A 56487-nucleotide genomic window follows, 5' to 3' on the forward strand; every position below is an offset into this window, starting at 1 on the left:
GCGAACTGCAGCCGCGAGATCCGCGCCAACAGCCGGTAGCCGCGCGGAGTCATCGTCGTATCGAGAGCCTCGACCGTCGTCGGGTAGCCGAAGCAGCGGCCGAGGAGCGATAGATCGAGCAGATCGGCGTCGGACAGATCCTCGATCGCGCCGAGTGCTTTACGGAGCTCGGCATCGGTCGGAGGTTCCGGCGACGCGTAATAGTCGCGGACGAGGAGTTCGCGCATGACCTCGTTGTCGCCCAGCAATTCTTCGCGTTGCAGCCGCACCTGGCGCCCGTTGGTGCCCAGCTCCAGGATGTAGAAGTCGATCTCGTCGGCAACCCGTCGCACCATTTCCATGCGCTGCGCGGCACTCATGACCTCACGCAGGGTGACATCGTCCTCGATCTCGGCGCGCGACAACTGGCCGAGCACCTCGTCGAGGCGTGTGCGGTACCGCTCGAGCGTGGCCAGCGCGACGTTGGCGCGCGACAGGATCGGGTCGGGGTTCTCGACGACCCGCCGGCTGCCGTCGACGTAGGCGCTCACGATCGACATCGAGGCACTTACCGAGATGACCGGGTAGCCGGTCTGGATGGCGGTGCGCTCAGCGGCGCGGTGGCGGGTGCCCGACTCGTTGGTCGGGATCGTCGGATCCGGCATGAGTTGCACGTTGGCCCGCAGGATTCGAGCGCCGTCGGTCGAGAGCACGAGCGCGCCGTCCATCTTCGCCAGCTCACGCAGACGCGTCGGGGCGAACTCGACGTCGAGGTGGAACCCGCCGTCGCAGATCTTCTCCACGTCGTCGTCGTGACCGAGGACGATCAAAGCGCCGGTCCCGCCGCGCAGGATCCGTTCGAGTCCGTCGCGCAGGCCGGTACCGGGCGCTACGCGGGCCAGTGTCTCGCGCGTCAGGTCGGACATGGGCGTGGTCATAGTGCTCCGGACTCGGGGTGGTTGCGGTGCAACTAGAATATCGGTCCGTGAGCACAAGCTTTGCGGTACCCGACGAGTTGGAGCCCGTGACCCGCCATCCGAAGGTAACTCCGCCGGGCGAGGACATGCGCTACCACCACGCGCTCTGCTACGGCTGCGGGGCCGACGCGGTCAACGGACTCCACGTGCGCGTCATCGCCGGCGAGGGTGCGACATCGACGGCGACAATGACCGTCCCGCAGTGGATGGAGGGCGGTCCCGGCGTGATCCACGGCGGCCTCCTGTCCGCCGCATTCGACGAGGTCATGGGGACCACCGCGCTGCTCATCGGCGTGCCGGTGGTCACCGGTCATCTCGAGATCGACTTCGCCAAGCCCATCCCGATCGGCTCGTCGCTGTGGTTCACCGGTGAAGTCCTCGGTCGAGTCGGACGCAAGATCTACATGCGTTCCGAAGCATTCATCGTCGACGCGGATGGGGAGGCGGCGGCCGACGCGAAGCCGGTTGCGAGAAGTCTCGCGCTGTTCATCGGGATCGATCCGCGCAAACACTTCTCCGCCCACGTCGCGAATTCGCAGCGTCCCGACGCCTGGACGAAGTACTCGAGTCCGTAGGCGATGCGCACTGGACGGCCTGTCTGGCCGGTAGGCGCTAGAAGGTTGCCGGCGGACCGTCGAAGAGGCAGGCATTCACGGCCTCGCCGAGGTTTGTGACGCGGGTGATGCGGATCCCGTCGGGCAGGTCCTCGCGGTCGGCCCGGGCGGCCGGGATGACGGCGTGGCGGAATCCGAGGCGTTTGGCCTCGGCGACGCGGCGGCCCAGGGCACTGACCGGGCGGACCTCACCGGCCAGGCCTACTTCGCCGATCACGACCGTGTGGAACGGGATCGGCTTTTCCTCTTGCACCGATGCCACCGCCATCGCGATCGCGAGGTCCGCCGCTGGTTCGGTGACGCGCATGCCGCCCACCGTCGACGCGTAGACCTCGGCCTTGCCGAGTGCGGACATCTTCAGCCGGGCCTGCAGGACGGCCAGGATCATGGCCACCCGGGCGCCGTCGAGGCCGGACACCGCGCGGCGTGGATTGTGCATGTCGGTCGAGTTGGCCAACGCCTGCACCTCGCCGACCAGCGCGCGCTTGCCATCCATCGTGACCAGCACCGCCGAGCCGGTCACGTCGCCCTGGCGCTGGTGCCAGAAGATCCCCGACGGGTCGGTGACCTGGTGGATGCCGTTGTCGCGCTGCTCGAAGCAGCCCACCTCGTCGGCGGCGCCGAAACGGTTCTTGATGCCGCGCACCATCCGCAGCGGGGAGTGTTTGTCGCCCTCGAAGCTGAGCACCACGTCTACGAGGTGCTCCAACGACCGCGGGCCCGCGACCGCGCCGTCCTTGGTGACGTGCCCGACGAGGACGACCGCGACGCCGGTGTTCTTCGCCAGCGACACCAGCGCGGTGGTGACCGCCCGGATCTGCGTGACGCCGCCGTGGACGCCGTCGGCGTCGGTGGCGATCATCGTCTGCACCGAGTCGACGATCAGCAGCGTCGGATCCACGTCGGTGACGTGCCCGAGCACCGTCGCCAAGTCGGATTCGGCGGCCAGGTAGACGTTCTCGTCGACGGCATCGGTGCGCTCGGCGCGCAACCGGACCTGCCCGGCGGACTCCTCGCCGGTGACGTAGAGGACGCGGCGACCCGCACGCGCCCAGTGTTTGGCGGCCTCGAGCAGAAGCGTCGATTTTCCGACGCCGGGCTCGCCGGCGAGCAGGATCACCGACCCCGGCACGACGCCGCGACCGAGGACGCGGTCGAATTCGCCGATCCCCGTCGGGATGACTTTGGCGGCGTCGGAACCGATCTCGGTCAGGCGTTTGGCCGGGCTCGACGGTGCGACGCCGACGGCACCGCGGCTCCTGCTCGTCGATGCCGGAGCAGCCTCGTCGACGGTGCCCCACTCGCCGCACTCGGGGCAGCGGCCGACCCATTTGGCGGGCTGGTGCCCACAGGCGCCGCATCGGTACACCGCTCGCGTCTTCACAGCCACCGGCACAGCCTAACGGGACGCACCGACACCGCCCCGGATGCAAACCGCCCCCCGGGCGAGTGTCCGGGGGGCGGTTGGTCTGCGGTCGGGCAGGAGGTCAGTGGTGTCCGCCCTCTTCGGCCGAGTCGGCCGGGTCCTTGTCCTTGCGCTCCATCAGCGAGCCCGCGTCGACAGGGGTGTCCACGACGATGCTCGACGCCTTGCCCTTGGTGGAGAAGTTGAAGGTCAACGGCACGGTCAGGCCGGGGGAGACGAGCTTGCCGGCACCGGTGTAGGTGACCTCGAGCGGGGTCTGGCCCTGCGTCGCGATCATGCCCGCGGGCTTGCCGGCGCGCAGCACCAGGCCGGCGGGGACGGTGGTGTCGCCGTCGAGCGTGATGGTGCCGGTCGGCGCAGTGATCGACACGAGCTTGGTGTCGTTGACCGGGTCGTTGTTGCTGATGTAGAACGCGATTTGGAACGGGCCGCCGTTGGTGAACACCTCCGCCGGGGCTGTCGTGCCCGGGTAGATGATCTGGACGTCGGCCAGCGTGAGCGCGCCCAAGCGGACGGTGGCCCCGTTGACGGCGGCAGCCTGGGTTGCGGTCTGCGAAACCTGGCCTGCCCCGCATGCGGATATCGAGACGACGACCCCGAGGCCGACAGCAGCGGCTATCGCGGACTTGACGAGTGCGGACTGGGAGAGCTGAAACACCGTGATCCTCCGGCTGTGGTCGTCGTGGCGTTCCGCGGGCGCTACCCGGGAACCCTCACTACGCAGCGTAGTGGGCCCACCGGCCTCCCGTCCGGCGGGGTGGTGAGATTCGCCAAAAATCCGCACTCGCGATATTGGCGGAGGTGAACACAATCGTGAGCCCGCGTGGGCTGTACCACAGTCGGTAGTAGACGGCGATAGTCGCCCTGGCCAGCGCAAAGACCCTTGATCACCCGCTTGACCTGCACCGTTGTGAGAAGCCCGTCAGGGGCGCGTGTTAGACTTGCCTCAGTTGAAAGGGGCGCTACGTTCATGAATTTCAAAGTTGGCGACACCGTTGTCTACCCCCATCACGGTGCCGCGAGGGTCGAGGACATCGTGACCCGCACCATCAAGGGTGAACCGGTCGAATACCTCGTCCTGAAGGTCACCGATGGTGACATGACCGTCCAGATCCCCTCTTCGAAGTTGGAGTACGTCGGCGTCCGCGACGTCGTCGGCGAGGAGGGCCTCGACCAGGTCTTCCAGGTGTTGCGTGCGCCGCACACCGAGGAGCCGACCAACTGGGCCCGCCGCTTCAAGGCCAACCAGGAGAAGCTGATCTCCGGCGACATCATCAAGGTGGCCGAGATCGTGCGCGACCTGTGGCGCCGCGAGCAGGACCGTGGCCTGTCGGCCGGCGAGAAGCGCATGCTCACCCGTGCGCGTCGCGTCCTCGTCGACGAGCTCTCGCTCGCCCAGAACACCGACGACGAGAAGGCCTCGAGCATTCTCGACGAGGTCCTGGCCGCCGCCTCCTAGGCGCAATCGCACTTGTCCACCTCGGTCATCGTCCCGGCCGCCGGGTCGGGTGTTCGGCTGGGCGAGAACCGGCCGAAGGCCTTTGTCGACGTCGGTGGTCGCAGCATCCTGTGGCATACCGTCTTTGCGATCTGCGAGTACTCGGCTGATGACTGGTTCGATCTCGACCGGATCATCGTCGTCGTCCCCGCTGATCTGATGGTGGCAGCGCGCCACGAAGCCCAGAGCGCCGCAGATAATGCCGGCCGGGGGACCGAGGTCGTGGTCGTGCCCGGCGGGGCCGAGCGTTCCGATTCCGTGCGCGCCGGCCTGGCGCAGGCCACCGGTGAATACGTCCTCGTCCACGACGCCGCGCGTACCTTCACTCCGGCCGCCGTGTTCGAGCGTGTGGTGGGCGCATTGCTCGAGGGGCACCCCGTCGTCGTGCCCGGTCTGCCCGTCGTCGACACGCTCAAACGAGTCGACCAGGGCGGTCGGGTGGTGCAGACCGTCGACCGTTCGGTTCTGCGCGCCATTCAAACCCCGCAAGGCTTCACTGCCGACGCCCTGGCCCGTGCCTACGCCGACGCCGGTGACACCGCGACCGACGACGCCGGACTGGCCGAGCGTGCGGGTCTGCCGGTGCAGGTCGTCGAGGGCGATCCGCTGGCCTTCAAGATCACGAAGCAGTGGGACCTGCGGCTGGCGCGGACCATCAGTGAAGGGCGGGATTGATGAGGGTGGGTATAGGCACCGACGTGCACAAGACTGCCGCGGGCGTCCCGTGCTGGATGGTCGGTCTGCACTTCCCCGACGATGACGGTTGCGAGGGCCACTCCGACGGTGACGTCGGTGCCCACGCGCTCTGCGATGCCGTGCTCTCGGCTGCCGGACTCGGAGACCTCGGGTCGGTGTTCGGCACCGGCAAACCCGAATGGGAGGGCGTGTCAGGTACCCGGATGCTCGAGCATGTCGCCGAGCTGGTGCGGGAATCCGGACTGGTCGTCGTCAACGGATCGGTGCAGGTGATCGGGAACCGGCCGAAGATCGGGCCGCGACGCGAGGAGGCCTCGCGCGTACTGGCCGCGGCGCTGGGAGCGCCGGTATCGGTCTCGGCGACGACGACCGACGGGCTCGGCTTGACCGGGCGCGGCGAGGGGATCGCCGCCATCGCGACCGCGCTGGTAACCGACCGGTAGGATCGCAGGTCGTGACCCTACGCCTGTACGACACCGCGGCCCGCGAGGTCCGCGACTTCACGCCCCTGACCGACGGCCGCGTGACCGTCTACCTGTGTGGGGCGACCGTGCAGGGTGTGCCGCACATCGGCCACGTCCGCAGCGGCATCGCATTCGATGTCCTGCGGCGCTGGTTGGCGCACGCCGGCAACGACGTCTTGTTCGTCCGCAACGTCACCGATATCGACGACAAGATCCTGCGCAAGGCGCAGGAAGCCGGCCGCCCCTGGTGGGAGTGGGCCGCCACGCACGAGCGCGAGTTCGACGACGCCTACCGCGCACTGGGAGTGTTGCCGCCGTCGGCCGAGCCGCGCGCCACCGGCTTCGTCCCGCAGATGATCGTCTATATGCAGCGGCTCATCGAGCGTGGTCACGCGTATGCCGCCGAGGGGAACGTCTACTTCGACGTGCTCTCGCTGCCGGAGTACGGATCGCTTTCGGGGCACAAGCTCGACGATGTGCACCAGGGCGAAAGCGCAGGCACGGGAAAGCGCGACCCGCGCGACTTCACGCTGTGGAAGGCCGCCAAGCCCGGCGAACCGTCGTGGGACACCCCGTGGGGTCCGGGTAGACCCGGGTGGCACCTGGAGTGCTCGGCGATGGCGACCGGCCTGTTGGGGCCCGAGTTCGACATCCATTGCGGCGGGATGGATCTGATCTTCCCGCACCACGAGAACGAGATCGCCCAGAGTCACGGCGCCGGGGACGGCTTTGCGCGGTTCTGGCTGCACAACGGCTGGGTGACCATGAGCGGCGAGAAGATGAGCAAGTCGCTCGGGAACGTGGTCGCGATCCCAGAAATGCTGCGCAAGGTGCGCGCGGTTGAGTTGCGCTACTACCTGGGCAGTGCCCACTACCGTTCGATGCTGGAGTACTCCGACGGTGCGCTGCACGAGGCGGCGACGGCTTACCGTCGAATCGAGTCATTCGTCCGCCGCGTCGACTCGAGGGTCGCGCCGGTGCCGATCGGCGAGGTGCCCGCCGAGTTCACGGCGGCCCTCGACGACGACCTGGGCGTACCCGCCGGGCTCGCCGTCATCCACAACGCGGTCCGGTCGGGCAACACGGCGCTGGAGAATGGTGACGGTGACGTCGCCGTCGTCGTCGCCGGGCAGGTCCGCGCGATGATGGATATCCTCGGCACCGACCCGATGGCGCCCAACTGGGTCGATGCCGCCGACGACTCGACGGCGGTGGCGGCGCTCGACGTGCTGGTGCGCGCCGATCTGGATCGACGGGCCCAGGCCCGCAAGGACAAGGACTGGGCGGTGGCCGACGAGGTTCGCGACCGACTCGCGGAGGCGGGGGTCGAGGTCACCGACACACCCGACGGTGCACAGTGGTCGCTGCGAGAGGCAGGTGCCTGATGGCCGGCAATTCCAAGCGCAAAGGCGCGATCCGCAAGTCTGGCACAAAGAAGGGGCAGACCGTCGGATCGGGCGGGCAGCGACGTCGCGGCCTCGAGGCGCGCGGTGCGACGCCGAAGGCCGAGGACCGCGTCTACCACGCCGCGCACAGGCGCAAAGTCGCCGCGCAGAAGCAGGCCGCCAAGCGTCCGCGACGCAAGGATGACGACGCCCCCGAGTACGTCCTGGGCCGCAATCCCGTCGTCGAATGCCTGCGCGCCGGTGTGCCCGCGACCGCCCTGTACCTGGTGACCGGTGTCGAGGCCGACGAGCGGATTACGGAGGCGGTCGGGATCGCCGGCGCCAAGGGGATCTCGATTCTCGAGGTGACCAAGAACGAACTGGACCGCATGTCGTCCAACGGCCTTCACCAGGGCATCGGCCTGCAGGTTCCGCCGTACGTGTACGCGCACCCCGAGGACCTCATGGCGCAGGCGATCGCGTCGGGGCAGCCGCCGCTGTTGGTGGCACTCGACAACATCACCGACCCGCGCAACCTCGGTGCGGTGATCCGTTCGGTCGCCGCGTTTGGTGGACACGGCGTCCTCATCCCGCAGCGCCGCAGCGCGAGCGTCACCGCTGTCGCGTGGCGCACCAGCGCCGGGGCGGCCGCGCGACTGCCCGTCGCGCAGGCACCCAACCTGACCCGCACGCTCAAGGACTGGGCCAAGGCGGGTGCGCAGATCGTGGGCCTCGACACCGAGGGTGCGGTCAGCCTTGACGAGTACGACGGCACCGGGCCGACGGTGATCGTCGTCGGGTCGGAGGGCAAGGGACTCTCCCGTCTAGTGCGTGAGACCTGCGATTCGGTCCTGGCGATCCCCATGGCCGGCGACGTCGAGAGTCTCAACGCATCTGTTGCAGCCGGCGTCGTGCTGGCAGATTTCGCCCGCCAGCGCCGCCAGTCCTAGTGACCGTGGGTGCTCGAGCGGTCCAGTTGTGATCGCGCGGCGACGATTTGCGGATTGTCAGCGCGCGATCACAATTGGTGCGCGGGAGATCAGTGCCGGGTGATGGGCGCGAGGCTGACACCGGCGGACAGCAGGGCAGCGCGGGTCGTGCGGGCATGTTCCACCGCGCCCGGGGTATCGCCGTGCAGGCAGACCGACTCCGCCTCGATGACGATCGTCGACCCGTCGACGGCGGTAAGCCGCCCGGTCGTGACGAGCTCGACCACGCGCCGGGCAATCTCGTCGGAGTCGGTGAGCAGTGCGCCCGGCTCCGATCGCGGCACCAACGTCCCGTCGGGGCGGTAGCCACGGTCGGCGAACGCCTCGGTGATGACCGGTAGGCCCGCATCGCGGGCCATGGCCAGTACCAGCGAACCGGGCAGACCCATGACGGGCAGGCCCGGGTCGACCGAGCGCACCGCCTCAACTACTGCGGCGGCCTGCTCCTCGTCGGCGACGATCGTGTTGTACAGCGCACCGTGCGGCTTGACGTAGCGCACCCGCGTACCGGCCGCCGAGGCGAGCGCGGCCAGGGCGCCGATCTGGTAGACGATGTCGGCACGCAGATCCTCGGGATCCATCGCCATGTAGCGGCGGCCGAATCCTTCACGGTCGGGATAGGAGACCTGGGCCCCGATTGCGACCCCGCGACGGTGAGCCTGCGCGCACGTGCGGGCGAGGACCGTCGGAGACCCGGCGTGGAAACCACAGGCGACGTTTGCGCTGGTCACGATCGCCAGCATCGCCTCGTCATCGCCGACTTCCTCACCCAAATCGGCGTTCAAGTCGATAGTGGCGGTCACGGAACCAATCGTAGGCGGTTTACCCTGTCAATTATGACTGCGATGAATGAGGCGATCGTGACCGCAGAGGGCACGGTCGTCGGCGTCCGGGGCAAGCGCACGCGATCGGGCACGATCAGCTGGAAGGGCATCCCCTTCGCCGCCCCGCCCGTCGGGCCGCTGCGTTTCCGCGCACCCGAGCCGGTCACGCCGTGGAAGGGCCGGTTCGCCGCCAACGCCTACGGTACCGCCGAAATCCAGGAAAAGATGTTCACCGCGGTTGGGCCGGGCCGGTTCCAGCCGACCGGTGAGGACTGTTTGAGCCTCAACGTCTTCTCGCCCGACCGGATCTCCGCCAACCCGCGGCCGGTGATGGTCTTCATCCACGGCGGTGCTTACTTCCTGGGCACCACAGCCACACCGCTCTATGACGGATCGCTCCTCGCCAAGGTGGGCGACGTGGTGGTCGTGACCGTGCAGTACCGCTTCGGCCCCTTCGGTTACCTCGACTTCAGCCAATACAGCAGCGACGTGCGCCCGTTCGAGGACAACCTCGGTCTGCGCGACCAGGTCGCCTCGCTGGAGTGGGTGCAGCGCAACATTGCCGCGTTCGGTGGCGACCCCGACAATGTGACCGTGTTCGGCGAGAGTGCTGGCGGCTCGTCGGTGACCGCGTTGTTGTCCACGCCGGCGGCGGAGGGCCTGTTCAACCAGGCGATCGCGCAAAGCCCGGCCAACGAGTTGAACATCTCGAAGGAGACCGCCGCGCACTTCGCGCAGGAGTTCGTCAAGATGCTCGACGACCGGTCCTACCGGGCGGGGAGTGGCGGAGCGCCGGTGCCCCCTGAGCGGGCGCGCGAGCTGCTGACCAATGCGACGCCGGAGCAGCTGCACCGAGTAGGCAAGCGCCTCACCGCGTACTCGCCCAACTCGGGCACCGGCGAGTTCCTGCCATACGGCCCGACTTTCGGTACGGAGTACCTGCCGCAGGACCCCAACAAGGCCGCCCGCGACGGCAACACCCACCGCGTACCGCTGATCATCGGGACCAACCGCGACGAGGGCCGCTTGTTCACCCGCGGGGCATCCTTCCTGCCCACCGATGACCAAGACCAGTCGGAAGTCGCTTTCCCGGAGGGCGAGCAGGTGTTTCTGGGCGTCGACGCGGAGTATCGGGCGGCGCTCGTGCAGGCGTACTCGGAGGGGCACCGGGGTGGCGACCCGGTCCACATGCTGGGTGACTCGGTGTTCTGGGGCCCGGCGATCGCGTTCGCCGAGGGCCACTCGGCTGCGGGCAACCCCACCTACGTCTACCGCTACGACTTCGACACGAAAGTCCTGCGCGCCAGCGGCATGCGGGCCACGCATGCCACCGAACTGTTCGCCGTGTTCGGCGCGTACCGCACGGCCATCGGTGCAGCGCTGGCGGTCGGGGACTGGAAGACCACGGGCAAGATGACCCGCGTGATGCAGGGCCACTGGACGACATTCGCCCGCACCGGCCAACCGGAGCTGCAGTGGACGCCCTACGCCGCGGCCAACCGCGACACGATGGTCTTCGACGTCCACTCCCGGATCGTGCACGACCCGTACCCGCAGCGGCGCGAGGCCTGGATGCGCGCGCACGGCCTCGTCCCCGCCTGACGTCGTGCGGTACGCCCGCCCGACGGTCGGGCCGGTCCTGGCCGTGTCGGTGTTCCTCCTCGTCGCGTGCAACGGTTCGCCGACTGGCGACGACTATCCCTCGCTGCCCCCGACCCCCGCGAGTTCGCCGGTGGTCACCGCACCCGCGACCGGCTCGCCGACGACCGCCGACGACACTCGCACGGCATGGCCGTCGCCGACGGTGATCTCCCTGCCGCCCCCTTACATTGCGCGCACACAGTGGGTGCAGACGGAGGTCGGCCCGAGTCTGCAGGTGTACCCGACCGACGCGGGCAGGCAGGTCACCGAGCCCGGTGCCCAGGACACCGCCTGGCGGGAGGTCGTGGCGAAGTCCTCGCCCTACGGGCAGTACTCGGCGTCGTCGCCGGGCATGCGCGCGCAGTTCGACTGTCACTGGGTGTGGGCACGCGCCGTCGCGCCGGACAAGCCGTCATGGAATCTGGAACCCGGGCGCCCGGTGGTCGACGAGAACGAGATGGTCTCGGCCCGCTGCAACCCGGGCGCGCCCGAGGAGTGATCCCCGACGGGGATCCGATGCCGCGAAGCGGCGATGCGGTGTCAGACCCCGCGGCAATACTGGGGTCATGACGAAGACCCTTTACGTGGACCTGGACAACACCCTCGTCGATTTCGTTTCCGGCATCGAGCGGCTCTCCGCCTCGGATCGCGCGGAGTTCGAGGGGCGCTATGACGATGCGCCGGGAATCTTTGCGCTCATGGATCCGATGCCGGGCGCGGTGCAGGCGTACCGGGAGCTCTCACAACTCTTCGACACCTACATCCTGTCGACGGCACCGTGGGACAACCCGAGCGCATGGTCGGACAAGTTGCTCTGGGTCAAGCGCCACCTCGGTGGCGAACCCGATGATCCGGCGTACAAGCGGCTGATCCTGAGCCACCATAAGAACCTCAACCGCGGCGACTTCATCGTCGACGATCGCACCGCGCGCGGCGTCGATGAGTTCGAAGGTGAGCACATCCACTTCGGTACCGAGGGCTGGGCCACTTGGTCCGAGGTGCTCGACCATCTTCGACCGCTGGCAACGAAAGGGTGACCATGTCTGACAACGTTCTCGACATCTACCGCAACGGCTTGGACTTCTTCGAGTCGATTGTGCAGGGCGTGCCCGGCGGCGCCTGGCAGCGCCCGTCGCCGTGCGCCGGGTGGACTGCACTCGACGTTCTCGGCCACGTGGGGCAGGCGACGAGTATCGGTGCCCGGATTGTTCGCGGCGAGACAGTCGTGCCCAGCGAGTTCGACCCACCGTCGACTGCGGTCGACGGCGATCCCGCCTTTTGGTGGGTGCAGCAGGCGACGCCGGCTCGTGCGGTCCTCGACGAGGGCATCGACCTGGACTTGGTGGTGGACAGCCCGATGGGTCGTCGCTCAGTCCGTGAGGGCCTGGCGTTCCCGGCCGCCGACCTCTACATGCACGGGTGGGACTTGGGTGCCGCGACCGGCAACTCGGTGGAGATCCCCGACGAGGCGATCGCGTTCATCAACGCCTTGTTCGAGAAGATCCCCGAGGAGATGACCCGTCGGCCCGGCGTCTTCGGCCCCGCAGTGGCGTCGCCCGACGGGGCAACCGCTACGCAGGTGCTGATGGCCTTCGCCGGCAGGGATCCCGGACATTCCTGACCCAACCCGCTTTCGGCAATCCCACATCGGTCGACGCGGAATTGACGAAACGGTGTGCGATTCGTGATGTGAAGGGTCAGAGGGCGCGGTCGCGGCGGTGTCCGGCGAAGCGGCAGCCCAGGTAGATGACGAACGAGATACTGGTGACGAACACCGATACCGGTAGGCCGGGTGCCAGTGACAGTACGAGGCCGCCCACGGCGGCGACCTCGGCGAACAGAATCGCCAGGCCGGTGACCACCGTCGGGTTCGACGAGAGGCGCATGGCGGCTGCGCCGGGTGCGATGAACATCGACATCACCAGCAGCGCGCCGATGATTTGGACGCCCTGGGCACACGCCAGGCCCATCAGGACGGCGAACACGATGGACAACATCCGCGTCGGGACACCGCCCGCCAGAGCTACGCGTGGATCGACGGAGGCGAACAGCAGTGGCCGGTAGATGACGGCGAGAACGGCGATCACGACGACGGTGGTGATCGCAATGGCCGTCAGCCCGCCCAGACCGACGCTCACGACCTGGCCGGTCAGCATCGCGAACCCGGTGGACGCGTTGCCGTAGAGCGCCAGGAATAGCACGGCCAGGCCGAGCCCGAACGCCATCACAACGCCGATCACCGAGTCGCGCTCGCGCGCCCGGTGGCCGAGAATTCCGAAGGTAAGCGCCGCGACGATAGCTCCGATCACCCCGCCGAGGTTGACGCTGAACCCGGCAAGCAGGGCAGCAGCGGCCCCTGTCACCGACAACTCGCTGACGCCGTGGACGGCGAAGGACATCTGCCGTGCGACGATGAGCGGCGACAACAGGCCGCCGAGCAGGCCGAGCAGTGCGAGAGCAACGAGCGCCTGCTGGACGAAGTCCCGGCCGAGCAGATCACCGGTCGTCGTCAGATCGAAGAAGCTACCCACCGGCCGACCCGTCTTCGCAGTGATGGCCGTCCTCGGTGCCCAAGACGACAAGTCGATCGCCGATCCGCACGACGTCGACGCGGGTGCCGTACAACGCGGAGAGCACCTCGGTGCGCATGACCTCATCGGGGGTGCCGACGACGAAGCGCCCGCCGGCCAGATAGACGACACGGTCCACGTAAGGCAGCACCGGGTTGATCTCGTGGGTCACGAATACCAGGGCGGTGCCCGCCGACCGCCGTCGCGCGTCCAGCAGTTCCAATATGCGAGCCCCGCTGCCCGGGTCGAGGCTCGAGAGCGGCTCGTCGCACAGCAGCAGTCCGGGGTCGCGGGTGAGGGCCTGTGCGACGCGCAGCCGCTGCTGTTCGCCGCCGGAGAGCAGTCCGAACGGTCGAGACGCGAACCCGGAGGCGTCCACCTGGGCCACGGCCGCGTCCACGAGCTCCCGGCGGCGTCGGCGATCGCGCCAGCCGATGCCCCACCGCGAACCGTCGACGCCGAACCCGACGAGATCGCGCCCGCGCACGGCCAGCGGATCGGCATCGTCGGCATGCTGCTGCGGGACGTAGCCCACGCTCGTGGTGACCTCGACCGAACCGGCGGTCGGCGGCACCTGGCCCAGCAGCATCCGCAGCAACGAGGTCTTGCCCGAACCGTTGGGCCCCAGGACGGCCACGAACTCGCCGCGCGCGATCGACAGCGTGAGGCCGCGCCACAGCACCCGATCGCCGAGCACGAGTTCGGCGTCGGTCAGCGTGGCGACCGGGGTGCCCTCGGTCGGTGACAGCGGCACCGGTGTCACGAGCCCAGGGCCCGGGCCAGGGCGTCGATCTGGGCGCCCTGCCACTGGGCGTAGGTGGTGACGCCGACGGGCAGCGATTCAGTGAGCGTGACGACCGGGACGCCGGCGCGGCGGGCGGTGTCGGCCACGGCCGTGGTGACCGGGTTGACGGCCTGTGCGTTGTACAGGAGGGCCTTGGCGGTGTGGGAGGTCAGCAGATCCTCGAGCTTGGCGCGGTCGGCGGCCGACGGCGATTGGCCGTTTTCCACCGCCGCGGTGAATCCCGGCGGGGACGCGTCAACGAGTCCGGCGGCCGTGATGAGATAGCCGGCCAGCGGCTCGGTTTGTGCGACTTTGGCGCCGCGGTGGCGGGCCGAGATCCCGGCGAGCTTGCCCTGCAGGTCGTCGAGCTGCTTACCGAAAGCGGCGGCGTTGCGGCGGTAGTCGGCGGCGTGGGCGGGGGAGTGTCGGGCCAACGCGACGGCCAGCGCGTCGGCGGTCTTGCGTACCGCGGTCAAGCTGTAGAAGACGTGCTCGTTCGCCCCGTCGCTGCTGCGCGGGTGGTCGGCATGCCCGTCGTCGTCATGTCCACCGTCGCCGTGGCCCTCGTCATGTGCCCCGTCGCCGACGCCGATGAGCGACGCGGCGTCGATAACCGACGCCGACGGCGACTTCTTCGCCTTCGCGAGGTACTCGTCGTAGTGCCCGCCGTTGATCAGGACGATGTCTGCGTCGGCTACCGCCGCGGAGTCGACGGCCGACGGGGTGAAGTCGTGCGGATCGCCGTCGGCGGAGATGTAGAGGGCCTTGACTGTGCCGTTGGCACCGACGATTTCCTGGGCGACCGCCCCCCAGACGTTGGTGGAGGTGACGACGAGCGGACGCATGACCTCCGTCGAGTCAGACCCGTCCGAGCATCCGCTCAGGACGGCGGTGGTGGTGATGACCGCTGCCGCGACGGCGGCGGACAGGCGGCGGCGATGGCGCACAGGATCTCGATTCGAAGCTGGTGGGCTCCGACGGGGAGCCACTAATGAAAATGGTTTCCGAAAGCATAGCGCGTGGTGACCCGATACGCGCGACGAGGCTGTTCAGCTCACCATGACGGGGACGACGAACGTGCGCAGCATCTGCGCTTCATCATCGGGATCGGTTCCCGGGGTCGTAAGCAGCGAGAGCATCACCCGGACCAGCCAACGCGCCCGCTCGGCGTCAGAACCGGCGCCCGTTCCAGTGGACCCAGCACCACGCAAGCCGGCGACGAAGCTGCGTGCGAGCGACTCGATCGCCGGCGATACGACGGCGAGCTGGGCGGCGGTGGCGACCCCGTCGGGCCGGAACCAATTGGCGAATGCGGGATTGCCGCGCACCAGACGGAGTGCGACAGTGACCGCCGCGATCAGACGATCGCCGGCGTCGCCGCCCCTGTCGGCAGCGGCGACCTCGTGGGCCAGGCGGTCGGCAGACCGGTCGACGAACGCGGCTTGGACTGTTTCGCGGCTCGGGAAGTAGCGGTAGAGCGTCGCGCGCGAGCATCCGGCGGCGGCAGCCAGGTCGCGCATGGTCACGCCGTCGACGCCGTGCGTGGCGTACAGCGCCTCGGCGGCGTCGAGGATGCGCTGCGCGGCGGCGTCGATGCGTTGTGCCTGCCAGTTCAGGCTCGTGGCCGTCATGCGTGGCGTCCCGGGTGGAAGGGGACGAAGTCGGGCCGACGCACGTAGTTGCCCGATGCCCAGCGGATACCCGCCGGATCCACGTCGAAGTCGGGGTATCGGGCGAGTAGCTCGGTGAGCGCCACGCGGGCCTGCATGCGTGCCGCCGCGGCTCCCAGGCAGTGGTGGTTGCCATGGCTGAAGGTGAGGATCGAACGCGGCTCGCGGAGGACGTCGAGGTGCTCGGCGTCGGGGCCGAAGCGGTGCGGATCGCGATTCGCCGAGGCGTAGCAGAGGAGCACCTTGCGGCCCTCGGGGATCGTCACCGGACCGCGCGGGGTGTCGGCGTAGCGCACATCGGCCGTCGTGGTGCGTGCCAGCCCCTGTACCGGGGAAGTCAGCCGCAGCAGTTCTTCGACCGCGCCCGGGATCAGGCTCGGATCGTTGACGAGGAGGCGCCGCTGGTCGGGATCGGCCGCGAGGAGTTCGACGCCGCCGCCGAGCATGCCGGTCGTCGTGTCGTTGCCCCCGGCGACCATCGTGAAGGCGAACGCCAGGATTGACAGCAGTCCTGCCGGGTCTTCGGCGCGGCCGGATTCCACCAGTGCTGAGACAGTGTCATCGCCGGGGTGGTCGCGGCGGAACGTGATCAGCTCGCTGAAGTAGCCCAACATCTCGGCAGTCGCATCGCCCGCGCTGATTTGGTCGGACCCGCTCGCTTCGCTCCCGCCGCCGGCGGTGACGGCGGCGAGACCACCCGCGGCGTTGGCGCCCACGATGGCTTGCGTCCACCCGTCGAAACGCGACCAATCCGATTCGGGGACCCCGAGATAGTGGGCGACCACCATCGAGGGCAGTGGTTTGAACAGCTGGCCGACGATGTCGGCGGCGCCGTCGGCCATCTCATCGAGACGTGCGACGACGAACTCGCGGACGCGGGGCTCGACGTCGACGACCTGCCGGGGTGTGAAGCCCCGAGCCACCAGTTTGCGGAACCGCGTGTGGACCGGTGGGTCCTGCATGACGAGTGGCGGGTTGTCGGCCATGCCGATCGCCTCGAGTTCCCCGTAGATGACGGTCAGGCCCTGTGCCGACGAGAAGGTCGTCGCATCGGCCGCAGCCGCCCAGACGTCGGCGTGACGCGTGAGGACCCAGTACTCACCGGGGTCGTCGCCGTCTGGGGGAGTGACGACTCGGTGGACCGGGTCGTACTCGCGTAGTTCGCGATACATGTCGAACGGGTCTCGCCAGCTGTCGCCGGATCGCAGTCGGAATTGTGGCGTTCGTGACACCGTAGTAAGCATGTCGCAAGAATAAGACAGTTGTGTTTGTGTGTCTCACTGTTTCGAACCTGCCGCGCGCCGCCCGTGAGGTGCCGCGATCGCGGCGTACTGTCGCGCCCGTGGCCTGCAACGACGCCCAATCGCTGGTGAGGCGAACCATCAGCACGCCGGTGGTCGTGGTGATGTGCACCGCCGCTGTCGTTGCATTGTGCTGGTACCTGTTTGTGCACCCGGTCGAGGGTTCGTACGGCCTGTTCACCAACGGCGTCGACACCCGCGTCTACCGCGGTGGTGGGCGCGCCGTTCTGCATGGCACCCCCCTCTACGATGTGCCGGTCTACCGATATTGGTGGTTCACCTACCCGCCTTTCGCCGCGTTGCTGATGACGCCGCTGGCGTTGGTGAGCACCGCCCACGCCGTCGCACTCGTGCAGGTGGTCAATGTCATCTGCTTGTTCTTGTTCACCGCGCTGATCCTCAACGCAATGGGGTTCGCGCGCGACCGGCGGTTCTGGGTTACCGCGGTCGCTGCGGCACTGGGTGCGTCGATGCTCGAGCCCGTGCAGACGACGATCTTCAACGGCCAGGTGAACCTCGTGTTGGCCGTGATCGTCGTCGGATGCTTGACCCTGATGCCGGGGGCGGCGCGCGGCGTCGGAGTGGGGCTGGCGGCCGGGATCAAATTGACGCCGATCTTCTTCGTCGCCTACTTCGCCATCACGCGCCAGTTTCGGGCCATGGCGACGGCGATGGCGGTATTCGTCGCCACGGTCGTGATCGGCCTGGTTGCACTGCGCGGGCAGGCGTGGCACTACTGGACGAATTCGGGCAACACCTCCCACATCGGAGTGGAGGCCGTGCCACCCAACCAGTCGATTCACGGTCAGCTCGACCGTCTCGAGGCACTGGGCCTGCTGCACGCCCCGGGGTGGTTGTGGGTCCCGGTCGGATTGGTGGTCGGTGTCATCGGCCTGTACGCCGCGTGGCGGGTCCAACGAGCCGGCGCGACGATGCTCGCGATCACTCTCGTCGGGATGACCTCGTGCGCGATTTCCCCATTCAGCTGGGGACACCATTGGGTGTGGTTCGTCCCCCTCATCCTGATCGCGGTCGTCGCCGCGTCGGACCGCGCGCGCCGAGACCGACCGGCGACGTGGGTGTGGTGGCTGGCACCCGCTGTGATCACCACGGGCACGCTCGCCTGGCGATTCCGCGTCGCCTTCAACGGTGAAATGGTGTGGCGCACGGGCAGCTTCCGGGTCTTTTGGGACCCGAGCGCGGAGGGCGGATCAGCGGTGTTGGCGGCCATTGGCTCCGCGTCCTACCTGATCCTGTTCGCCGCGACCATCGCGGTGTGCCTCGGCTGGGCTGTGCGCACCGATCCGTGACCAGCGTGCGGTCTATGGTGGAGCCATGGTCCAAGCGTTGCCCCGCCGCATTGCGGTGATCTCGGTGCACACGTCGCCGCTGGCACAGCCGGGGACCGGGGACGCGGGCGGGATGAACGTCTATGTCTGGCAGACCGCGGTCCGCCTGGCCCAGCGTGGAGTCCAGGTGGAGATCTTCACCCGGGCCACCAGCTCGACCGACGAACCCGTCGTCCGAGCCGCCCCCGGCGTCCTGGTGCGCAATGTGCCAGCCGGTCCCTTCGAGGGTCTGGACAAAGCCGACCTGCCCGCCCAGCTGTGCGGTTTTTCCGCGGGGGTCCTCGGGGTCGAGGCCGCCCACGCGACCGGCCACTACGACCTTGTCCACTCGCACTACTGGCTGTCGGGCCAGGTCGGCTGGTTGGCCGCCAACCGCTGGGGAGTGCCGCTCGTCCACACCGCGCACACCCTTGCCGCCGTCAAGAACGCGTCGCTGGCTGACGGCGACACCGAGGAACCGCGCTTGCGGATCATCGGCGAACAACAGGTCGTCGACGTCGCCGACCGCCTCGTCGCCAACACCGCCACCGAGGCCGGCGAGTTGGAAGCGATGTATCGCGCCGACCCCGGCAAGATCGACGTCGTCGCACCCGGTGCTGATCTCGACTGTTTCACCCCGGGGGACCGCGCAGCGGCCCGGGCGGACCTGGGCCTGGCGCCCGACCAGATGATCGTCGCGTTCGTTGGACGCATTCAACCCCTCAAGGCACCCGATGTGCTGTTGCGCGCCGCTGCTCCTCTCATCACCGCCGACCGCTCGCCACGGCCGCTGCGACTGGTCGTCGTCGGTGGGCCGTCGGGGACCGGCCGGGAACACCCGAGTGCGCTGGCCGACCTGGCCGCCGAACTGGGCATTGCCGACCGCGTGACTTTCATTCCGCCGCAGCCACCTGCGCGGCTGGCACAGGTCTACCGTGCCGCCGACGTCGTCGCCGTGCCGAGTTACTCGGAGAGCTTCGGTCTCGTCGCGATCGAGGCGCAGGCCTGCGGCACCCCGGTGCTCGCGGCCGACGTGGGAGGGCTGGGCACCGCGGTCGCCGACGGCAGTACCGGAATCCTGGTCGACGGCCACAGGGTCACCGATTGGAGCAACGCGATGGAGAAGATGTTGGCTGATCCGGGCCGCCTCGCGGCGATGGGTACGGCCGCTCGTGGTCATGCCGAACGTTTCTCCTGGGACCGCACCGCCGACGGACTGCTTGCCTCGTACGGCCGTGCCATGAAGTCCAGGCGCGACGGTCGTGCGACCCCCCGCACCGGACGCCCGCGCTGGCTGCGACGCACCAAGTACGAGGCGGCGCTGTGAGTGCGGTGGCCAACCTCGCCAAGCTCACCGCGGCGCTACACGAGCGCGAGATCGACTACACCCGCAAGTCGTCGGGCGGCCCCGACGGCGAGCACGTCATCCTCGAACTGCCCGGCGAGAAGAAGCTCAAGACGACCGTGCTGCTCACGGCCACAGCCCATGGCGCGCGGGTGGAGGCGTTCGTGTGTCGTCACCCCGACGAGAACCTCGTCGGCGTCTTCAAATACCTGCTGCAGCGCAACCGGCGCCTCTACGGCGTCGCCTACACCGTCGACAACATCGGCGACATCTACCTGGTCGGCCAGATCAGCACGGAGGCGCTGACACCCGATGAGCTCGATCGAGTCCTCGGCCAGATCCTGGAGGCCGCCGACGGCGACTTCAACGTGCTACTCGAACTGGGCTTTGCCACCTCGATCCGACGGGAATGGGCATGGCGGGTGTCGCGCCGCGAACCCCTGCACAACCTGCTGGCCTTCGAGCACCTCATCGACAAAGAGTCGTTGCCCGCCCCCGGTGAGCCGCTGCCCGAGCAATACCGGCCCGGTCGCGCCCCCGGGGAGGAGCCGTCCGGCCCGCCCGCGTGAGGATGCTGTGAGAAACTGACTGCCATGAGCAACGGCACCCTAATCCTGATGCGCCACGGCGAGAGCGAGTGGAACGCCTCCAACCAGTTCACCGGCTGGGTCGACGTCGCCCTCACCGACAAGGGCCGCGCCGAAGCGGTCCGGGCGGGCGAACTCCTCGTCGAACACGACGTGCTGCCCGACGTGCTGTACACCTCCCTGCTGCGCCGCGCGATCACCACCGCGCAGATCGCCCTGGACGCCGCCGACCGGCTGTGGATCCCGGTCGTGCGCGATTGGCGTCTCAACGAGCGCCACTACGGCGCCCTGCAGGGCCTGAACAAGGCCGAGACCAAGGCGAAGTACGGCGACGAACAATTCATGCTGTGGCGCCGCAGCTACGACACCCCGCCGCCGCCGATCGACCCGGCGTCGGAGTACAGCCAGACCGACGACCCGCGCTACGCCGACCTCGCCGAAGTGCCGCTGACCGAGTGCCTCAAAGACGTCGTCGTGCGCCTCATCCCGTACTACGGGGAGACCATCGCCGCCGATTTGCGCGCGGGCAAGACCGTTTTGGTCGCCGCGCACGGCAACTCGCTACGCGCACTCGTCAAGCACTTGGAGGGGATCTCCGACGCTGACATCGCGGAGTTGAACATCCCGACTGGCAACCCGCTGCGCTACGAGTTCGACGCCGACGGAAACGTGACCGGCAAGGGCGTGTACCTGGATCCGGAGGCTGCCGCCGCCGGTGCCGCGGCGGTGGCCGCACAGGGCCAGAAGTAATCCTGGCGAGCAGGGTCTGCCCCCTACTAGGCTGGGATGCATGGCTGAGCTCCGCGTAGACCATGAACCGTCCCAGGAGCGCTATGAAGCGTTCATCGACGAGGACGGCACGACAACATCGGTCGGGTACATCGACTACATGACCGAACCCGACACCTTGGTGCTCACACACACCGTGGTGCACGACCAATTCAGCGGCCGCGGGTTTGCCGGTCAGCTGGCCAAGTACGTCCTCGACGACGCGGCTGCCAGTGGCAAGAAGATCGTCCCGGTGTGCAGCTACATCCAGACCTACGTCGAACGCCACCCCGAGTACAAGGACCTCGTCCGCGAACAGCGCTGACGAGTCGGCGAACAGTCGGTGAACGGCCGTCGAATTTCGACGGTCCAGGTGGGAATTCCGCCTCCGCGCGACGTACTCTGAGGTAGTGACCGTTGCCCTGATCGTCGCAGCGATCGTTTGTGCGCTTGTCGGCGGCGTCGTGGTTGGGCGCCTCGTCTTCGGCCAGCCCGCCTTCCTCTTCGATGACCCCATCACCCCGTTGTCGGTGCTGCCGCCGGCACCGCCGGCGCCAGACTCGCTGACCCCGCAGGACCGCTCCGACGTGCTGCGGATGATCGTGCGGCAGTCCGCGCACGGCGTCGTCGTCGTCGAGGAGAGCGGCGATTTGGCGCTGTACAACGAAGCGGCGGTCCATCTCAGCCTGGTCATCGAGGACCAACTGCAGCCCGTCGTCGCCGAGCACGTCATGGCCGTGCTGCACTCCGGCGGTGACCAGCGCTTCGAGTTCATTCCACCCCCCACGACGGCCGGATTCCTGGCGACCGCCCGTGCGACGGCACCGCAACCGGTGCTCTCGGTCCGCTGCCTGGCGCGCTACGTCGAGCTCAACGGCCTGCGGTTCGTCCTGGTGTACGGCGACGACGACTCCGAGAACGTCCGAGTCGAGGCGACCCGGCGCGATTTCGTCGCAAACGTCAGCCACGAGTTGAAGACGCCGGTCGGAGCGATCGCACTGCTCACCGAAGCGCTCATGGAGTCCGTGGACGACCCCGAATCGGTGCGCCACTTCGGCTCCCGGGTGTCGGCCGAGACCAAGCGGATGGGCAATCTCGTCACCGAGCTGATCGCGCTGTCGCGACTGCAGGGTGGTGAGACCGCCGAGTTCGCCACCGTCGACGTCGACGAGTTGGTCGACGAGGCGCTGACCGCCGCGCAGATTCCCGCCGAGGCGGCACAGATCTCGTTGACCAGCGACGATGCGTGCGGCCTGTTCGTCTACGGCGACCGCCCGCTGCTGCTGACCGCGCTCAACAACCTCATCTCCAACGCGATCGCCTACTCGCCCGCGGGGACCGTCGTCTCGGTCAGTCGGCGGGTCATCGAACCCGAGGACGAGACGGCGGTGCCGATGGTGGCCGTCGCCGTCACCGACCGCGGCATCGGCATCGAGGCGACCGACCAGGAGCGCGTCTTCGAGCGGTTCTTCCGCGTCGACAAGGCCCGCTCCCGCATGACCGGCGGCACCGGACTGGGCTTGGCGATCGTCAAGCACGTCGCCGCCAACCACTCCGGCACTATCTCGGTGTGGAGCCGTCCGGGGACCGGGTCGACCTTCACCCTGGCGATCCCGCAGGCCTTCGCCGCCCCGGACACACCAGCCCACGACCCGGCACTCGAACCGGGGGAAAAGGAACTCCTGTGACCCACGTTCTCATCGTCGAAGACGAGGAATCGCTGGCTGACCCGCTAGCCTTCCTGCTCCGCAAGGAGGGGTTCGAGGCGAGCGTGATCAATGACGGCGCGGGCGCACTGGCCGCATTCGACCGCACCAACCCCGACATCGTGCTCCTGGATCTCATGTTGCCCGGCATGTCGGGCACCGAGGTCTGCAAGGCGCTGCGCTCCCGCTCGTCGGTACCGGTGATCATGGTGACCGCGCGCGACAGCGAGATCGACAAGGTCGTCGGGTTGGAGCTCGGCGCCGACGACTATGTGACGAAGCCGTACTCGGCTCGCGAACTCATTGCGCGGATCCGGGCCGTGCTGCGCCGCGGCGCCGATGCCGGGGCCGACGACGAGACCGTCGACGGTGTGCTCGAGGCCGGCCCGGTGCGCATGGACGTCGACCGGCACACCGTCAGCGTCGACGGCGAGCTGATCACGTTGCCGCTCAAGGAGTTCGACCTGCTCGAATACCTGATGCGCAACGCCGGTCGGGTGCTGACGCGCGGTCAGCTGATCGATCGCGTGTGGGGCGCCGACTATGTCGGGGACACCAAGACCCTGGATGTGCACGTCAAACGGCTGCGGTCGAAGATCGAGCCCGACCCGTCGTCACCGGTCCACCTGCTGACGGTGCGCGGCCTCGGGTACAAGTTCGAGGCGTAGCCATGGCACCGATGTCGCGTCGCGCAATGATCGTCGGCTCGATTGCGGCGACGTCGGCGACGGTGCTCGGGGTGGCGGCCTGCTCGTCAGGCCGTGACTCCGAGGAGGGCAGTCGGGACGCGACGGCGGGTTTGCGCGAACTCGAGGTGGCCAACAGGGCGCGCATCGGCGTCTACGCCCGCGACCTGCGGTCCGGCAAGACGGTGGTCCATCGCCCCGACGACTCGTTCGCGATCTGCTCGACCTTCAAGGCCTACCTCGTGGCGCGTGTACAGCAGCTGGTTGAGCGCGATGAGCTATCGCTGGCCACACGGGTCTACGTCGACCCGGGTGAGATCAAGACGCACTCGCCGGTGACACAGCGTTACGCCGGCGGACCGGTGGACATCGGGGTGCTGTGCCGTGCTGCGGTGCAGGAGAGCGACAACACCGCGGCCAATTTGCTGCTGCGGGCCATCGGCGGCCCGCCCGGGTTGACCGCGTTCGCCCGCAGCATCGGTGATGAGCGCACCCGACTCGACCGCTGGGAGACCGAATTGAATTCGGCGATTCCCGGCGACCCTCGTGACACCTCGACGCCGGGCGCGTTGGCCGGCGGATTCACCGCGATCCTGGCCGGTGACGAGGTACTCGCCGTGTCACGGCGCCAGCAGCTGACCGACTGGATGCTCGCCAACCAGACCTCGTCGATGCGGGCGGGCCTGCCGGCGGGATGGACCAGCGCCGACAAGACGGGCGGGGGCGATTACGGGAGCACCAACGACGTCGGCCTCGTGATGGGCCCCGACGGTCAGCGTGTGATGGTGGCGGTGATGATCCGCTCCACCGGTGACAACCCGGAGGTGCCCGGCTACCGACCCCTCGTCGGCGAGGTCACGAGAGCGGTGCTGGCCGACGTGACGGGCTAGAGGATTTCGTACTTGATGTCGGTGTCGCGCCGTGTGGTCGCGGCCGCCGTCGCCGGGTGCACCGCGATCAGGCCCAGTCCGGCACGACGCCGGCATACCGCGGCCAGCTCCGCGTAGGCGGCTGCGCCCACCAATTCGGTCAGCTCCGGCGCGTAGGACTCCCACACCTGTTGGGCACCGACGTGCGCATCCGGCGACCCCGAGCAGTACCACTGCAGGTCGTGGCCGCCCTCGCCCCAACCGCGCCGGTCGTACTCGGTGATGGTGTCGACCAGGATCTCCGTGCCGTCGGGTCGGGTCTCCCACTCCTGGGTGCGCCGCACCGGTAGCTGCCAGCAGACGTCGGGTTTGACCCGCAGCGGTTCGATGCCGTTGCGCAGCGCCATCGCGTGCAATGCGCAGCCCGGGCCGCCAGGGAAGCCGGGGCGGTTGAGGAAGACGCAGGCGCCGTCGTGAACCCGGGTTTTCAGCGTCGGTCCGTCGTCGTCGGAATCCTCGACCAGATATCCGTCAGGCCCGAGGGGGTCGGGGCCCCCGCCGAACTCGCGCAGCTGCCAGTCGTCGGGTCCCAGCAGCGCCACGCCGGCCACCAGCCGCTCCCGGTCGTCGGCATCGGATAGGTAGGCCCCGTGCGTGCAGCAGCCGTCGTCGGGGCGCCCGGCCACGATTCCCGCGCAGGCCGGGGTGCCGAACACACACGTCCAGTGCGAGCACAACCAGGTCAGATCAGCCCGGATCCAGTGTTCGGGGTTGTCCGGATCGGCGAATTCATACCATTCGCGCGGAAAATCCAGGTCGACTTCGGGCTGCACGCGTCCAACCTAATCCCCCGGGCGCGCCGCGGCGCTGCGGGCGTGGCGGGCGTGGCGAGTCGGTGCCCGCGGCGCCCACCCACTACCTTGGAGGCGTGCGACTAGGAGTTCTCGACATCGGCAGCAACACGGTGCACCTGTTGGTGGTCGATGCGCATCGTGGTGGACACCCCAACCCGATGAGTTCGACGAAGTCGGTGCTGCGTCTGGCCGAGCGCATCGACGGCGACGGCCGACTCGCCGACGATGCCGCAAAGGACCTCGTGGAGGCAGTCGACGAGTTCACCCGGATCGCTCATACCTCGGGGTGTGAACAGGTGATGGCGTTTGCGACGTCGGCGGTGCGCGACGCGACCAACAGCGACGAAGTCCTGGCCGCGGTGCTCGCGAAAACCGGCGTGGAGATCGGTGTCCTGTCCGGCCGTGACGAGGCCCGCCTGACGTCGTTGGCCGTGCGCCGCTGGTTCGGCTGGAGCGCCGGGCGGATCCTGGCCCTCGACATCGGCGGCGGGTCGTTGGAGATGTCCAACGGCGTCGACGAGGAGCCCGACGTCGCGCTGTCGGTGCCGCTCGGCGCTGGGCGGCTCACCAGGGACTGGTTGCCGGGCGACCCGCCCGACCGTCGTCGTATCAACGTGCTGCGCGACTGGCTCGACGCCGAGTTGAAACCGGTGGCAGCCGAACTCACCGCGGCGGGTATACCCGACCTCGCAGTCGGCTCCTCGAAGACGTTCCGCAGCCTGGCGCGGCTGACCGGGGCGGCGCCGTCCAGTGCCGGCCAGCGCGTGCAGCGGCGGCTGACCGCGAGCGGCTTGCGTCAGCTCATCGCGTTCATCTCGAGAATGACGCGGGCCGATCGCGCCGACCTCGAAGGGGTCAGTGCCGACCGTGCGGGGCAGCTCGTGGCGGGCGCGCTGGTCGCCGAGGCCGCGATGCGCGCACTCGATCTCGATACACTCGACATCTGTCCGTGGGCACTGCGGGAAGGTGTCATCCTGCGACGCCTCGACTCGGACGCTTTCGACGACGAACTCCCCAGCCTGGAGACGACCAGTGCAGGGAACGATTAGTGAGGTGCAATCGGCATGGCCAAGGATGAACCGGAGTCGCGGCCGATCCCGGTCTCAGAGCTGTTGGCGCGCCAGCGTGAGGCGAACCGGGCCAGCGCCGAGACGGGCGAGATCCCGCGCGTAGCATTCCCGCGCTCGGCGAATCCGGTGGCGCAGCGCGCCGTCCGCCCACAGGTGGACGAGGCGTCGGTAAGTGTGTCCCGCACCGCCAGCGGAATGCCGTCGTTCCAACCCGCGGTGCAACCGGAGTCGACGGGTGTGGTCGTCGACGCCGACAAGGCCACCGGCATCATCCCGGTCGTCGAGACGTCCGCGGAGATGGTGGTGGCGTCCGCTGAGACGACGCCGGTGACGGCTGCGGTGCCTCTCGGTGGGCCGCCGACCGGATCGTTCCTGCGGACCGACGAGGACGTCGATTTCGACGCATATCGCAACTTCGACGATGTGATCGCCGACGAGGGACCCAAGGAGGCCAAGCGCGGATTGTTCGGCCGGCGCAAGTCCACCGACGGCAAGGACAAGCAGCCCAAGCCCAAGGCCAAGGGCAAGGGCAAGGGTGCCAACGACAAGCGAGCCGCCCGTCGCGCCGCTCAGGCAGCGGCGCCCACGGCACCGCCACTGGTTCCCCCGGTAGTGCCGACCACACCTGCGGTGGTCGCTCCGGTGACACCGGCGGTTCCGGAGGTTCCCGGACCGGCACCCGCCGATGCCATGACCCAGTCGGTCCCGCGCACCCTCGCTCCTGATCCTGCCCCCGCCCCTGAGTCGGTCCCCGCGCCGGATCCGATTGTCGCACCGGCGCCGCCCGCGGTGATCGCACCGATCCCGCCGCAGAAGTCCGTCCCGGGTTCGACAGAGGTGACCGCTGCGTTGACGCCGGTCGAAGCCGACGACTTCTACATCGACCAGATGGTCCCGGTGGTGGACAAGCCACTCGTCGACCCGGTGACCGGGCGCTTCTCGCTCCCCGGCGCCGCGTCACGCACCGCGGAGCCGGCGGCGGACGATACCTACAAGCCGGCGATCACCCCGTCGCGCACGCGCCGGGCGGCCAATACCGAGGCCGATCCGAGCGTGGTCCCGGCCCTCGCCGTCGCACGCCCGGAACCCGAGGCCGACGCCACCACGGTGATCGCTCCCGTCGTGCCGGAGGCGAAGGTTAAGCCGTCGCGCCGTCGCGCTACCGCGGAGGACTCCGATACCGCCGTCGTCGACGAGGCTCCGCTGGCCTCCAAGCATTCGCCGCTGGCCCAGTGGCTGATCATCATCGGCCAGGTCATCGCCGGCCTCGCCCTGGGGGCGGGCGGTTTCTGGGGCTTCGTGCAGTTGTGGCGTTGGAACGTCTACTTCGCCCTCGTGCTGTCGGCGGTCGTCATCTTCGGCATCGTGACGATCGTGCACCTGGTTCGGCGGCGCCACGACTTGCCCACCACGTTGTTGGCACTCGGGGTCGGACTCTTCATCACCCTCGGACCACTGATCCTCCTGGCGACCTCGTGATTCTCGAGGAAGTGCCGGTCGGCCTGTCCACGGCATCGGTCTATCCGCAGAACATCGAAGCGGCGTTCGCCTACGCCGCCGATCTGGGGTACGACGGTGTCGAGGTCATGGTGTGGGGCGACCCGGTCAGCCAGGATGTGGGCCGCGTGGAGCGCTTGTCGCACGCCTACCAAATGCCGATCCTGTCCATCCACGCCCCGTGCCTGGTCATCTCGCAGCGGGTGTGGGGGCGCGACCCCATCGAAAAGCTGGCCCGGTCGGTGCGGGCCGCCGATGCCTTGGGTGCGCCGACCGTCGTCGTGCACCCGCCCTTCCGGTGGCAGCGCAACTACGTCGCCGCCTTCGACGACCTGGTGGGCGAACTCGAGTCCGACAGCGGCATCGCCGTCGCCGTGGAGAACATGTTCCCGCTGCGCGCCGATCGCTTCTTCGGTGCGGGGGAGCGTTCGGTGAAGCGACTGCAGGCCCGCGGTGGTACGGCGGGACTGTCCGCCTCGGCGTTCGGCAAGTCGATCGATCCGACCGATGAGGGCTACGCGAACTACACGTTGGACCTATCGCACACCGCCACGGCGGGCATGGACGCGCTGGCCATGTTCGAGCGGATGGCGTCGGGGATGAAGCACCTGCACCTCACCGACGGTGACGGCGCCGCGCACGACGAGCACCTGATTCCGGGCGATGGCAGTCAACCGTGCAGCGAGATCTGCCGGCGGATTGCGGCCAGTGATTTCGACGGGGCAGTCGTCCTGGAGGTCACGACCAGCAGTGCGCGCACCAAGCCCGAGCGTGCGGCCATGCTCGCCCGCTCCCTCGAGTTCGCCCGCACGCACCTGCGGCGCCCCGACGTGGCCGGGGGTCCGTTGCCTATCGGTGGGGAGGAGCGCCCGTGACGGCCGCCGCCCCGCTGCCGCCCACCCCGAGAATGGAGACCCACACATGGCCGAACGCGTAGCGATCATCGGCGGAGGCAAGATCGGGGAGGCGCTGCTCGCCGGTCTGCTGGCGTCAGGCAAGCCGACCCGGGACGTGGCGGTCGTCGAGCGCGACGCCGATAGGGCTGCGGAGCTCGCCGCGGAATACAAGGTGCTGGTCACCGACATCGCGACGGCGGCCGAGAACGCCCAGATCGTCGTCATCGCGGTGAAGCCCGACGCCGTCGACTCGGTGTTGGCCGAGCTCGGCAAGGTCGACGACAACAACGACGTCGAGCGCGTGACGGTGACACTGGTCGCCGGGCTGCCCGCCGCAAAGTACGAAAACGCCCTGCCGGCCGGGTCGCCGGTCGTGCGGGTCATGTCGAACATGCCGCTACTGGTGAACGAGGCGATGAGCGCCTTGTCCGCTGGCCGCTATGCCACCGAGGAGCAGGTCGCCGCGGTCAGCAACCTGCTGGGCTCCGTCGGCCAGGTCATGGTTGTGCCGGAGTCCCTCATGGATGCGGTAACCGCGATCTCGGGATCGGGTCCGGCCTATGTGTTCCTGCTCGCCGAGTCGATGATCGACGCCGGGGTCGCCCTGGGTCTGACGCGCGCTCAGGCGGCGGTGCTCGCCCGGCAGACGATTCGTGGTGCGGGGGCCATGCTCACCGAGTCCGGCATGACCTCGACGGATCTACGCGCGGCCGTGACGTCGCCCGGCGGTACCACGGCGGCGGCGATCACCGAGTTGGAGCGCGGGGGCCTGCGTTCGGCGATGTATTCGGCGACGGCGGCCGCGGCGGCGAAGAGTGCCAAGCTCAGCCGTCGATCAGAAGTTGAGAGTTCAACAGGTAACGGCGGCGACGGCCGAGACTGACCATCAGCGGTACGGACGCCGCAAACGCGCAGGTGGCTCGCCGCTCAGGCTACGCTCAGGCAACAAATCGACTTTTCTCTGCAACTCCCGTCGCTATTTTCACATCAGCCACGCTAAGCTTCCCTCAGCACGTGCGTGTCAGATGTCCGTCGGAGGGGAAGCCAACGGCCACGACTCGTGCTGTGAGAGGTATGAGTATCAATGGCACCTGCAGACTTGTCTGGTGACCGCAATGGTGGGAATGCGCCCGGTTCGCAGTTCCTCACCGTGGCCGAAGTTGCCGCGCTGATGCGCGTTTCCAAGATGACCGTGTACCGCCTGGTCCACAACGGTGAGCTGCCGGCGGTCCGCGTCGGCCGTTCGTTCCGCGTGCACGCCAAGGCTGTCCACGACTACCTGGAAACGTCGTACTTCGACGCCGGTTAGTCATCACGCGCGGTCACGACCGTGGCAATCCCCGACCGAGCCCTCGGCCGGGGTCTTGTCATGGCTGCTGACCGCGCAGAGTAGGTCTGCATCCCAGGCTCTGCGCCGCCCGCGAGGAGCCGATTAGGGCCGGTCATCGCACGACCGGTAAAGTGGCCTCATTCCCGCCGCGGCCCGCAGGCCCGGAAGAATGACCAAACGTTAGGAAGCTCCCCCATGGGTTCTGTGATCAAGAAGCGCCGCAAGCGCATGTCGAAGAAGAAGCACCGCAAGCTCCTCCGGCGCACTCGCGTTCAGCGTCGTAAACTCGGCAAGTAATTCCGCCGGACCACTCCAGAACGTCGTAGGGGGCAGCCATGGTGCAGGACACCGGTTCCGGGCCTACGCCGCCACGCGTCGTGCTCGTCACGGGCGCCTCCACGTTCTTGGGTGGTTACCTGGTGGCCCGGTTGGCCGCCAACCCGGACATCGAGAAGGTCCTTGCCGTCGACTCGCGCGTCCCGAGCAAGGCGCTGCTGCGCCGGATGGGGCGCGCGGAATTCTTGCGTCTGGACATCCGGCGTCCGACGATCGCCAAGACGATCGCCGCCCACAACGTGGACACCGTGGTGCACGCCGCAACGTCGGTGATGGACTTGTCGCCGCACTCGGCGGCGATCAAGGAGTTCAACGTCGTCGGCGCCATGCAGGTGTGCGCAGCATGTCAGCGCAGCCCATCGGTGAAACGATTGGTGCTCCGCTCGACTGCCATGGTGTACGGGGCGAGCGGCAAGGATCCCGCATTCTTCAGCGAGGGTGACCATGCGGTCCGTGAGCCGTCCAACGGGTACGGCCGGGACTTGCTCGACATCGAGGGCTACGCACGCGGCCTCGCCCGTCGCCGCCCCGATATCGACGTCACCATCGCCCGTTACCAGGCGATCCTGGGCCCGCGCATCCAGACCAGAATGGGCGCCTACCTGTCGGCGCCCATTGTCCCGTCGGTGATCGGGTACCAGCCGCGGTTGCAGTTCTTGCACGAGGAGGATGCGCTCGGGGCGCTCGAGCACATCACGCTGTCCGCGCCGTCGGGCACCTTCAACATCGCCGCCGACGGTGTGATCACGCTGACCCAGGCGATCCGCCGCGCCGGACGCATCGAACTACCGGTGCCCTCCGGCCTGGTCACACCCATCACCGGTGTGTTCGCCGATGTGCGATCGGCGCGCCTTCGATCGTCGCAGATGGACTACCTGACCTATGGCCGCGTCCTCGACAACACGCGGATGCGCACGCGCCTCGGGTTCGAACCGCGTTTCACCACCAGTGAGACGCTCGAGGACTTCATCGAGCGCGGCGCCTCCGACATGGTCGTCAGTCCGAATCGCTGGCGCGAGTTGGAGCAACGCATCGTGTCCACCGCACACCAGTTGCTATAGCGACCGGTGTGACTCCTGTGCGTCCTGAGGGGGCGCGTGGGATGTGACATTGACGACGGTCGTTGGCATCGCGGGCATCTGGCGCGGCGAACCCGTAAGGTTGGAGCAAGCGTTAGCGCGCTTTCCGTCCTGATCCAGCTATGCACCGTTGGGGGTGAATCCTTATGTCTGGTCGTCGCGCCTCTGATCCGCGCACGGCGAAGGTAATCCAGCTGTACTCGACGCCGGGTGGGGATCCCGCCCTCGACACCGCAGCGCGTCGGGCCTCGGGCAAGCAGCGCCACCCGTCGCAGGCCGGCGTCTCCGGACATCCCAACACCGATGGATTCGGGCGGGAGCCGGCCGAGGTCACCCCGATCAGCGACGACGCGCGGATCCACAACGAGTCCCTGGGCGTCGAACACGTCGGTCCGTCGAAGCAGAGCCCGCTGCTCAGCCTGAACGGGTTGCGCGAAGGGGTCGCCGACGCACTTGCCGGTACGGCCGGCTACATGCGTGAGCGCCTGTCGGGCGATTACGAAGTCGACGACTTCGGCTTCGACCCGCACTTCACCGAGAGTGTCTGGTTCCCCGCGATCCGCCCGGTGTACGAGAAGTGGTTCCGCGTGGAGGTCTCCGGCGCGGAGAACCTGCCCGTCGAGGGCGGCGCACTGCTGGTCGCCAACCACGCTGGCGCCATTCCGATCGACGCGCTGATGACTTCGATCGCCGTCCACGACAACCACCCGAATGGGCGGTTCCTGCGCATCCTCGCCGCTGACATGGCATTCGATTCGCCGGTGATCAGTGAGGTGGCGCGCCGGATCGGTGCGACGCTGGCCTGTGCGAGCGACGCCGAGCACCTCCTGCGCGACGGTGAACTCACCGCCGTGTGGCCGGAGGGCTACAAGGGCATCGGCAAGATGTACAAGGACCGCTACAAGTTGCAGCGCTTCGGGCGCGGCGGCTTTGTCACGACGGCGATCCGCACCAGCGCGCCAATCATCCCCGTGTCGATCGTGGGTTCCGAGGAGATCTACCCGATGCTCGGCGACCTCAAACCGGTTGCCAAGGTACTCGGCCTCCCGTACTTCCCGGTGACGCCGCTCTTCCCGTGGCTGGGCCCGCTGGGTGCAATCCCGCTGCCGTCGAAGTGGCACATCCACTTCGGCAAGCCGATCGCCACCGATCACTACGAGGATTCGGCCGCCGACGACCCGCTGGTCGTCTTCGACCTGACCGATCACGTCCGCGAAGAGATCCAGCAGACGCTGTTCCGCATGCTCAGCCGCCGCGGCAGCGTCTACTTCGGCTGACGACTGCGGCTCGCCACTTCAGCTGGCCGGCCGGCTCGATGGAGCTGGTCGTCGTCGGACCGGCTAGCCCTTGCGGCCGCGCCGTACCGCGGCGGCCGCGCCACCGCCGAGCGCCCCGAGAGCGATCGCCGTCGGCACGCCGTACTTGGCGGCCTTGCGCGCGACGCGGAAGTCGTAGCTCTCCCACCCGCGCACCTTCGCGATGTCTTTGAGGTCCGAATCTGGGTTGATAGCGACGGCGGTGCCGACGAGCGAGAGCATCGGGACGTCGTTGTGCGAGTCGGAGTAGGCGGTACACCGCTGCAGGTTCAACCCCTCGCGGATGGCCAGCGAGCGCACGGCGTGGGCCTTGCCCAGGCCGTGTAGCACGTCGCCGACGAGGCGGCCGGTGAAGATGCCGTCCTCGCTCTCGGCGACCGTGCCCAGCGCACCGGTCAGACCGAGGCGGTCGGCGATGGTCTGGGCCAGCTCGACGGGCGTCGCGGTCACCAGCCACACCTGCTGCCCGGCGTCGAGGTGGCGCTGGGTCAGTGCACGCGTTCCGGCCCAGATCTTGTCGGCGATGTACTCGTCGTAGATCTCCTCGCCCAGTGCGACGAGTTCGGCGGTGGGGCGTCCGGCGATGAACGACAACGCCTTCTCCCGGCCTTCGGCGACGTCCTCGGCGTTCTCCTTCCCGGTGACACGGAACTTGATTTGTGCCCACAGTGCGCCGGCGACGTCGCTGTAGGAGAAGTACTTGTGCGCGGCGAGGCCGCGGGCGAAGTGGACGATCGATGCGCCCTGTACCAGCGTGTTGTCGACGTCGAAGAAGGCTGCCGCCGTCAGGTCGGCACCGTCGGGCGGGGTCTGGGCGCGCTGCGCCAACGATTCCAGGGCGGCCTTGGCCGCCGCCTCGCCCGCCAGGTACTGCCGCACCTCCGCGGCGGTCTGGCGGAACCGTCCGCTGGCATGTGACACCCATTCCCGGAGGCGGTCGGGTTCGCCGGGGCCGTCGTCGGTTACCGTCACCGACTCGATCACCTCGACCCCGTCGGGTCCATCGCCCACGGCCACGATGTCGACCTCGTCGACGACCTCGGGAACGTCCGATTCGGTACCCGGCTGCGCACCGGCGTTCGGCTCGATATCCGGGTCCGTCCGGTCGGGCTCATCACTCACGTCGTCACTCCGATGTGTTCGCTGCGGCTGGCATGTTCAGGTTAACCACAATGGCAGACTGGTGGGCGTGAGTGAGACGCAGTCGCGGATCGTCCTGTTGAGTCGGGCCGGGTGCACCGCCTGCGCGGCGGCGCGCGCCGACCTGGACCGGATCTGCGGTGAATCGGGTGTGGGGTTCGACGAGGTCGACGTCGACGAGCGCGCGCAGGCCGGTGAACGCGAACTGCGCGCCGAGTACGGCGACCGGCTGCCTGTCGTGCTGCTCGACGGTGCCGAGCACAGCTATTGGGCTGTCGACGAGCCCCGGCTGCGCGCCGACTTGGGCATCGCCGGCTGAGGGAGCATCGAACGCGGGTGTACTCGCGCCGCCACCCCGTGCGCAGTGCCCCGGTCCACCGCCTAGATCGGCGACAGATACCCTGAAACCATGACGTCGCTGTCTCCAAGCAGACCGACCGCCAAGATCCCTGGCCCGTCGGTTGCCCGTTTGGCGACGTATCTGACTGCACTGCGCGACCGCGCGGCCCACGGTGTCACCGTCATCTCGAGCGCGGAATTGGCCAAGGCCGCGGGCGTGAACCCACTGATCCTGCGCAAGGACCTGTCGTATGTCGGCGGGCACGGCGTCCGCGGGGTCGGCTACCAGGTGCACAAGTTGATCGCGACGGTGTCGATGGCGCTGCACAGCGACTCCGCGCAGGTTGTTGCATTGGCCGGGGTCGGCGCGCTGGGGCGGGCGCTGCTCGCCCACACCGGGCGCGACCCCCGCTTCACCCTTGGTGCCCTGTTCGACGACGACCCTGGACTGGTGGGCGCCCGGATGTCCCCCGACGGTCCGGTGATCGCCCCGCTGCGCGACATCGGCGGTACCGCCGCCGACGGTGAGCCCTTCGACATCGGCGTCATCGCGACGCGCGACGACCTCGCACAGGAGGTCTGCGACGCCTTCGCGGCTGCCGGGGTGCAGCAGATCCTCAACGTGACGCCGGTGACGCTGGTTCCGGCCGAAGGTCTCTCGATCCGCCAAATTGACCTAGCCTTGGAACTGCAGCTGCTGTCATTCGCGGCGGCGGGGAACAGGTGAACCCATTGTGAGTGTGCTGTTGTTCGGCGTATCGCACCGCAGCGCCCCGGTCGGGGTGCTCGAGCGGTTGGCCGTCGCCGAGCACGATCGGCCGAAGATCGTCGACCGCCTGCTCGCGGCATCCGCGATCTCCGAGGCGATGGTGGTCTCCACGTGCAACCGCATCGAGATCTACGCCGTCGTTGACGCCTTCCACCCGGCGCTGGAGGCGGTGGGCGACGTCCTCGGCGAGCATTCCGGGCTGACCATCAATGAGATGACCGCGCATGCCTACGTGCGGTACTCCGAGGCCGCAGCCGAACACCTCTTCACCGTCGCAGCCGGGCTCGACTCGCTCGTCGTCGGCGAGCAACAGATCCTCGGCCAGATCCGCGGCGCCTACGCGAGCGCCGACGCCCATCGCACCGCCGGGCGGGTGCTCCACGAACTGGCCCAGCAAGCCCTGCGCGTCGGCAAGCGTGTCCACAGCGAGACCGGTATCGACCGGGCCGGTGCATCGGTCGTCTCCGTCGCGCTGCACCGAGCCCGCGGCGTCCTCGCCGCCGCGGGCACCGATCTGCGCCGCGGCGTCGTCCTCGGCGCCGGTGCCATGGGCGGATTGTCGGCCGTGCACCTCGCGCGCGAGGGCATCACCGAGCTGACCATCGTCAACCGCAGCGTCGAGAAGGCACAGCGGCTGGCCGACAACGTCGCCGCCAACCATCCCGGAGTGACCGCCGTCGGCGTGGGTCTGTCCGATCTGCCCGCGGCGATGGCCGGAACCGACGTCATGATGACGTGCTCGGGTTCAGTGGGCTCGGTCGTGTCCGTCGCCGAGGTGCACCATGCACTGGCAGCACGCACTGCCACCACCCCACTGGTCATTTGCGACCTGGGGCTGCCCCGCAACGTCGATCCTGCGGCCGGTCGGCTGCCCGGTGTCGAGTTGATCGATATCGAAGGACTGCGCGGCGACGAGGAGACGCAGGCCGCCGAGGGTGACCTGCTCGGTGCCCGCGCCATCGTCGCCGCCGAGCTCGCCGACTACCTCGCCGCCCAGCGCCGCGCCGAAGTCACACCGACGGTGACCGCACTGCGCCAGCGTGCCAATGAGGTCGTCGAAGCCGAGATCATGCGGTTGGAGTCACGGCTGCCGTCATTGTCGGATGCCGAACGTGACGAGGTGGCCCACTCCGTGCGCCGCGTCGTCGACAAGCTGTTGCACGCGCCGACGGTGCGCGTGAAGCAACTTGCGGCGACCGCCAACGGCGATCAGTACGCCGAGGCGCTGCGCGAACTGTTCGAGCTGCGCCCGGGTGCCGCCGAATCGGTGTCGGTGCCCGACGCCGAGGCGAGTCGGCTGCCTGACCCGGCACCGCCCCAGGACGGGCGTCAATGACCCGACCGCTGCGCATCGGCACTCGCGGATCGTTGCTGGCGACCACCCAGGCCGGCCACGTCGCGACGGCTCTCACCGAGGCTGGACACCCCGCCGAACTGGTCATCATCAAAACCGAGGGCGACATGTCCAGCGCCCCGGTCGCCGAGATCGGCGTCGCAGTCTTCACCACCGCGCTACGCGTCGCACTGCGCAACGACGAGATCGACGTCGCGGTGCACTCGTACAAGGATTTGCCGACGGCACCGGAATCCGACCTCGTCATCGCCGCCGTCCCGCCGCGTCAAGACGCTAGAGATGCGCTGGTCAGCGCCGGAAATCGGGTGCTCGGGGAACTTCCCGTCGGTGCCACCGTGGGGACCTCGGCGCCGCGGCGGGTCGCACAGCTTAGAGCATTGGGTCTCGGTTTGGAAATCCGCCCCCTAAGAGGCAACCTAGACACTCGGTTGGGCAAAGTCTCCAGCGGTGAACTCGACGCAGTCGTGGTCGCCCGGGCCGGGTTGGCCCGCATCGGCAATACGCAGGTCATTGCCGAGGCGTTCGACCCGGTGGTGCTGCTACCGGCGCCGGCCCAGGGTGCCCTGGCCGTCGAATGCCGCGTCGACGATGCCCAACTGGTGAGCACGCTCGCCACGTTGGACGATCCGTCCTCTCGTGCCGCGGTCGATGCCGAGCGCGCGCTGTTGGCGGCCCTGGAGGCCGGCTGCACCGCGCCGGTGGGGGCCTACGCAGAGGTCGTCGAGTCTCTCGACGACGACGGTCGGATCTTCCTCGAGCTGTCGCTGCGCGCGGCGGTCGCGGCCATCGACGGATCCGATGTGATCCGGAGTTCGATGGTCGGGCCGATCGAGCAGGCGGCCGACGTGGGGCGCGCGCTCGCTGCGGAAATGCTGGAGTCGGGAGCCGCATCGCTTCTGGCCTAGCTGACGAACTACCGCCCCGAGCGGGGTAGGAGAGTGCGAGTGATGAGCCGGACGACGAAAAAGGTCAACCCCGGACGGATTCTGTTCGTGGGCGCCGGTCCCGGCGACCCGGACCTGCTGACGGTCCGGGCGCGCAGCGTTTTGTGCAGCGCCACGACGGCCTTCATCGATCCCGACGTCCCGCCCGGCGTCGTCGAACTGATCGGCTCGGTCCACCGACCCGAGGCCGCCCCTACCACCCGGCGCACCAAGCCGGTCGACCCCGAAGCGGTCGACACGGCCGACGACGTCGATGCCGAATCCTCGTCGGAGGATCCGGTCAGTGTGCACCCGGCGCTCGGCGCCCCCGCCGACGTTGCCAAGACCCTCGTCGGAATCGCGAAGACCGGGACCGACGTCGTGCGCGTCGTCGCCGGCGATCCGCTGACCTCCAGCGCGGTCCTGGCCGAGGTCGGCGCTGTCGCACGTACCTCGGTGGCCTTCGAGGTCCTACCCGGCCTGCCTGCCGCCGCGGTCGTGCCCAGCTACGCCGGCATGCCGCTCGGCTCGGGCTACACGGTTGCCGATGTGCGCGGCGACGTCGATTGGGCGGCGCTGGCCGCTGCGCCCGGTCCGCTGGTCCTGCACAGCACGGCCGGCCATCTCGCCCAGGCCGCCGCGTCACTGATCGACAACGGCCTGCCCGCCACCACCCCGGTGGCCATCACCGTCAACGGCACGACGTGCGCACAGCGCACCATCGAGGCCACCCTGGAGACCGCTGCGGACTCGGGCGGCGAGCTACTCGGTCCGCTGCTGGTCACCATCGGCAAGGTCGTGACCCAGCGCGGCAAGCTCTCCTGGTGGGAGACGCGCGCCCTCTACGGCTGGACGGTTCTCGTGCCGCGCACCAAGGAGCAGGCCGGTGAGATGAGCGATCGCCTCGTCGGGCACGGCGCCATTCCCAAGGAGGTGCCGACGATCGCCGTCGAGCCCCCGCGCTCGCCCGCGCAGATGGAGCGCGCCGTCAAGGGTCTGGTGGACGGCCGCTACCAGTGGGTGGTGTTCACCTCCACGAACTCGGTTCGCGCAGTGTGGGAGAAGTTCGCCGAGTTCGGCCTCGACGCCCGCGCGTTCTCCGGTGTGAAGATCGCCTGCGTCGGCGAGGCCACCGCTGATCGCGTCCGGGCGTTCGGCATCGAGCCCGAGTTGGTCCCGTCCGGTGAGCAGTCCTCGCTGGGCCTGCTGGAGGACTTCCCGCCCTACGACGAGGTCTTCGACCCGGTCGACCGTGTGCTGCTGCCGCGTGCCGACATCGCCACCGAGACCCTCGCCGAGGGCCTGCGGGAACGCGGCTGGGAGATCGACGACGTCACTGCCTACCGCACCGTGCGCGCGGCCCCGCCGCCCGCGGAGACCCGCGAAATGATCAAGACCGGTGGGTTCGACGCGGTTTGCTTCACGTCGAGTTCGACAGTGCGCAACCTCGTCGGGATCGCAGGCAAACCGCACGCGCGGACCATCGTCGCGTGCATCGGCCCGAAGACCGCTGAGACCGCGGTCGAGTTCGGCCTCCGCGTCGATGTGCGGCCCGAGACGGCGTCGGTGCCCGACCTTGTCGAGGCGCTTGCTGCGCACGCCGCGCGGCTACGTGCCGAGGGCGCACTGCCCCCGCCGCGCAAGAAGTCGCGCCGCTCGCGGTCCTAGGTTGATCAGTTAACGATTGCGCTCGGAAATCGAGCGTTTTCGCTAACTGCTATTGCGCGACCTTAGACTCGACGGCGTGACTGCTGAACGCGTGACCGGCCCGACGATTCGTCCGCGCCGCCTCCGCTCGACTGCGGCCGTGCGCCGCCTGGTGGCCCAGACCGACCTCGCGCCGCGCCATCTGGTGCTGCCGATGTTCGTCGCGGACGGTCTGGACGAGCCCAAGCCGATCGCCTCGATGCCCGGCGTCGTGCAGCACACGCTCGATTCGCTGCGCACCGCCGCCGAGGAGGCGGTCGCTGCCGGCGTCGGTGGGCTGATGCTGTTCGGCGTACCGCGTGCCCAGGACAAGGACGCGCTGGGATCCGGTGCCGACAGCGCCGACGGAATCCTGAACCGTGCGCTGGCCGCGCTGCGCGCCGACTTCGGCGACGACACCGTCCTCATGGCCGACACCTGCCTCGACGAGTTCACCGACCATGGGCACTGCGGCGTCGTCGACGATCAGGGGCGCGTGGACAACGACGCCACCCTGTCTCGGTACCAGGCGATGGCGGTGGCGCAAGCGCGGGCTGGGGCGCACATGCTCGGTCCCAGCGGGATGATGGACGGCCAGATCGCCGCCATCCGCGCGGCGCTCGACGAGGCCGGCCACACCGACACGGCACTGCTCGCCTACACCGCGAAGTACGCGTCGGCTTTCTACGGCCCGTTTCGCGATGCCGTGGACTCGTCGTTGGACGGGGATCGGCGCACCTACCAACAGGATCCGGCCAACCGTGCCGAGGCGCTGCGCGAATTGGAGCTCGACCTCGCCGAGGGCGCCGACCTGGTCATGGTGAAGCCGGCGATGGGCTACCTCGACATCCTCGCCGACGTGGCCGCGCACTCGCCGGCCCCCGTCGCCGCGTATCAGGTCAGCGGCGAGTACTCGATGATCAGCGCTGCCGCAGAGCGGGGCTGGATCGACCGGCGGTCCGCAGTGCTCGAATCATTGACGTCGATCCGGCGCGCCGGTGCGTCGATCGTCCTCACCTACTGGGCGGCCGAGGTCGCCGGTTGGGTGAGTGGGTCGGCCGGTCAGTAACCTGGTAGTCATGACCGTTGCCCAGCCCGCGGGCCCGATGCCGCCGCAACCACCCCAGCGGCCCGCGCTGATCAGCTCGATCGCGATTGCCACTGAACTGTGGCTCGTGGTCATCGTGGCGCTGGCGCTGACCCAGATCGGGAGCTACCCGACGGTGCGCGACGCGATGGACAAGCGGTTGGCGGAACTGCCCAAAGACGCGAGCGAGACCGTGCGCCGGTCGGCAGAAATGATGACCAACCCCGGGCTGATCGTCGCATCTTTGGTCGTGGCTGTCCTGGTTGGCGCGGCGATCGCCCTGACTGCGATGTACTTCGCGCGCGCTGGATACACCTGGGCGCGGCTGATCCTGTCGGGCCTGAGTGCGTATGTCCTCGTCGGCGGGGTTATGGCATTCGCCGGCGAGCGGGTCTGGACGCAGGCGCCGCAGATCGTCGCCGGGGTGTGCGCGGCCGCGGCGCTCCTGCTACTCATGCGACGCGACGCGGACACCTACTGCCGCGAGATGGCCCAGTTCCGGGCCTACGCCAAGACACCGGCCGCGTTGGCGCAGGCCTTCCCGACTACGCCGTGGCAGGGATATTCGCAGCCGCCCGCGCCTAACCACCGGAACGAAGGGACGGGACACCCCCATGAGTGACCCCGCCGAGCGCGTCGGCTCTAACGACGAGGATTTCGACGCCGCCGACCTGGTAGACGATCAACAGGACGAGGTCAGCCTGGAGAAGGTCGACCTGGACGAGGTCGATCTTGCGGACGACGACTCGAATGACGCCGATGGGTCTGCCGCGCCCGATGACGGCCTCTCGCCCGTCGACGAGGACTTTGGCGAGGTGTTGTTCGCCGAGCAGGGCAGCGGTTGGTGGCCGATGCTGATCGGCCCGGTCCTCATCGGGGCGATCCTGCTCATGGAGGCCCTCGGTCCGGGGCAGGTCCACTGGCCGGTGATGATCATCTTCTTCATCGTCATCACCGGGCCGACATACCTGTTCATCACCGCGGCTCGGACCTACGCCAGCGTTGAGCTCACCGACAGGACACTCCGCTGTGGGACCCGCCGGATCAACCTGGCCGATATCGCGAAGATCTACCCGCCCAACACCGGTAACGACTACAAGGACTGGGAGAAGGCCACCGCGCTGGGCGAGCTCCCCGCGGTTCCGCGCGGCCGGAAGGGCATCGGTATCCGGATGGTGAACGGGAAGCTGGCGCAGGCCTGGGCGCGCGACGTCGAACGGTTGCGCATCGAGCTCACCGAGGCGCATCTGGCCGTGAAGATGGGCCTCTAGTCGTCGGCTCAGCCGTGCTCGAGCATCGGCGCGGTGAGGAGCGCCTCGGGGATGCCGAATGCGTCGACGAGAGTGCGCGCGTGTGGGCGCAACTGCTCGCAGAGGTCATTGACCCCACGACGGATCGCCTTGGCACGCTCGACCGATACGTGCCGATGCATCAGGAACCAGGACAGGTCGGCTTCGAGCGCCGAGTACACGAACAGGTCGCAGACCTTGCCGAGCAGCTCCGCCGCCGACCGCGAATCACACTTGTCGATGGCCTCGATGAACGACTCGAGGACCAGGCGCTCGGTGTGGGCGGTCGCTGCCTTGAGCAAGTGGTCCTGCGTGTTGTTGAAGACGGTGAACGGGTCGTCGGCGTCGGCGGCCTTGCGCAGCCGCTGCGCGCAGGTGCGTCGCAGGTGGTCCTCACGATTGCGGAACAGGCGGATCTGCGTGCCGCGGTTGGTCAGCTCTGACTTATCGGGATCCTCGTCGGAGGAGTCCAGCAGGGTTTGCACGACCTGGCGCACCGCGGTCTTCTCGGCCACGACGTCGCCGACCATCCCGGCCACGAACCGCACCCAGCCCGCAGCGTTGAGCCCGCGCATCTCGTCGGAGTAGGAGCCCAGCAGTTCCTTGCCGACGAGTTGCGTCAGCACCGTGTTGTCACCCTCGAAGGTCGTGAATACATCGATGTCGCCGCGCAGGATCGACAGTTGGTTCTCGTCGAGGTAGCCGGCGCCGCCGCACGCTTCGCGGCACACGTTGATGGTGTGGCTGGCGTGGCCGCTGCCGTACGCCTTGAGCCCGGCGGCCCAGCTTTCCAGCAGCCGCTGCCGGTGCGGGTCGACGGTGTCGGCCTCGAGTGACTGGACGTCGTGCAGCTCGGCGGTCAACTCATTCTGCGCGAACGCGATCGCATATGACTTCGCCAACAGTGGCAGCAGCTTCCGCTGATGGGCGCGGTAGTCGAGGATGGTGATCTCATAGGTGCCGTCGGGGGCATCGAACTGCTTGCGCACCAGTGCGTACCGGATCGCGAGGGCCAGTGCCTTGCGGGCCGCCGCGCCGGCCGTCGCGCCTACCGAGACACGGCCCCGGATCAGAGTGCCGAGCATGGTGAAGAACCGGCGGTTGTCGCTCTCGATCGGCGAGCTGTAGGTGCCGTCCGCGGCCACGTCGGCGTACCGGTTGAGAAGGTTCTCCCGTGGGATGCGGACCTCGTTGAACACGAAGCGTCCGTTGTCGACGCCGCGCAATCCGCCCTTGTAGCCGCAGTCGGAGGTCGTGACGCCGGGTAGATCCTCGCCGTCGTCGCCGCGCACCGGCACGAAGAAGCAGTGCACGCCGCGGTTGGTCGGCTCCTCGCCGGGCCCGCCGGTGATCAGCTGCGCGAACACGGCCGACACGGTGGCATGCTCGCCGGCACCGCCGATGTAGTCCTTGCGGGCCAAGGGTGTCGTCGAATCGATCACGAACTCACCGGTGTTCGGGTCATAGGTCGCGGTGGTCTCCAGTGCCTGCACGTTGGAGCCGTGCCCGGTTTCGGTCATGCCGAACGAGCCGAGCAGTTTGAGGTCGATGAGGTCGGCGACGTAGCGCTCGTGGTGGCGTGCGGTGCCCAGGTTCTCCACCGCACCGCCGAACAGGCCCCACTGGACGCCCGACTTCACCATGAGCGACAGGTCCGCGTAACCCAGCATCTCGATGCCGACGATCGCCCGGCCGACGTCGCCGGTACCACCGTGCTCGGTGCGGAAGCCCGCCGACGCAAAGTTCTGCGAGGCCAGCTCCTTCATCTCGGCGAGGATCTTCGCCCGCGAGGGACCCAGGTCGAGCGCGGGATCGGGGAGGAGGTCGGCACGGTCCAATGCGATGCGCAGCTCGTCGCGGACGTCCTTCCACCGGCCGTCCAGCGCGGCGCGCAGGCCGTCGACGGTGGTGGTGTCGGTGATTTGGTCGGGTGTCGTCGGATCGATTTCGGCAGCCATGGGTTCTACCGTATTCGTTTCGCCCGTCTTTGGGCCGCGCAATCCCACAGGGCTTCGTCAATGCCGCGTCGATCCGGCGATCGGCGTTGGGTTGTCGAAAGCGTGCAGGGTTGCGAACTAGCCTGATCGAGTGGTGTTGAACCGTGTGGCCGCGGCACTGTTGGTTGTTGGGGCATTGACCACAGCGTGTACCCGAGGCGATCCGCAGCCCGAGGTCACCACGCAGCCCGAAGTGTCCACCGCCCGCTACGCCCACCTGGGCGACAGCTTCGCAGCCGGATCGGGGATCGACCCGACTGTTCCCGATTCCCCGGCGATGTGTCTGCGCTCGCAGCTCAACTTTGGGCAGTTGATCGCACGCGGCCTTCACGACGGCACGATCGCGGCACGGAGCCGATTGCGCGGGCTAGGCGCCGCCGAGTTCGCCGACGTCTCATGCGGAGCCGCCACCACCGCCGATCTCACCGTCGCACAGTATTTCGGAGTCGCACCGCAGGCCGACGTACTGGGGCCGTCGACCGAACTCGTCACCCTCCTGATCGGCGGCAATGACGGCCGTCTCTTCGCCGACGCGGTCAACGCGTGCAGCGCCGTCGCCGAGACCGATGTCGACGGCGATCCGTGCCGCCGGAGCAGCGGTGCCCGATTCGACGACGAGGTGGCCACGACGATCGCGCCCGCCCTCGTCGACGCGGTGGCACTGGTCAAGCGCCGCGCACCCAACGCGCGGCTGCTCGTCGTCGGGTACCCGCGCATCCTTCCGGCACGCGGAGGTTGCTACCCGGTGATGCGCATCGCGGCCGGCGATGTCGCCTACCTCGACGACCTGCAGGTGCGGCTCAACCGTGCCATCGCCGCCGCCGCGACGACCGGAGGCGCCACCTATGTGGACACGTGGTCGGCCTCGGCGGGACGCGATGCGTGCGCACCACCGGACCGACGCTGGGTGGAGCCGATGGTCGGGGCGCGGACGCGCACCACGGTGCATCCCAACGCCGCAGGTCAGCGGGGGATCGCCGACGCCGTTGCCGCTGCGCTGCGGTGAGATGGCGCGGCAACCTGACAGCTGCCTGAGCCGATTGGGGGTTTGCCGGGTGACTTTGCCACACTGGACGTCGTGACTGCGTCCCCCGATCACCGTGTGCGCGGTACCGCCGTGTCGGCCGAGATGTTCACCCGCGCCGCCAAAGTCATCCCCGGCGGTGTGAATTCGCCCGTCCGCGCGTTCTCCGCCGTCGGCGGCACACCGCGCTTCATCACCTCGGCGCGGGGCTGCCACCTGACCGATGCCGACGACAACGTTTACGTCGACTTGGTGTGCTCGTGGGGCCCGATGATCCTCGGCCACGCCCACCCGGCGATCGTCGATGCGGTCCGCAGCGCGGCCACCGGCGGCCTGTCGTTCGGGGCACCCACCCTGGGCGAGGTTGAACTCGCCGAGGAGATCGTCGCGCGCGTCGACCCCGTCGAGGAAGTACGCCTGGTCAACTCCGGTACCGAGGCCACCATGTCGGCAGTGCGGCTGGCCCGCGGCTTCACCGGCCGCGCCAAGATCATCAAGTTCGCCGGCTGCTACCACGGTCACGTCGACGCGCTGCTCGCCGAGGCCGGGTCGGGTGTGGCGACACTCGGCCTGCCGACCTCGCCCGGCGTGACCGGTGCTGCCGCGCACGACACGATCGTCCTCCCGTATAACGACCTCGCCGCTGTGGAGGCCGCATTCGCCGACCACGACGGTCAGATCGCCGCCGTCATCACCGAGGCCGCCGCGGGCAACATGGGCGCCGTCCCACCGCTGCCCGGCTTCAATGCCGGCCTGCGCCGCCTCTGCGACGAGAACGGGGCACTGCTGATCATCGACGAGGTGATGACCGGTTTCCGCGTCAGCCCCGCGGGCTGGTTCGGCCTGGAGGGTGTCGCCGCGGACCTCTACACCTTCGGCAAAGTGATGAGTGGCGGGCTGCCCGCCGCGGCATTCGGCGGGCGCGCCGACATCATGGGCCGTCTCGCACCGATGGGGCCCGTCTACCAGGCCGGGACCCTCTCGGGGAACCCCGTCGCGGTGGCGGCCGGCTTGGCGACGCTGCGCAACGCCGATGCGGCCGTCTATGCGGCACTCGACGCCAATGCGCAGCGGATAGGCGCGATGCTCGGGGAGGCACTGGATGCGGCCGGCGTCGGGCACCGGGTGCAGTTCGCCGGGAATCTCGTCAGCGTCTTCTTCACCGACGACCCGTCGACGCCGATCACCAACTACGACCAGGTTCGCGCCACGCAGACCTACCGGTTCGCCCCGTTCTTCCACGCGATGCTCGACGCCGGGGTGTATCCGCCGCCGAGCGCGTTCGAGGCGTGGTTCGTCTCGGCCGCCCTCGACGACGACGCCTTCGCCACCATCGCCGCCGCGCTGCCGGGTGCAGCCGCCGCGGCCGCAGCCGCCACGAGCGGGGAGTAGGACAACCGATGAGCGAGAAGATCATCCGCAGCAGTGGTACGCGCACCGGCGAGCACACCGTCGTCCACATGATGCGTCACGGCGAGGTGTTCAACCCGTCGGGCATCCTGTACGGGCGGCTGCCCGGGTTCGCCCTCTCGGAGACCGGGCGCGGGCAGGCGCAGGCCGTCGCCGATGCCTTCGCCGACCACGAGATCGCCGCCGTCTTCGCCTCGCCGCTGCAGCGGGCCCAGGAGACCGCGACGCCGATCGCGACGTCGCACGGGCTGGAGATCATCACCAACGACGATCTGATCGAGGCGGACAACGCCTTCGAGGGTTTGAAGGTCTCCGTCGGCGACGGTGTGCTGGGCCGGCCGCGTCACTGGGCGAAGTTGCGTGACCCCTTCACCCCGTCATGGGGCGAGCCGTACATCCAGATCGCCCACCGCATGCTGGGGGCGGCCACCACCGCCCGCGATGCGGCGCGCGGCAGCGAGGTCGTCTGTGTGAGCCACCAGCTGCCGGTATATACGCTGCGCCGCTTCCTGGAGGGTCAGCGTCTTTGGCACGACCCGCGCCACCGCCAGTGCTCGCTGGCCTCGGTGACCAGTCTCGTCTACGACGGTGATGCGCTTATCGACATCGTCTACTCCGAGCCTGCCGGCGCCACCGATCCGCTGATCCGGGGGGCCTGAACGTGCGGCTTGTCAGGTTCTCGGTTCGACGGCCCGCCGCACTTGCCACGGCGCTGCTTGCCGTCGTGCTCGGTGCGACGGTGCTTGCGGGCTGCGGTACCGGCAAGGATGCCGTACGGCAGGGCGACACCTGGGAATTCGTATCGCCCGGCGGGCAGACCGTCATCAACTACGAGCCGTCGCAGCGCAAGCCGGTCGCGCCGCTGTCGGGGCCGGAGCTGGTCACCGACAAGCAGGTCGCAGTGTCGGACTTCGACGGCGACGTCGTCGTCGTGAACGTGTGGGGCTCGTGGTGCGGGCCCTGCCGCGGCGAGGCCGACCTGCTGCAGCGGACGTACGAGCAGACCCGCGACCAGGGCGTCGCGTTCCTCGGGATCAACCTGCGCGACAACCGGGGCGCGGCCCGCGATTTCGTCGCCGACCGCGGCATCACTTACCCATCGATCTACGACTTCTCCGGTGCCCGGCTCGCCGCGCTGACGACCCCGACGTCGGTGGTCCCGACGACGGTGATCCTCGACCGTCAGCACCGTCCGGCGGTGGTGTATCTGCGCGCCGTCGAGGCGGTCGAGCTCAAAGAGGCCGTCAACCGGGTGGCCGCAGAAAAATGAACCCAGCGAAGTGAACACCGCCAGCGCGCTCTCTGACGCAGCGACCTCCGGGCCGCTGCTGCTGGCGCTCGGCGCGTGCGTCGTGGCTGGCCTGTTGTCCTTCGCCTCGCCGTGCGTCGTTCCGCTGGTCCCGGGCTACCTTTCGTTCCTGGCCGGCCTGGTCGGCGCGCAGGCGCCCGCGGTCACCGTCGCGCAGTCGCGGCAGGAGGAACACGTCGGTGCGCGGCGGGTGGTCGGGGCAGCGCTGCTGTTCGTCGCCGGGTTCACCGTCGTGTTCGTGCTGGCGATGGCCACCGTCTTCGGGATCACCGATCGGTTCAGCGGGGCCGGCGGCCGGCCGCTGCAGATCGTCGGGGGCCTGATCACCATTGTCATGGGACTGGTGTTCATCGGCCTGGTCCCCGCGCTGCAGACCGACCGCCGGTTCTCCGCCGAACGCGTCGACGGCGGGCGCCTCGGGGTCTTTGCCGCACCGCTGCTGGGTGCGGTTTTCGCGCTCGGCTGGACGCCCTGCTTGGGGCCGACGCTGGTGGCGATCGTCGCGACCGTCACCGGGACCGAGGGGGCGACCGCGGCCAAGGGCGTCGCGATGATGGTGGCCTACTGCGCGGGCCTGGGCATCCCGTTCGTGGTGCTTGCGCTCTCCTCGACGTGGGCCGTGCGCAGCTGGGGATGGTTGCGCGCGCACACCCGCACCCTGCAGATCATCGGCGGTATCGCACTGCTGCTCGTCGGCTTCGCGCTGGTGACCGGGGCGTGGGACCACTTCGTGGCGTGGCTGCAGACGCGGTTCGCCCCCGACGCCGGGATCCTGCTGTGAGCGGCGCCGTGGCCACCAGGCCACCCGAGACACCGCCGCAGCCCCCGTCGCGCCCGTCGTCGCTGCAGCGCTACCTCGTGGCCCCCACGCGCAACTTGTGGCGCTCCCTGACGTCGATGCGCACCGCGCTGGCACTACTGTTCCTGCTTGCCGTCGCGGCGATCCCCGGCGCACTGCTGCCGCAGCGACCGCTCAACGCGGCCAAGACGCAGGCCTACATCGACAACCACGGGCGGCTGGGCACCATCATGGACCGCCTGCAACTGTTCGACGTGTTCGCCAGCAGCTGGTTCACGGCGATCTACGCCCTGCTCTTCGTCTCGTTGGTCGGGTGTCTGCTGCCGCGCATGGCCGAGCACCTGCGCAGCCTGCGGGCCCGCCCGGTGCCGGTGCCGCGCAACCTGGCCCGCATGCCACGCCACGAGGAGATCGTCGTCGACGGCGACGTCGACCCCGAGCAGCTCGCGCAGCGCATCCGCGGCAATCTGCGCGGCTGGCGATCGACGATCTATCCGCCCGATCAGAGCAAGGTCGGGACCTACGAGGTGTCCGCAGAGAAGGGCTATCTGCGCGAGTTCGGCAACCTCGTCTTCCACTTCGCCCTGTTGAGCCTGCTCATCGCCGTCGCCGTCGGCAAGATGTGGGGCTACGAGGGCACCCGCAGCCTCGTCGCCGACGGTGAGGAGGGCATGTGCAACACCTCGACCGCGGTCTACGACTCGTTCCGGGCCGGTCGCCTCGTCGACGGCACCGACTTGCAGCCGTTTTGCATCCGCGTCGACGACTTCACCGCCACGTTCCTGCCGTCCGGGCAACCGGACATGTACACCGCGATGATGCGATACACCGAAGGTGCGCCGACCACTGATCCGGGCACGTGGCCGCTGGCGCGGGTGCGCGTCAACGAACCGCTGCGCCTGGCCGGCAGCCGCGTGTACGTACTCGGAAACGGATTCGCCCCGACGTTCACGGTGACATTCCCCGACGGTCAGAAGCGCACCCAGACGGTGCCGTTCGCTCCCGACGAGATGCAGACGATGCTGTCCTCGGGCGCGGTGCGCGTCGACCCGCCCGCGGGCATGTTCCCCGTCGAAAAGGACCGCCGTCGAAACCAGATCGGCATCGAGGGCATCTTCGCACCGACGGCGAAGTTCGACGGCACATTGCTTTCGTCGTCGTCGCCGATCCCGAAGGACCCGTACGTCGCGATCCGCGTATACCGAGGCGACACCGGCCTGGACTCGGGTCGGCCGCAGAACGCCTATGCGCTGGACACCGCGCTGATGCACAGCGGGCAGCTCAGACGTGTCGGGCAGGCGAACCTGAAGCCGGGCAGGGTGCTGCACCTCGACAACGGCACGACGGTGACGTTCGACGGCTACCAGCGGTGGGTGTCGATACAGGTGTCCAACGACCCGGCGCAGTTGTGGGTGCTGGTGTCGGCGGTCGTGATGCTGCTCGGGCTGCTCGTCTCGCTGCTGGTGAAGCGGCGTCGCGTATGGGCCCGCATCCGGGTGCTCGATGACGGACCCGACGGTCAACGACGTACTGTAGTAACGGTGGCCGGCCTGGCCCGCACCGATTCAGCGGGGTGGGGCGACGGCTTCTCCGAGCAGGCGCGCGAGCTGGTGCTCGGCGCAGATGGTTCGAGGTGATGACGTGATCGAGATGCTTGCGAACGCCCCCGGTGAGGTGGCGGTCCACGTCGACGAAACCCTGTCGCGCTGGTCGGATGTCCTTTACGGCACGGCCCTGGGCGTCTACGCGGTGGCCGTGCTGCTGCTCTTCGCCGGTTTCGCCGCGACGCGTTCGGCGGTGGCGGGTCAGCGCCCGGCGGTGTTCGCACGCGCGGGTGCGGGGACGGTCGTCGACGCCGGACAGTCGGCGCCGGGCCGGGTGGTCCCGGTCGAGCGCGCTTCGGGCGGCCAGCGGTTCGTCAACATGGGCTATGCGGTGGCGCTCGTCGGCATGCTCGCCCACCTGGGATCCATCGTCACCCGCGGAATCGCCACGAGCCGTGCCCCCTGGGGCAACATGTACGAGTTCATCTCACTGACGATGATCGCGTGTCTGGTCGGCGGGCTCATCGCACTGCGGGCGCCGGAGAACCGCAAGTACTTGGCGTTCGTGGTGGCGACGGTGTTGCTGCTGCTGGTCATCAACGACCGCTTCCTCTTCACCGCGGCCAGTCCCGTGGTGCCGGCGCTGAAGTCGTACTGGCTGGTCGTCCACGTGTCGATCATCTCGATCAGCTCGGGCGTCCTACTGGTCTCCGGTGTCGCCAGCATCCTGTACCTGCTGAGCCTGCGGTTCGGCTGGTTCGGCGAAGACGCATCCGAGCGCCTGGACCGCATCGCCTACCGGTGCGTGGTGTTCGCGTTCCCGTTGTTCAGCCTCGGCGTCATGTGCGGCGCGATCTGGGCCGAGCACGCTTGGGGCCGCTACTGGGGTTGGGATCCCAAAGAGGTCGTCTCGTTCATCACGTGGGTGGTCTACGCCGCCTACCTGCACGCTCGAGCGACGGCCGGGTGGCGCGTCCAGGCGGCCGCCATCAACGTCGCCGGCTTCGCGACGGTGTTGTTCAATCTGTTCGCGATCAACCTCGTCATCGCCGGCCTGCACTCCTACGCCGGCGTCTAGCTCTCGCGTACCCTGGGCAGTAGGAGGTCCGCCGTGCTCTATCTGATCCTGCTCATCCTCGTCGTTGTGCTGGGCGTGGTCCTATGGCGTATGACCCAAGCGCCTGGCGATTCGACGCCGCGCCGCCCGACTCCGCGCGGGCCGATCGGTCCCGACGATGATCCGGATTTCCTCCTCGACCTGCGTCGTAAGAACCAGGACCGCGATTCCTAGGTTCGCAACCTCGCGACCGGACCCCAGTCACTCATACCCGCCAGCGAGTTTCGCAGGCCGCCGTCGCGCCGATCTGTATCCACGCGATGCCGGCCATCACGACGCTGGTCACACGCCAGCGAGATGATGAATAGCCCGGTCTGGGCGATGGTCCACCTCATGCTTACTCTTTCGCCTCTGGCGGCGAAATCGTAACGCGAGGGGATTAGTCCAGGGCGAGGGCGGAGCGGTTGTTCAGCAGCGCGACGACGTCGGACTCGCGGTAGCGGCGGTGCCCGCCGGGAGTGCGGATCGACTGCAGGATGCCAGCCGTCGACCACCGGGCCACCGTCTTAGGGTTGACGCTGAACATGGCGGCGACGTCGGCGGGCTTGAGGTTGAACTGGCTGGCGCCGGCGGCGGTGATGCCGGCCGGGTTGTCGAGGATCGTCACGATGTGCCCTTCTTCGTCGAATCGGTCGTGTTGGACTCCGTGACACCGTTCTACTCGCTCAAGGGTCGGGTGTTCGAACCGTCATCACTAGGTAAAGACATGGTCAAATTGTCGGGTTTGACGTTTTGTAGCCCTCCTGTGACCGTCAATCCCGTCTGCGGTACGGGCCGGATAGGGTGGGCATGTGACCGAGGAACACAGTCCCGAACCATCGTCGGAGGACGCACCAGCGCCGACCGGAGTACCCGGATTGATCGGAGCCATCGCTGCCTACGCAGGTGCGCGTCTGGTGTTGGTCGCGGTCATCGCCGCCGCAATCATGGGTATCGGCAAGCTGGCGGGCCAGACGGTCCCGCTCATCGTCGCCGTGGCATTCGGCGTGCTGATCGCGCTGCCGCTGGGCCTGCTGCTCTTCAAGTCGCTGCGCACCAATGTGAACACCCGTATCGCGGCCGTCGACGCCGAGCGTGCGCGCCGACGGCAGGAGTTGCAGGGCCGGCTGCGCAAGCCGGGCAAGTGAGTCGCGGCGATGAGCGCTGAGGCGCCCATGACCCGCAGCGTCGACCACCGGGTCAACCGTGACTGGGTCCGCGAAGCGGTGCACACGATCGAGGCCGACACCCGACGCTCCGCCGACACCCACCTGCTGCGCATCCCACTCCCGGCGTGGTCGCGATGGACCGGAGACGACGGCCGGCCCGCCGGTGTCGACCTTTACGTCAAGGACGAATCGACCCATCCCACCGGCTCGCTCAAGCACCGCCTTGCGCGATCGCTGTTCCTCTACGCGCTGTGCAACGGTTGGATCGACGAGTCGACGACCGTCATCGAGGCGTCATCGGGGTCCACCGCGGTGTCGGAGGCCTACTTCGCCAAGCTGATCGGCGTGCCGTTCGTGGCGGTCATGGCGGCGGGCACTTCACCGGAGAAAGTGCGGTTGATCGAACGCCAGAGCGGTCGTTGCCACTTCGTCGACAACCCCGCCGACGTGTACGACGTCGCCGCACAGCTCGCGGATGAGCTCGGCGGCCACTTCATCGACCAATTCACGATGGCCGAGCGCGCCACCGATTGGCGCGGCAACAACAACATCGCCGAATCGATCTTCGACCAGCTAGCCGACGAGCGGTACCCGATCCCCAGCTGGACGGTCGTCGGCGCGGGGACCGGCGGTACGTCGGCGACGCTGGGACGCTATCTGCGCTACCGCGGCCATGACACGTGTCTGTGTGTGGTCGACCCGGAGAACTCGGTGTTCTTCCCCGCCTACGAGACCGGCGACGGGTCGCTGCGCAGCGATGTCGGCTCGCGCATCGAGGGCATCGGTCGCCCGCGGGTCGAGCCGTCGTTCGTCTCCCAGGTGATCGACCGGATGCTCGCGGTACCCGACTCGGCGTCGATCGCGGCCATGCGGTTCTTCTCCGGGCTGCTCGACCGCCGCGTCGGCCCGTCGACCGGTACGAACATCCACGGCGCCCTGCTCCTCGTCGCCGAAATGGTTGCCTCACGCGAACCGGGATCGGTGGTGACGCTGCTGTGCGACCCGGGTGAGCGCTACGCGACGACCTACTTCGACGACGAGTGGTTGGCGGGCAAAGGCATCGACATCGACGGAGCGACTGAAGCCCTGCGACGCTTGTGGCACGACGGCCGGTGGCGCGAAGGCGAGGTCGGTGCGTGAGCCCCAACATCACCCGTAGCGTCGTCGCGCCGCCGTTGGTCAGTGCGCGCGGATTGGTGCGTGAATACGCCTTCGGCGACACGGCTGTCCGCGCCCTCGATGGCGTCGACCTCGATCTGGCCGGCGGACGTTTCGTGTCGATCGTGGGCCCCTCGGGCGCGGGTAAGTCGACGCTGCTGCACATCCTCGGCGCGCTCGACCAACCGACAGCAGGGGAGATTGTCGTCGACGGTGTGCCGCTGACCGGCCTCGACGATGCTGCCGCGTCGGAGTTCCGCCGCCGCCGCGTGGGATTCATCTTCCAATTCTTCAACCTGGTCCCGACGATGTCGGCGTGGGAGAACGTCGCCCTTCCGCGCTTGCTGGACAACCAGTCGCTGCGCAAAGCGAAACCGGAGGCCGTGGCTCTACTCGAGCGGGTCGGCCTCGGTGACCGCATCGACCACCGCCCCAACGAGCTGTCGGGTGGCCAGATGCAGCGTGTCGCGATCGCCCGCTCGCTCATCATGGACCCGGCGATCGTGCTCGCCGACGAGCCGACGGGCAATCTCGACAGCCGCACCGGCCGTGATGTCCTCGACCTCCTCGCCACCCTGGCCCACGACCGCCCTGACCGCCTCGTCGTCATGGTCACCCACGACGCCAACGCGGCGGCGGCGACCGACCAGATCATCACGGTGCGCGACGGGCGGGTCGTCCTCTGATGGGGGTCGCAGCCCGGCTGCGCGCGGGCGCGACCCGGGTGCGGCTGCTGAACCTACGTGAGATCGTCACCCATCGGTTGCGGGTCGTCACGTCGCTCTCGGTGATCGTCGTCGCCTCGGCGCTGCTGGTAGCGGTATTCGGCACGTTCGGTTCACTGACCGGTTCGGTGCGCGACCTGACCGCCGCGTTGACCGGCGACGCCGATCTCGAGATCGCGGCGATCTCCGATTCCGGTCTGCCCGCCGACCTGGCGGGGCAGTTGCGCCGTGAGCTGCCCGGTGCGCAGGCCGTGGTCCCGATGATCCGAGCCCAAGTGCGCATCGACCCGCCGGGCGCGCCGTCCGCTGATCCGAAGCTGAGCCTGCTCATCGGATCCGATCAACGCGTGACGCAGTTGTCGCCGCAGCTGCGCGATGCGATGGCGACTGTGGGCGCGGGCGAGGGTGTGGACCTCGCCGACCTACAGACCGGTGTAATCGCGGGTCCGGGAACCGGCCTCGCTGAAGGCGAGAAGGTAGTCGTCAACGGCGTCGACGTCACCGTCTTGCGGATCGCGCCGGCAAAGGGCACCGAAGTCCTCAACCGCGGGAACTTCCTCTTCGCCTACCTGCCGCTGGCCCAGCGGATGACCGGGTTCGACGCGGGCGACGGGCGTGTCGACTCGCTGCTGGTCGTCGCGAAACCCGGCGCCGATATGTCGCAGATGCGCGAGCGTGCCGTCCAGGTCGTGAACGGACGCGCCGTCGTCGTCGACCCCGCGTTCCGGCAGAAGCAGGCCGAGGTCGCCACCGCGGTGACCCGGGACTCGACCCTGCTGGTTTCGGTCATCTCGCTGGTGATCGCCGGGTTCCTCGTCTTCAACACGATGAACATGGCGGTGGCTTCGCGCCGGTCCGCGCTCGCGATGGTGCGCGCATTGGGAGCGCGGCGCGGGCAGTTGGTCGGAGACATGCTGGGAGAGGCGGCCTTCTACGGCTTCCTCGGCGGCCTGATCGGCATTCCGGTCGGCATCCTCGCGGGCCGCTGGGCGATCAGTCGGCTGCCGGAGATGACCCTGAACTCCGTCGGTGCGTCAGTCAACTATCACCTGCCGGTGTTCGCACCCTTCGTGGCGCTGGCGGCGTGCATTGCCGCGTGTGTGGCCGCGACGGCGTTGGCGGCACGGACAGTGTTCTCGGTGTCGCCGGTGGAGGCGATGTCGGCGGCCGGCGGCGACGTTGACAAGCCGCTGTCGCGCCCGGTCGTGGCCGTTGCGGCGGTTGGCGGGCTGGTCGGCATCGCGGCCTCGTGGGTGCTGGCGACGTCGGTGCCCGGGCGTACCGCCATCATCGCCGGCGCCGTATTCGGAGCGAGTGGGCTGTTGCTGTGCTTCGCTCTCACCGGACCGCTGGTGCGCGGGGTGACCGCTCTTGCCGGCCGATTCGGTGCGCCGGGCACACTTGCGGCGGTCAACACCGCCCGCGCGTCGCGCCGCGTCTGGGCGACGGTGATGACGGTCGCGGTCGCGATCGCCGTCGGTATGGGGACCTCTGGGGCGTTGCAGAACCTGGTGTCGTCGCTCTCGGGGTCGCTGCAGGGCCTCGGTGAGCCGGCGTTCTACCTCTCGACGTCGAACCGCGACGGCATTCCGACCGGCCCGACCTTCGGCGACGACGTGGCCGCGGCGGCCGCGAGGGTGCCGGGCGTCGAACGTGTGGCGGCCTCCCAGTGGGCCGGGGTCAACGTCGGCGAGGCACGCATCCTGGTGCAGGGCTTGGCTCCAGGCCTGAGCGCACCGTATATGCACAAGACCGACCAGGCCGCGCTGCGGCAGATCCTCGACGGGGACGGCATCGTGTTGTCGTCAGTGGCCGCCCGCAACCTGGGGCGGTCGATCGGCGACGAGGTGGTGTTGGCCACGCCGACCGGCTACCACGGGTTGGTCGTGCGCGACGTCGTCGACTACGTCGCGCTGGATTCGGGCAGCGCAGCCATCTCTTTGGCACTGCTGCAGAAGTGGTTCGACCGACCGGGCGCGACGTTCCTGCAGATCATGGCCGACGAGGGCGCCGACGTCGATCAGGTGCGCGCGGGATTGGACGCGGTCGCGGCCCGCTATTCCGCCGGGCGACTGCCGCTGTACGTGTATTCGGGCGAGGAGGCCGTGCGTGCGACGCAACAGTCGGCTGAACAGTCCGGGGCGTTCACCGTCGCGATCCAGTGGATCGTGTCGGTAGCGGCCGCGGTGGCACTGCTCAACACGTTGCTGCTGAGCGTGATCGAACGACGCCGAGAGTTAGCCGTGCTGCGCGCGCTCGGGGCGTCGCGGCGTTTCGTCTTCCGAATGGTGTTGGCCGAGGCGGCAGCGATCGCCGTCATCGGCTCGTTGGCCGGCCTCATCCTGGGTGCGTTGCTGCACCTGATCAGCGACCAGATCCTGACTGCGGCCACCTCGATCGCGGTGCACTACTCGCCGCAGTGGTCGACGCTGATCTACGTCGTGGTGTCGGTGGGCTTGTGCCTCGTCGGCGCGCTCACGCCCGCGGTCCGGGCGGCGCGGATGAACATCTCCGAATCGATCGCCGACGAGTAGCGGGAGATCAGTTCGGCCAGTAATGGCTGTCCGGGGTGGCGCGGGCACCGAAGATCGCCTGGCCGACGCGGACGCAGGTGGACCCCTGCTCGATGGCGGTCTCAAAGTCGCCGGACATACCCATCGACAGTTCTCCGGGCCCGATGAGATCGGGGTCGGTGTCACGTGCGCGGTCGCGCAGGTCGCGCAGCAGGGCGAAACAGCCACGCACCCGCTCGGCGTCGGCGGAGAGTGCCGCCAGCGTCATCAACCCGCGCACGCGTAGCGACGAGAAGGGGGCCAGTTCGGTGAGGAAGCCGGCGAGGTCGTCGGGGTGCAACCCGAACTTGGACTCCTCGCTGGACGTGTTGACCTGTACAAGGACGTCGATTCCGCGACCCAGCGTCTGAAGCCGCCGGTCGAGGGCCGCAGCGACGCGAAGACTGTCGAGCGCTTGGAACTCGTCGGCGAGAGCGGCGACGTCCTTGGCCTTGTTGGTCTGCAGGTGCCCGATCACCGACCACTTCACCCCCGTATCAGCGAGCTCGCCGTGCTTGCGCTTGACCTCTTGGACCTTGTTCTCGCCGAACCAGTCGCAGCCGGCGGCGACTGCATTTCGGAGTCGGTCGGACTCGACCGTCTTCGACACCGGTAGTAGTCGGACCTCCGCG

At 68.6% G+C, this 56487-nt stretch carries 60 protein-coding genes (1 of these 60 running past the window's edge); 46 read left to right on the plus strand and 14 right to left on the minus strand.

Annotation, left to right across the window (positions count from 1 at the left end; translation table 11 throughout):
- On the minus strand, nt 1-905 hold a 905-nt coding region (gene disA / locus B4L26_RS11635), incomplete at its 3' end, for a DNA integrity scanning diadenylate cyclase DisA (RefSeq protein ID WP_349680479.1).
- A gap of 59 nt (nt 906-964) precedes the next feature.
- Here disA and B4L26_RS11640 point away from each other — a divergent pair.
- Nucleotides 965-1531, plus strand: coding sequence for a PaaI family thioesterase (locus B4L26_RS11640; RefSeq protein ID WP_290719037.1), 567 nt, complete (start codon nt 965-967; stop codon nt 1529-1531).
- Nucleotides 1532-1568: 37 nt separating this feature from the next.
- Here the strand turns inward: B4L26_RS11640 and radA are convergent, their stop codons facing one another.
- The gene (gene radA / locus B4L26_RS11645) at nt 1569-2960 is read right to left on the minus strand and encodes a DNA repair protein RadA (RefSeq protein WP_290719038.1); all 1392 of its coding nucleotides are present in this window, start codon (nt 2958-2960) and stop codon (nt 1569-1571) included.
- 97 nt (nt 2961-3057) lie between these two features.
- On the minus strand, nt 3058-3654 hold the full coding sequence (locus tag B4L26_RS11650) for a hypothetical protein (RefSeq protein ID WP_290719039.1): 597 nt from the start codon (nt 3652-3654) through the stop codon (nt 3058-3060).
- Nucleotides 3655-3966: 312 nt separating this feature from the next.
- Here B4L26_RS11650 and B4L26_RS11655 point away from each other — a divergent pair, with 312 nt between their 5' ends.
- The 5 genes from B4L26_RS11655 to rlmB are packed head-to-tail and all read left to right on the plus strand — an operon-like array spanning nt 3967 to nt 7989.
- A complete protein-coding gene (locus tag B4L26_RS11655; protein ID WP_290719040.1) occupies nt 3967-4455 on the plus strand; it encodes a CarD family transcriptional regulator in 489 nt (162 codons plus the stop codon).
- A 12-nt stretch (nt 4456-4467) separates the two neighbouring features.
- Nucleotides 4468-5169: a 2-C-methyl-D-erythritol 4-phosphate cytidylyltransferase gene (gene ispD, locus B4L26_RS11660; protein WP_290719041.1), complete on the plus strand. Its 702-nt coding sequence runs from the start codon at nt 4468-4470 to the stop codon at nt 5167-5169.
- Entirely contained in the window at nt 5169-5633 is a 465-nt protein-coding gene (gene ispF, locus B4L26_RS11665) for a 2-C-methyl-D-erythritol 2,4-cyclodiphosphate synthase (protein ID WP_290719042.1), read from the plus strand. The genes ispD and ispF overlap by 1 nt, the downstream gene beginning before the upstream one ends.
- Before the next feature lie 11 nt (nt 5634-5644).
- A complete protein-coding gene (cysS, locus tag B4L26_RS11670; protein WP_290719043.1) occupies nt 5645-7039 on the plus strand; it encodes a cysteine--tRNA ligase in 1395 nt (464 codons plus the stop codon).
- A complete protein-coding gene (gene rlmB / locus B4L26_RS11675; RefSeq protein WP_290719044.1) occupies nt 7039-7989 on the plus strand; it encodes a 23S rRNA (guanosine(2251)-2'-O)-methyltransferase RlmB in 951 nt (316 codons plus the stop codon). Before cysS ends, rlmB begins: the two co-directional genes overlap by 1 nt.
- An 89-nt stretch (nt 7990-8078) precedes the next feature.
- Here rlmB and B4L26_RS11680 read toward each other — a convergent pair whose 3' ends face one another.
- The gene (locus B4L26_RS11680) at nt 8079-8831 is read right to left on the minus strand and encodes a LamB/YcsF family protein (protein ID WP_290719045.1); all 753 of its coding nucleotides are present in this window, start codon (nt 8829-8831) and stop codon (nt 8079-8081) included.
- 33 nt (nt 8832-8864) lie between these two features.
- Here B4L26_RS11680 and B4L26_RS11685 point away from each other — a divergent pair, with 33 nt between their 5' ends.
- The 4 genes from B4L26_RS11685 to B4L26_RS11700 all read left to right on the plus strand — a co-directional run bounded on the left by B4L26_RS11685 (nt 8865) and on the right by B4L26_RS11700 (nt 12114).
- Nucleotides 8865-10454, plus strand: coding sequence for a carboxylesterase/lipase family protein (locus B4L26_RS11685; RefSeq protein ID WP_290719046.1), 1590 nt, complete (start codon nt 8865-8867; stop codon nt 10452-10454).
- A gap of 4 nt (nt 10455-10458) precedes the next feature.
- Nucleotides 10459-10992 carry a DUF2599 domain-containing protein gene (locus B4L26_RS11690; protein WP_290719047.1) on the plus strand — a complete coding sequence of 178 codons (534 nt, stop codon included), beginning with the start codon at nt 10459-10461 and terminating at the stop codon, nt 10990-10992.
- 67 nt (nt 10993-11059) lie between these two features.
- Nucleotides 11060-11530, plus strand: a complete 471-nt coding sequence (locus tag B4L26_RS11695; RefSeq protein WP_290719048.1) for a 5' nucleotidase, NT5C type — start codon at nt 11060-11062, stop codon at nt 11528-11530.
- A 2-nt stretch (nt 11531-11532) separates the two neighbouring features.
- The gene (locus B4L26_RS11700; RefSeq protein WP_290719049.1) at nt 11533-12114 is read left to right on the plus strand and encodes a TIGR03086 family metal-binding protein; all 582 of its coding nucleotides are present in this window, start codon (nt 11533-11535) and stop codon (nt 12112-12114) included.
- A 76-nt stretch (nt 12115-12190) separates the two neighbouring features.
- On the opposite strand, the gene B4L26_RS11705 is transcribed toward B4L26_RS11700, so the two are convergent.
- From B4L26_RS11705 to B4L26_RS11725, 5 genes are all read right to left on the minus strand, one after another.
- Nucleotides 12191-13024 carry a metal ABC transporter permease gene (locus B4L26_RS11705; RefSeq protein WP_290719050.1) on the minus strand — a complete coding sequence of 278 codons (834 nt, stop codon included), beginning with the start codon at nt 13022-13024 and terminating at the stop codon, nt 12191-12193.
- Nucleotides 13017-13826, minus strand: coding sequence for a metal ABC transporter ATP-binding protein (locus B4L26_RS11710; protein ID WP_299486832.1), 810 nt, complete (start codon nt 13824-13826; stop codon nt 13017-13019). The genes B4L26_RS11705 and B4L26_RS11710 overlap by 8 nt, the downstream gene beginning before the upstream one ends.
- Nucleotides 13823-14794: a metal ABC transporter solute-binding protein, Zn/Mn family gene (locus tag B4L26_RS11715; RefSeq protein WP_290719051.1), complete on the minus strand. Its 972-nt coding sequence runs from the start codon at nt 14792-14794 to the stop codon at nt 13823-13825. Before B4L26_RS11715 ends, B4L26_RS11710 begins: the two co-directional genes overlap by 4 nt.
- A gap of 102 nt (nt 14795-14896) precedes the next feature.
- Entirely contained in the window at nt 14897-15478 is a 582-nt protein-coding gene (locus B4L26_RS11720) for a TetR/AcrR family transcriptional regulator (RefSeq protein ID WP_290719052.1), read from the minus strand.
- A complete protein-coding gene (locus B4L26_RS11725; protein WP_290719053.1) occupies nt 15475-16761 on the minus strand; it encodes a cytochrome P450 in 1287 nt (428 codons plus the stop codon). Before B4L26_RS11725 ends, B4L26_RS11720 begins: the two co-directional genes overlap by 4 nt.
- Nucleotides 16762-16859: 98 nt before the next feature.
- Between B4L26_RS11725 and B4L26_RS11730 the strand changes: the two genes are divergently transcribed.
- The 8 genes from B4L26_RS11730 (at nt 16860) to bla (ending at nt 24128) form a co-directional block, all read left to right on the plus strand.
- Complete coding sequence (locus tag B4L26_RS11730) at nt 16860-18128, plus strand: glycosyltransferase 87 family protein (RefSeq protein ID WP_290719054.1); 1269 nt, start codon at nt 16860-16862, stop codon at nt 18126-18128.
- Nucleotides 18129-18153: 25 nt separating this feature from the next.
- Nucleotides 18154-19473, plus strand: coding sequence for a D-inositol-3-phosphate glycosyltransferase (mshA, locus tag B4L26_RS11735; RefSeq protein ID WP_290719055.1), 1320 nt, complete (start codon nt 18154-18156; stop codon nt 19471-19473).
- Complete coding sequence (locus B4L26_RS11740; protein WP_290719056.1) at nt 19470-20060, plus strand: YbjN domain-containing protein; 591 nt, start codon at nt 19470-19472, stop codon at nt 20058-20060. The genes mshA and B4L26_RS11740 overlap by 4 nt, the downstream gene beginning before the upstream one ends.
- A 24-nt stretch (nt 20061-20084) precedes the next feature.
- Nucleotides 20085-20828 (plus strand): phosphoglyceromutase, encoded by a 744-nt coding sequence (locus B4L26_RS11745; RefSeq protein WP_290719057.1) that lies wholly within the window; start codon nt 20085-20087, stop codon nt 20826-20828.
- Nucleotides 20829-20868: 40 nt separating this feature from the next.
- Complete coding sequence (locus B4L26_RS11750; RefSeq protein WP_290719058.1) at nt 20869-21171, plus strand: GNAT family N-acetyltransferase; 303 nt, start codon at nt 20869-20871, stop codon at nt 21169-21171.
- Nucleotides 21172-21256: 85 nt separating this feature from the next.
- Complete coding sequence (locus B4L26_RS11755) at nt 21257-22534, plus strand: sensor histidine kinase (protein ID WP_290719059.1); 1278 nt, start codon at nt 21257-21259, stop codon at nt 22532-22534.
- Nucleotides 22531-23220 (plus strand): response regulator transcription factor, encoded by a 690-nt coding sequence (locus B4L26_RS11760; RefSeq protein WP_290719060.1) that lies wholly within the window; start codon nt 22531-22533, stop codon nt 23218-23220. Before B4L26_RS11755 ends, B4L26_RS11760 begins: the two co-directional genes overlap by 4 nt.
- 2 nt (nt 23221-23222) lie before the next feature.
- On the plus strand, nt 23223-24128 hold the full coding sequence (bla, locus tag B4L26_RS11765; protein WP_290719061.1) for a class A beta-lactamase: 906 nt from the start codon (nt 23223-23225) through the stop codon (nt 24126-24128).
- On the opposite strand, the gene B4L26_RS11770 is transcribed toward bla, so the two are convergent.
- Entirely contained in the window at nt 24125-24940 is an 816-nt protein-coding gene (locus B4L26_RS11770) for a hypothetical protein (RefSeq protein WP_290719062.1), read from the minus strand. The two genes, bla and B4L26_RS11770, sit on opposite strands and share 4 nt — an antisense overlap.
- Before the next feature lie 95 nt (nt 24941-25035).
- Here B4L26_RS11770 and B4L26_RS11775 point away from each other — a divergent pair, with 95 nt between their 5' ends.
- The 8 genes from B4L26_RS11775 to B4L26_RS11810 all read left to right on the plus strand — a co-directional run bounded on the left by B4L26_RS11775 (nt 25036) and on the right by B4L26_RS11810 (nt 32446).
- Nucleotides 25036-26010: a Ppx/GppA phosphatase family protein gene (locus B4L26_RS11775; protein ID WP_290719063.1), complete on the plus strand. Its 975-nt coding sequence runs from the start codon at nt 25036-25038 to the stop codon at nt 26008-26010.
- A 15-nt stretch (nt 26011-26025) separates the two neighbouring features.
- Nucleotides 26026-27510, plus strand: a complete 1485-nt coding sequence (locus tag B4L26_RS11780) for a hypothetical protein (RefSeq protein WP_290719064.1) — start codon at nt 26026-26028, stop codon at nt 27508-27510.
- Nucleotides 27507-28403 (plus strand): sugar phosphate isomerase/epimerase family protein, encoded by an 897-nt coding sequence (locus B4L26_RS11785; RefSeq protein ID WP_290719065.1) that lies wholly within the window; start codon nt 27507-27509, stop codon nt 28401-28403. Before B4L26_RS11780 ends, B4L26_RS11785 begins: the two co-directional genes overlap by 4 nt.
- Nucleotides 28404-28449: 46 nt before the next feature.
- Nucleotides 28450-29307, plus strand: a complete 858-nt coding sequence (gene proC / locus B4L26_RS11790; RefSeq protein ID WP_290719066.1) for a pyrroline-5-carboxylate reductase — start codon at nt 28450-28452, stop codon at nt 29305-29307.
- Nucleotides 29308-29508: 201 nt separating this feature from the next.
- The gene (locus B4L26_RS11795) at nt 29509-29733 is read left to right on the plus strand and encodes a helix-turn-helix domain-containing protein (protein ID WP_290719067.1); all 225 of its coding nucleotides are present in this window, start codon (nt 29509-29511) and stop codon (nt 29731-29733) included.
- Between the two features lie 216 nt (nt 29734-29949).
- The gene (locus B4L26_RS11800) at nt 29950-30051 is read left to right on the plus strand and encodes a 30S ribosomal protein bS22 (RefSeq protein WP_003402602.1); all 102 of its coding nucleotides are present in this window, start codon (nt 29950-29952) and stop codon (nt 30049-30051) included.
- A gap of 38 nt (nt 30052-30089) precedes the next feature.
- On the plus strand, nt 30090-31151 hold the full coding sequence (locus B4L26_RS11805; protein WP_290719068.1) for an NAD-dependent epimerase/dehydratase family protein: 1062 nt from the start codon (nt 30090-30092) through the stop codon (nt 31149-31151).
- 164 nt (nt 31152-31315) lie between these two features.
- Entirely contained in the window at nt 31316-32446 is a 1131-nt protein-coding gene (locus B4L26_RS11810; protein ID WP_290719069.1) for a lysophospholipid acyltransferase family protein, read from the plus strand.
- Between the two features lie 63 nt (nt 32447-32509).
- On the opposite strand, the gene B4L26_RS11815 is transcribed toward B4L26_RS11810, so the two are convergent.
- Nucleotides 32510-33607 carry an HAD family hydrolase gene (locus B4L26_RS11815; protein WP_290719070.1) on the minus strand — a complete coding sequence of 366 codons (1098 nt, stop codon included), beginning with the start codon at nt 33605-33607 and terminating at the stop codon, nt 32510-32512.
- A 67-nt stretch (nt 33608-33674) separates the two neighbouring features.
- On the opposite strand from B4L26_RS11815, the gene B4L26_RS11820 reads away from it, so the two are divergent.
- The 8 genes from B4L26_RS11820 (at nt 33675) to B4L26_RS11855 (ending at nt 41054) form a co-directional block, all read left to right on the plus strand.
- Nucleotides 33675-33944, plus strand: coding sequence for a glutaredoxin family protein (locus tag B4L26_RS11820; protein ID WP_290719071.1), 270 nt, complete (start codon nt 33675-33677; stop codon nt 33942-33944).
- Nucleotides 33945-34034: 90 nt separating this feature from the next.
- The gene (locus B4L26_RS11825; RefSeq protein WP_290719072.1) at nt 34035-34691 is read left to right on the plus strand and encodes a redox-sensing transcriptional repressor Rex; all 657 of its coding nucleotides are present in this window, start codon (nt 34035-34037) and stop codon (nt 34689-34691) included.
- Nucleotides 34692-34698: 7 nt separating this feature from the next.
- Nucleotides 34699-36069 carry a glutamyl-tRNA reductase gene (locus B4L26_RS11830; RefSeq protein ID WP_290719073.1) on the plus strand — a complete coding sequence of 457 codons (1371 nt, stop codon included), beginning with the start codon at nt 34699-34701 and terminating at the stop codon, nt 36067-36069.
- Entirely contained in the window at nt 36066-36992 is a 927-nt protein-coding gene (hemC, locus tag B4L26_RS11835; protein WP_290719074.1) for a hydroxymethylbilane synthase, read from the plus strand. Before B4L26_RS11830 ends, hemC begins: the two co-directional genes overlap by 4 nt.
- Nucleotides 36993-37034: 42 nt before the next feature.
- Entirely contained in the window at nt 37035-38678 is a 1644-nt protein-coding gene (locus B4L26_RS11840) for a bifunctional uroporphyrinogen-III C-methyltransferase/uroporphyrinogen-III synthase (protein WP_290719075.1), read from the plus strand.
- Between the two features lie 76 nt (nt 38679-38754).
- On the plus strand, nt 38755-39765 hold the full coding sequence (hemB, locus tag B4L26_RS11845) for a porphobilinogen synthase (RefSeq protein WP_290719076.1): 1011 nt from the start codon (nt 38755-38757) through the stop codon (nt 39763-39765).
- A 10-nt stretch (nt 39766-39775) separates the two neighbouring features.
- Nucleotides 39776-40405, plus strand: coding sequence for a hypothetical protein (locus B4L26_RS11850; protein WP_290719077.1), 630 nt, complete (start codon nt 39776-39778; stop codon nt 40403-40405).
- The gene (locus B4L26_RS11855) at nt 40398-41054 is read left to right on the plus strand and encodes a DUF3093 domain-containing protein (RefSeq protein ID WP_290719078.1); all 657 of its coding nucleotides are present in this window, start codon (nt 40398-40400) and stop codon (nt 41052-41054) included. Before B4L26_RS11850 ends, B4L26_RS11855 begins: the two co-directional genes overlap by 8 nt.
- 8 nt (nt 41055-41062) lie before the next feature.
- Here the strand turns inward: B4L26_RS11855 and B4L26_RS11860 are convergent, their stop codons facing one another.
- Nucleotides 41063-43030, minus strand: coding sequence for an acyl-CoA dehydrogenase (locus B4L26_RS11860; RefSeq protein ID WP_290719079.1), 1968 nt, complete (start codon nt 43028-43030; stop codon nt 41063-41065).
- 130 nt (nt 43031-43160) lie between these two features.
- Here B4L26_RS11860 and B4L26_RS11865 point away from each other — a divergent pair, with 130 nt between their 5' ends.
- The 8 genes from B4L26_RS11865 to B4L26_RS11900 all read left to right on the plus strand — a co-directional run bounded on the left by B4L26_RS11865 (nt 43161) and on the right by B4L26_RS11900 (nt 50446).
- A complete protein-coding gene (locus B4L26_RS11865; protein WP_290719080.1) occupies nt 43161-44075 on the plus strand; it encodes an SGNH/GDSL hydrolase family protein in 915 nt (304 codons plus the stop codon).
- A 123-nt stretch (nt 44076-44198) separates the two neighbouring features.
- Nucleotides 44199-45485: a glutamate-1-semialdehyde 2,1-aminomutase gene (gene hemL, locus B4L26_RS11870; protein WP_290719094.1), complete on the plus strand. Its 1287-nt coding sequence runs from the start codon at nt 44199-44201 to the stop codon at nt 45483-45485.
- 8 nt (nt 45486-45493) lie between these two features.
- The gene (locus tag B4L26_RS11875) at nt 45494-46162 is read left to right on the plus strand and encodes a histidine phosphatase family protein (protein WP_290719081.1); all 669 of its coding nucleotides are present in this window, start codon (nt 45494-45496) and stop codon (nt 46160-46162) included.
- A gap of 2 nt (nt 46163-46164) precedes the next feature.
- Complete coding sequence (locus tag B4L26_RS11880) at nt 46165-46773, plus strand: TlpA disulfide reductase family protein (RefSeq protein WP_290719082.1); 609 nt, start codon at nt 46165-46167, stop codon at nt 46771-46773.
- 10 nt (nt 46774-46783) lie between these two features.
- Nucleotides 46784-47593, plus strand: coding sequence for a cytochrome c biogenesis CcdA family protein (locus B4L26_RS11885; protein ID WP_290719083.1), 810 nt, complete (start codon nt 46784-46786; stop codon nt 47591-47593).
- Entirely contained in the window at nt 47590-49248 is a 1659-nt protein-coding gene (resB, locus tag B4L26_RS11890; RefSeq protein WP_409563399.1) for a cytochrome c biogenesis protein ResB, read from the plus strand. The genes B4L26_RS11885 and resB overlap by 4 nt, the downstream gene beginning before the upstream one ends.
- Before the next feature lie 13 nt (nt 49249-49261).
- Entirely contained in the window at nt 49262-50233 is a 972-nt protein-coding gene (ccsA, locus tag B4L26_RS11895) for a cytochrome c biogenesis protein CcsA (RefSeq protein ID WP_290719096.1), read from the plus strand.
- Nucleotides 50234-50266: 33 nt separating this feature from the next.
- Nucleotides 50267-50446, plus strand: coding sequence for a hypothetical protein (locus B4L26_RS11900; protein ID WP_290719084.1), 180 nt, complete (start codon nt 50267-50269; stop codon nt 50444-50446).
- A gap of 205 nt (nt 50447-50651) precedes the next feature.
- Here B4L26_RS11900 and B4L26_RS11905 read toward each other — a convergent pair whose 3' ends face one another.
- Complete coding sequence (locus tag B4L26_RS11905) at nt 50652-50882, minus strand: BldC family transcriptional regulator (protein WP_409563524.1); 231 nt, start codon at nt 50880-50882, stop codon at nt 50652-50654.
- 181 nt (nt 50883-51063) lie between these two features.
- Between B4L26_RS11905 and B4L26_RS11910 the strand changes: the two genes are divergently transcribed.
- The 4 genes from B4L26_RS11910 to B4L26_RS11925 are packed head-to-tail and all read left to right on the plus strand — an operon-like array spanning nt 51064 to nt 55837.
- Nucleotides 51064-51399 carry a DUF4229 domain-containing protein gene (locus B4L26_RS11910; RefSeq protein ID WP_290719086.1) on the plus strand — a complete coding sequence of 112 codons (336 nt, stop codon included), beginning with the start codon at nt 51064-51066 and terminating at the stop codon, nt 51397-51399.
- A 9-nt stretch (nt 51400-51408) separates the two neighbouring features.
- Nucleotides 51409-52560 (plus strand): PLP-dependent cysteine synthase family protein, encoded by a 1152-nt coding sequence (locus tag B4L26_RS11915; RefSeq protein WP_409563400.1) that lies wholly within the window; start codon nt 51409-51411, stop codon nt 52558-52560.
- Nucleotides 52557-53264, plus strand: coding sequence for an ABC transporter ATP-binding protein (locus B4L26_RS11920; protein WP_290719087.1), 708 nt, complete (start codon nt 52557-52559; stop codon nt 53262-53264). Before B4L26_RS11915 ends, B4L26_RS11920 begins: the two co-directional genes overlap by 4 nt.
- Entirely contained in the window at nt 53264-55837 is a 2574-nt protein-coding gene (locus B4L26_RS11925; protein ID WP_290719088.1) for an ABC transporter permease, read from the plus strand. The genes B4L26_RS11920 and B4L26_RS11925 overlap by 1 nt, the downstream gene beginning before the upstream one ends.
- A gap of 7 nt (nt 55838-55844) precedes the next feature.
- Here the strand turns inward: B4L26_RS11925 and B4L26_RS11930 are convergent, their stop codons facing one another.
- Nucleotides 55845-56487: the 3' portion of a YggS family pyridoxal phosphate-dependent enzyme gene (locus tag B4L26_RS11930; protein WP_290719089.1), read on the minus strand. Its footprint extends 113 nt past the window's final position; the window shows 643 of its 756 coding nt (coding positions 114-756); its start codon lies off the right edge, out of view; its stop codon occupies nt 55845-55847.

This window comes from Gordonia sp. UBA7599, assembly GCA_002477755.1.
Classification (GTDB): domain Bacteria; phylum Actinomycetota; class Actinomycetes; order Mycobacteriales; family Mycobacteriaceae; genus Gordonia.

Bases quoted from the DNA above. Each gene is read 5' to 3' on its own strand.
- B4L26_RS11875 (WP_290719081.1), top strand. From the start codon at position 45,494: ATGAGCGAGAAGATCATCCGCAGCAGTGGTACGCGCACCGGCGAGCAC.
- B4L26_RS11700 (WP_290719049.1), top strand. From the start codon at position 11,533: ATGTCTGACAACGTTCTCGACATCTACCGCAACGGCTTGGACTTCTTC.
- rlmB (WP_290719044.1), top strand. From the start codon at position 7,039: ATGGCCGGCAATTCCAAGCGCAAAGGCGCGATCCGCAAGTCTGGCACA.
- B4L26_RS11860 (WP_290719079.1), bottom strand. From the start codon at position 43,030: ATGGCTGCCGAAATCGATCCGACGACACCCGACCAAATCACCGACACC.
- mshA (WP_290719055.1), top strand. From the start codon at position 18,154: ATGGTCCAAGCGTTGCCCCGCCGCATTGCGGTGATCTCGGTGCACACG.
- B4L26_RS11840 (WP_290719075.1), top strand. From the start codon at position 37,035: ATGAGCCGGACGACGAAAAAGGTCAACCCCGGACGGATTCTGTTCGTG.
- B4L26_RS11655 (WP_290719040.1), top strand. From the start codon at position 3,967: ATGAATTTCAAAGTTGGCGACACCGTTGTCTACCCCCATCACGGTGCC.
- B4L26_RS11685 (WP_290719046.1), top strand. From the start codon at position 8,865: ATGACTGCGATGAATGAGGCGATCGTGACCGCAGAGGGCACGGTCGTC.
- hemC (WP_290719074.1), top strand. From the start codon at position 36,066: ATGACCCGACCGCTGCGCATCGGCACTCGCGGATCGTTGCTGGCGACC.
- bla (WP_290719061.1), top strand. From the start codon at position 23,223: ATGGCACCGATGTCGCGTCGCGCAATGATCGTCGGCTCGATTGCGGCG.
- ispF (WP_290719042.1), top strand. From the start codon at position 5,169: ATGAGGGTGGGTATAGGCACCGACGTGCACAAGACTGCCGCGGGCGTC.
- B4L26_RS11745 (WP_290719057.1), top strand. From the start codon at position 20,085: ATGAGCAACGGCACCCTAATCCTGATGCGCCACGGCGAGAGCGAGTGG.
- B4L26_RS11780 (WP_290719064.1), top strand. From the start codon at position 26,026: ATGGCCAAGGATGAACCGGAGTCGCGGCCGATCCCGGTCTCAGAGCTG.
- B4L26_RS11795 (WP_290719067.1), top strand. From the start codon at position 29,509: ATGGCACCTGCAGACTTGTCTGGTGACCGCAATGGTGGGAATGCGCCC.
- B4L26_RS11800 (WP_003402602.1), top strand. From the start codon at position 29,950: ATGGGTTCTGTGATCAAGAAGCGCCGCAAGCGCATGTCGAAGAAGAAG.
- B4L26_RS11850 (WP_290719077.1), top strand. From the start codon at position 39,776: ATGACCGTTGCCCAGCCCGCGGGCCCGATGCCGCCGCAACCACCCCAG.
- B4L26_RS11720 (WP_290719052.1), bottom strand. From the start codon at position 15,478: ATGACGGCCACGAGCCTGAACTGGCAGGCACAACGCATCGACGCCGCC.
- B4L26_RS11810 (WP_290719069.1), top strand. From the start codon at position 31,316: ATGTCTGGTCGTCGCGCCTCTGATCCGCGCACGGCGAAGGTAATCCAG.
- B4L26_RS11925 (WP_290719088.1), top strand. From the start codon at position 53,264: ATGGGGGTCGCAGCCCGGCTGCGCGCGGGCGCGACCCGGGTGCGGCTG.
- B4L26_RS11725 (WP_290719053.1), bottom strand. From the start codon at position 16,761: ATGCTTACTACGGTGTCACGAACGCCACAATTCCGACTGCGATCCGGC.
- B4L26_RS11695 (WP_290719048.1), top strand. From the start codon at position 11,060: ATGACGAAGACCCTTTACGTGGACCTGGACAACACCCTCGTCGATTTC.
- B4L26_RS11825 (WP_290719072.1), top strand. From the start codon at position 34,035: ATGACGTCGCTGTCTCCAAGCAGACCGACCGCCAAGATCCCTGGCCCG.
- B4L26_RS11915 (WP_409563400.1), top strand. From the start codon at position 51,409: ATGAGCGCTGAGGCGCCCATGACCCGCAGCGTCGACCACCGGGTCAAC.
- hemL (WP_290719094.1), top strand. From the start codon at position 44,199: ATGTTCACCCGCGCCGCCAAAGTCATCCCCGGCGGTGTGAATTCGCCC.
- proC (WP_290719066.1), top strand. From the start codon at position 28,450: ATGGCCGAACGCGTAGCGATCATCGGCGGAGGCAAGATCGGGGAGGCG.
- B4L26_RS11805 (WP_290719068.1), top strand. From the start codon at position 30,090: ATGGTGCAGGACACCGGTTCCGGGCCTACGCCGCCACGCGTCGTGCTC.
- ccsA (WP_290719096.1), top strand. From the start codon at position 49,262: ATGCTTGCGAACGCCCCCGGTGAGGTGGCGGTCCACGTCGACGAAACC.
- B4L26_RS11855 (WP_290719078.1), top strand. From the start codon at position 40,398: ATGAGTGACCCCGCCGAGCGCGTCGGCTCTAACGACGAGGATTTCGAC.
- B4L26_RS11750 (WP_290719058.1), top strand. From the start codon at position 20,869: ATGGCTGAGCTCCGCGTAGACCATGAACCGTCCCAGGAGCGCTATGAA.